The following is a 57,671-nucleotide window of genomic DNA, read 5'->3' on the forward strand; positions in this document are numbered from 1 at the left end:
TGCCGCTGCTCGCCGACGAGTACCGCCGGAACCGCACCACCGGCGGCTTCATCCTGATCGACGAGTCGACCAACCGGACGGTCGCCGCCGGAATGATCATCGAAGCGCACTGAGAAACCACAGGCGGGACATGGGCGGCGGTTCACCGAACCGTCGCCCACACCACTTTTCCGCTCTCGGTCGGCGTCGCGCCCCAGAGCACCGCGGTCTCCGCCACCGTCCGCAGACCACAGCCCCGCTCGTCGAGCGGCATGTCACGGCGCGGCCGGACCGGGCGTAACACCCGCGGCAGCCGTGGATTGCCGTCCGTCACCGCCAGGTGCAACCCGCCGCAGCGCCGGGTCACCACCACCCGGATCTGCGTCCCGGCGTGCTCGACGGCGTTCGTCACCAACTCGGACATCACCAGCCGGCTCGGGTGCAGCAGATGCGTCAGGCCCCACTCCAGGCAGGCGTCGCCGACCAGGTTGCGGGCCACGCTCGGCGCGTCCGGGTCGGGCCGCAGGGTCACGCTCAGCCGGTCGGCGCCCGGTATCCGCCCGGCGAGGGCCACCCGGGCCTGCCGCACCTTCGCATAGACCGGCAGGAACCGCCCGGCGCTCAACCCCTGCATCCGCCCGGCGAGCGGCAGGTCGGGCGGAATGCACAGGGCGAACGGCATCGGCGGCTGCATCCGGGCCGCCGCGTGCTGCGCGGTCACCCAGGTGGGCGCGCTCTCGCAGTGCGGGTCGCCCAGGCCGGAGAGGTCGACGACGAGACCGTCCGGCCGCGCGCCGAAACACTGGCGCAGACTGGCCGTGGCGTTGCATCGGAGCTGGTCGTCCCAGGGGCCCCGAACCGTGAGCAGAGAGACGGCGACGTCCTCGGCGGCGTCGACGCTGACGATCACACCTTGCTCGGTGTCATCGTGAAGATACGGTGGGCTTACCCCCATGCCGGACACCATAGCCGTCCGGCCGGTCGGTGAGCCTCTGGTCTCGCTCCTGCGGGTGATGGCGGCCGGTCCCGCCTGGCGCCACGGAACCGGCCGGCAGCGCTACAGCTTGGCCGCGCCCGGGCCCGCGACGGCCACCCAGCTGGTGGGTGCGGTGAAACCCCGTTCGGCGTACGCGGCGGCGACCGCGGCCGCCGTCTCGTCGGCGCGGGCGGCGTCGACCAGGGCCAGCACGCAGCCGCCGAAGCCGCCGCCGGTCATCCGGGCGCCGTACGCCCCGGCGTCCAGCGCCGCCTGCACGGCCACATCGACCTGGTCCACGGTGATCTCGAAGTCGTCGCGCATCGAGGCGTGCGAGGCGGTCAGCAGCGGTCCGATCTCGCTGACCTTGCCCGCGCGCAGCAGGGCCACGGTGTCGAGCACCCGCTGGTTCTCGGTGACGATGTGCCGGGTGCGCTTGCGCATCACCTCGTCATCGAGCCGCTCCAGCGCCTGCGGGAGCTCCTCGACGGACACGTCGCGCAGCGCCCGGACACCCAGGGCCGAGGCGGAGGCCTCACAGCTCTTGCGGCGGGCGCCGTACTCCCCGTCGACGTGCTGGTGCGGGGCGTTGCTGTTGACCACCAGGATGGCCAGGCCGGCGGCGGCCAGGTCGAACGGGATCTGCTCCACCTCGTACGACCGGCAGTCCAGGAACAGGGCCCTGCCCTCCTGGCAGCGGATCGAGGCGGACTGGTCCAGGATGCCGGTCGGGGCACCGACGTACAGGTTCTCGGCACGCTGGGCGATGGCCGGGCGGCGCTCCAGCGGCACGTTCAGCCCGCCGATGTCGATCAGCGCGGTGAGCACCGACGACTCGAGTGCCGCCGACGACGACAGGCCGGAGCCGAGCGGCACGTCCGAGGCGATGGCGATGTGGACCGGCGGTACTTCCAGGCCCTCCTCGCGCAGCGCCCAGACGACGCCGGCGACGTAGGCGCCCCATCCGGTGATCTCACCGGGTGCGGTCACGCCGAAGCTCACCGGCTCGGGGGCGAGCGTGGAGCAGACCGCGAACCGGCCGTCCGGTGCCGGCCCGACCGCGGCGACGGTGCGCTGCGGCAGGGCGAAGGGCAGGACGAAGCCGTCGTTGTAGTCGGTGTGCTCGCCGATCAGGTTGACCCGGCCGGGCGCGGCCCACAGGCCGGCGGGCTCGGTCCCGTACGCCGCGTTGAACGCCTTGACGGCGGTCTTCTCAATGCTCATGTCACGCCACGTGCTTCCGGTAGAAGGTCCATGCGTCACCGATCATGTCCTGCAGCGTGTTCTTCCGCGGCACCCACCCGAGGTCGGCGCGGGCGCGCTCGGAGGAGGCGACCAGCGTGGCCGGGTCGCCGTCGCGGCGCGGTGCCACCTCGAGCGGGATCGCGTGGCCGGTGACCTCGCGGGCCGCCTCGACGACCTGCCGGTTCGAGAAGCCGTTGCCGTTGCCCAGGTTGTAGATGCGGTGCTCGCCGGCGACCGTGGCGTCCAGCGCCAGCAGGTGTGCGCGGGCCAGGTCCTCGACGTGGATGTAGTCGCGGACGCAGGTGCCGTCGACGGTGGGGTAGTCGTCGCCGAACAGCTGCAGCTTGTCCCGCTTGCCGGCGGCCACCTGCAGGGTGATCGGGATGAGGTGGGTCTCCGGGTCGTGCCGTTCGCCGATCTCGTGGCTGTCGCTGATGGACGCCCCGGCCACGTTGAAGTAACGCAGTGAGACGGCGGCGAGGTTGTGCGCGAACGCCTCGGACGTGAGCGCCAGGTCGAAGGCCAGCTTGGTCGACCCGTACGTGCTGGTGGGGGCCTTGACGGCGGATTCCGGGATGGGCAGTTCGATCGGGTTGCCGTAGACCGCGGCGGTGGAGGAGAAGATCACCCGGGGTACGCGTGCGGCGCGGATCGCGTCGAGCAGCGCGAGCGATTTCACCACGTTCTCGTGCCAGTAGAGCTCCGGCTTGGCCATCGACTCCCCGGCGGCGATCAGGCCGGCGAAGTGGAGGACGGCGTCGAAGCCCGCGTCCGGGGTGAGCACCTGGGCGGCGTCGGCGATGTCGGCCTGCACGAAGGTGGCGTCCGGGGCGACGGCCTCCCGGAACCCGGTGCGCAGGTTGTCGAGCACGACGACCTCGTGGCCTGCGTCCAGCAACAGACGGCTGGTGACGCTACCGACGTAGCCGGCGCCACCGGTGACGAGCAGTTTCACGAGGGTGGGCCTTTCTGGCGGGCGGCTGGAATCCGATCAGCCCGAGCCTACGCAGGGGCCGAAGAGGTTTTCAGTCTCGCTCGCAAACGATCAGAAGTCAACATCAACAAACATTTTCCATCATCGAATCTGTGCGGCTGGGGCTTGCTCAGTGTCACGGGAGGAGGACAGGGGGCGTTGGGCATCCGGGCGCCGCGACTGACACAATGGCCCTCATGTCCGACAGCGTCCGCCGCCCGCGTGTCCTCTCCGGCATCCAGCCGACCGCCGATTCGTTCCACCTCGGCAACTACCTCGGCGCGGTGCGCAACTGGGTCCCCATGCAGGACACGCACGACGCGTTCTACTGCGTCGTCGACCTGCACGCGATCACGATGGGGCACGACCCGGCGGTCCTGCGGCAGCGGTCCCGGGTGTCCGCGGCGCAGCTGCTCGCGGTCGGCCTCGACCCGGAGCGCTGCACCCTCTTCGTGCAGTCGCACGTGCCCGAGCACGCCCAGCTCAGCTGGGTGCTGAGCTGCATCACCGGGTTCGGCGAGGCCAACCGGATGGTCCAGTTCAAGGACAAGTCCGCCAAGGCGGGGCAGGACAGCACCACGGTGGGGCTGTTCACCTACCCCATCCTGCAGGCCGCCGACATCCTGCTCTACCAGGCCGACCAGGTGCCGGTGGGCGAGGACCAGCGGCAGCACCTCGAGCTCACCCGTGACCTCGCGCAGCGTTTCAACACCCGGTTCGGCAAGACCTTCACCGTGCCGTCGCCGCACATCGTCAAGGACACCGCGAAGATCGCCGATCTGCAGGACCCGTCGATCAAGATGTCCAAGTCGGCCTCCTCGCCGAACGGCATCATCGAGCTGCTCGAGGACCCGGCCCGCTCGGCCAAGAAGATCAAGTCGGCGGTCACCGACACCGGGCGCGACATCCTCTACGACGTGGAGAACAAGCCCGGCGTCAGCAACCTGCTGACCATCTACGCGGCGCTCACCGCGCGGACCATCGACGACCTCCTCGAGGCGTATGACGGCCGGGGCTACGGCGACCTCAAGAAGGACCTGGCCGAGGTGCTGGTGGAGTTCGTCAAGCCGCTGCAGGAGCGCACCCGGTTCTACCTCGACGACCCGGCCCAGCTCGACAAGGTCCTCGCCGTCGGCGCGGAGAAGGCGCGGGCGGTCTCCGCGGCCACCCTCGCCCAGGCGTACGAGAACGTGGGTTTCCTCAGCCCCGCACGGGAGGCCTGATCCGGTGACCGACGCGGCCCTCACCCGCATCGGCGTGGCGATCGACATCCCGGATCCCTGGGGGCCGGCGCTGACCCGCCGGCGTGCCGAGGCCGGCGATCCGCAGGCCGCCTACACGCCGGCGCACGTCACCCTGCTCGGCCCGACCGAGGTGGCCACCGACGCGCTCCCGGCGGTGGAGAAGCATCTGGAGGCGCTGGCCACGGCGCAGCCGCCGTTCACCGTCCACCTGCGCGGGACCGGCACGTTCCGGCCGATCACCGAGGTGGTCTTCGTGGCGCTGGCGATGGGCATCAGCGAGTGCGAGCTGCTGGCCGAGGCGATCACCAGCTCGCCGGACATCCGGCGGGACGCGCGCTTTCCGTACCATCCACATGTCACTGTCGCGCAGGACGTGTCGCCCGAGGCGCTGGACGCGGTCTTCGACGACCTGGCCGGGTTCTCCTGCCGGTTCGAGGTCGCGTCCTTCACGCTGTTCTCGCACGGCGGCGAGGGCCCGTGGCGGCCGCGGCGCGACTTTTCGCTTGGTGACGCCGGGCGCTGAGCCGCGATCGGTGTGGCGTCGGTTACGGTCGGCGCGTGAATCCGATCGACCGAGCCTTCACCGCGGCGGAGGCCCGGATAACGACGTGGCGCTACCGGTCGCCCTACTTCGATCACTTCTGCCGGGCGATCCTGCGTTACGAGGAGGTCCAGGGTGGGCGGTTGGCCGCGGCCATCGCCTACTACGGCTTCTTCGCGGTCTTCGCCCTGCTGCTCATCGGCTACTCGGTGTTCGGCTTCCTGATCACCAACAACGTCGCGCTGCTCGACCTGGTCCAGGACTTCCTGCGGCACAATCTGCCGTTCCTTGATATCCAGGCCATTCTGGACACCAAGAAGACGGTCGGCATCGTCGGCCTGGTCGGCCTGACGCTGACCGGCATCGGCTGGGTCGAGGCGATCCGGTCCTCGCAGCGGCTGGTCTGGCAGCTGCGGGAACAGCCCGGCTACTTCGGCATCCGCCAGGCGCTCGACCTGCTGGTGCTGATCGGTGTGCTGCTCCTGCTGGCCCTCACCCAACTGGCGGTGTACGGGTTGGAGACCCTGCTGCACTGGCTGGCCGGCGGTGGCTTCCAGGGCATCCTGTCGGTGATCGGTTTCGTCTGCACGCTGGCGGTGAACATGCTGCTGGCCGCCGCGCTGCTGGCCGCGGTGCCCCGGCTGCGGATGACCGCCCGCCGGATGGGCCCGCCGGTGATGCAGGTCGGCATCGGGCTGATGCTGCTCAACACGGTGGGCAAGTCGTTCGTCGGGATAGTCGAGCGCAACCCGGCGTACGGGCTGGTCGGTTCGGCCGTCGGCGCTCTGGTCTACCTGTACGTCTTCAACCAGATCCTGCTCTTCGGGGCGGCCTGGGCGGCGACCAGCCCGCACGGTCGCGTGGTCGACCTGGCCGCTGACGATAAAACCGTCCCCGTGGGGCAAAACACCTGGATACGGCACGCCCGGCCGCGATGATGGGCCGATGGGCACCCTCGTGACGTTGCACCTGCCGGCCGGCTCGCCCGTCGCCGCCCTGCCGTGGGTGATCACCTTCGGCTCCCTCGGTGACCAGGAGGAGTGGGAGCCGGTGGTCTGCGGGCCGTACGAGCGCGCCCACGCGCTGGCCCTGGCCCGCGAGGTGGTCGCCGACGACGAACTGCTCGCGGTGGTCGAGCCGTTGCTGGTGCTGGACGGGGTCGACGCGGTCCGTGCCGAGATCGGGCGGTTGCGGGCCGAGGCGGAGGGCCCGGACCACGACGGCGACGACCTGGACGTCGCGGTGAGCCCGGCGCCGGTGGGCCCGCCGGATCCGGCGCAGATCCGGGCCGGCTGGCGGCGGATCGCCGAGCACCTGACCGCGTGAGCCGTCCCGCCGCGGGGCGCTGGGATACTTGCCCGCGTGGTGATCACGAAGCGGTGGGCGGCGTTCCTGGTGGCGGTCGGTGTGTGGACGTGGGTGATCTGGCCCCGGTTCGCGGTGGCGATCTACAAGGACGACCGGTCGTTCGCCGACGGGACCCCGACGTCGTTCCTCTGGGTGCACGCGATCCTCATCGCCGCCTCGCTCGTCATCGGCAGCACGGTCGGCGTCCTCGGGGTGCGGGCCTGGCTGATCGCCCGCCGCGGCTGAGGACTGTCAACGGCATGTTTCGTGACCCGGGGACGATGTTCGCATAGGTGGAGGAATCGCCGTCCGGGATCAGCTGCCGTTTCGGAGAGATAACGGTGCGCCAACAGTCCGGAGTGATTTCCTGCCGCGGTCACTGACCGTGGCTACGCTGCCGTCCTGAGACTCACCGAGTGGTGTCGGTGTGCATGGAAGGAGGGCGTCTTGCGCCCAGTACGTGGGAACCGGATTCTGGCGATTCTCGCGGCAGGTGGGCTGACGCTCGCTGCTGCCGCTTGTGGTGACGCCCCGGAGGAGAGCACGGCGGGCAGCGGCTCGAGCGCCGCTGCCGCTGCCGACTACAAGGCTTGCATGGTGACCGACACGGGCGGCATCGACGACAAGTCGTTCAACGCCTCGGCGTGGGCCGGCATGCAGGCCGCCAAGACCGAGGTCAGCAACATCGTTCCGAAGAACGTGGTCTCCTCGTCCGAGGCCGACTACGAGCCCAACCTGCAGGGCTTCGTCACCCAGGACTGCAACTTCATCCTGGCGGTCGGCGGTCTGATGATCACCTCGACCCAGAAGATCGCCACCGCGGCCGCGGACTCGCAGTTCGCGATCGTCGACGGCGTCGTCGCGGGTGCGAGCAACGTCTACCCGATGCAGTTCGAGACCCACCAGGCGGCGTTCCTCGCCGGCTACCTGGCCGCGGGCTACTCGAAGAGCGGCAAGGTCGGCACCTACGGCGGCATGAAGCTGCCCACCGTCACCATCTTCATGGACGGTTTCGCCGACGGTGTGGCGCACTACAACCAGGCCAAGGGCAAGAACGTCCAGGTCATCGGCTGGGACAAGGCGAAGCAGAACGGCACCTTCGCCGAGAGCTTCATCGACCAGAGCAAGGGCAAGAGCATCACCGACACCCTGGTCTCCCAGGGCGCCGACGTGATCATGCCGGTCGCCGGTGGCACCGGCCTCGGCACCGCCCAGGTCGCCAAGGACTCGGCCGGCAAGGTCTCGGTCATCTGGGTCGACCAGGACGGCTGCAAGAGCGCCGAGCAGTACTGCGATGTCTTCCTGACCACCGTGGTCAAGAACATCGAGGGTGCGGTCAAGGAAGCCGTGATCAAGGGCGCCAAGGGCGAGGCCCTCACCGCGACCCCCGGCTACCAGGGCTCCCTCGAGAACGACGGCGTCTCGCTGGCCGCCTACAACAGCTTCGACAGCAAGATCGACAGCACGCTGAAGACCGAGGTCGAGACCCTGAAGGCCGACATCATCTCCGGCAAGGTGAAGGTCGAGTCGGTCTCCGCGCCGAAGTGAAACACCGGTAGGTAGCATCATCGGCCGCCGCTCGGTTGCGAGTGCATCTCGCGACTGAGCGGCGGTTCTGTTCAACTTGACAACCGAAACTTCCCGCGGCCGTGCGCATGTGGCACTGGTACAGGTAGGAGATTCCGCTGAAACTCGAACTGCGCGGCATCACCAAGCGCTTCGGCGACCTGGTGGCCAACGACCACATCGACATCACGGTCGAGCCGGGTGAGGTGCACGCTCTGCTCGGCGAGAACGGCGCGGGCAAGTCCACGCTGATGAACCAGCTGTACGGCCTGCTCCAGCCGGACGAGGGCCAGATCGTCGTCAACGACGAGCCGAAGGTGTTCCGCAGCCCGCGGGACGCCATCGCGGCCGGCATCGGCATGGTGCACCAGCACTTCATGCTCGTTCCGGTGTTCACCGTGGCGGAGAACATCGCGCTCGGCCACGAGGAGGTCCGGGGCGGCCCGCTGGGCTGGCTGGACCGTCGCCGCTCGCGCAAGGACGTCATCGAGACCTCGAAGCGGTACGGCCTGCCGGTCGACCCGGACGCCCTGGTCGAGGACCTGCCGGTCGGCGCCCAGCAGCGGGTGGAGATCGTCAAGGCGCTGACCCGCGACGTCGACCTGCTGATCCTGGACGAGCCGACCGCGGTGCTCACCCCCCAGGAGACCGAGGAACTGCTCGCCGTGATGCGGTCGCTGACCGCGATGGGCAAGTCGATCGTCTTCATCACCCACAAACTCAAAGAGGTCAAGGCGATCGCCGACCGGATCACCGTGGTCCGCCGCGGGCAGATCGTCGGCACCGCCACCCCGGACACCAGCGAGGACGAGCTGGCGGCCCTGATGGTCGGCCGCGCGGTCAGCCTGGAGGTCGACAAGGCACCGGCCGAACCCGGCCGCAACGTCCTGAAGATCGCCAATCTGGTGGTCGACGACGACCGGGGCGTCCGCGCGGTGGACGGCCTGGACCTGGTGGTCCGGGCCGGTGAGGTGCTGGGCATCGCCGGTGTCCAGGGCAACGGCCAGACCGAACTGGTCGAGGCCGTGATGGGCCTGCGCGAGGTACGCGGCGGCACGGTCGAGCTGGACAACGAGAACCTCGGCACGATGACCACCAAGCGGATCCTGCGCTCCGGTGTCGGCTACATCCCGGAGGACCGCAGCCACGACGGTGTGGTCAAGGAGTTCTCCGTGGCGGAGAACCTGGTCCTGGACATGTACGACCGGGCGCCGTTCGGCAACACCTTCAAGCTGGACGCCGGCTCGGTGGCGAGCAACGCGGCCGAGCGGATCGAGCAGTTCGACATCCGGTGCCAGTCCTCGGAGACCCCCGTCGGCACGCTCTCCGGCGGTAACCAGCAGAAGGTCGTGGTGGCCCGGGAGATGTCCCGCCCGCTGCGCCTGTTCATCGCGTCGCAGCCGACCCGCGGTGTGGACGTCGGTTCGATCGAGTTCATCCACAACCGGATCGTCCACGAGCGTGACCAGGGCACCGCGGTGCTGGTGGTCTCCAGCGAGCTGGACGAGGTGGTCGGCCTGGCCGACCGGGTCGCGGTGATGTACCGCGGGCGGATCCTGGCGATCGTCTCGCCGGACACCCCGCGTGAGGAGCTGGGCCTGCTGATGGCCGGCATCACGAACAGTAAGCAGCAGGCCGCGAACGACGCAGCCGTTCAGCAGGCCGCGAACGACACCGCCGATCAGCGGGCCGCGAGCGACACCGCCGTTCAGCAGGCCGGGAGCGATGCTCCGGAAGAGGGGACGAAGTGACCACCGAGACGACCACCCCGCAGGCCCCGGCCGCGAAGGGCGGCCCGGACGGCGAGGAGTCCCTCCTCAGCCGGTTCACCCAGAACCTCTGGGCGGCCAACTCCGTCATGGTCACGATTCTGTCGATCGTCCTGGCCGTGGTCATCGGCGCGATCCTGATCGTCGTCTCCGACGCGACCGTGCTGGCCAAGTTCGCCTACTTCACCGCCCGTCCGAGTGACGCGCTGACCGCCAGCTGGGACCTGATCAGCGTGGCCTACGCCGACCTGGTCAAGGGCGCGCTCGGCGACCCGGAGGCGTTCGCCGCCTGGTTCGACGGCACCGGCACCTGGCAGCAGGCGTTCGGTCCGCTGTCGGAGACCCTGACCTACGCCGCGCCGCTGGTCTTCACCGGCCTCGCGGTGGCGCTGGCGTTCCGCGGCGGCCTGTTCAACATCGGCGCCCAGGGCCAGGCCGTGATCGGCTGCATCACCGGTGGCATCGCCGGCTTCACCTTCGGCCTGCCGGTCGGACTGGCCATGCTGGTCGCGATGCTCTGCGGCGCGCTCGGCGGTGCGCTGTGGGGGTTCATCCCCGGCCTGCTCAAGGCGCGTACCGGGGCGCACGAGGTGATCACCACGATCATGCTCAACTACACGTCCGCGCTGCTGCTGTCCTGGCTGGTGCTGCAGAAGGGCATCCAGGACCCGGACCGCACCGACGCGATCAGCAAGACGGTGCACGAGGCCGCGCAACTGCCCTCGTTCGGTGGCGTGCTCCGGGTGCACCTGGGCATCGTGCTGGCGGTCCTGGCCACGGCCGGTGTCGCCTGGCTGCTCAACCGGTCGGCGTTCGGCTTCGAGCTGCGCGCGGTCGGCTCCAACCAGCACGCCGCGAAGACCGCGGGCATCAGCGTCGCCAAGACGTACGCGCTGCTGATGGCGATCGCCGGCGGCCTGGCCGGGCTCGGCGGCGCCACCCAGGTGCTGGGCACGGCGTACGCGCTGACCCCGGCGGTGGCCGGCAACATCGGCTTCGACGGCCTGCTCGTCGCGCTGCTCGGCCGGAACCGGCCGTGGGGCACCCTGCTGGCCGCGCTGCTGTTCGGCGCGTTGCGGGCCGGCGGCAACCGGATGCAGTCGTACTCCGGCATCTCGCTGGAACTGGTCACCGTGCTGCAGGCGCTGATCGTCATCTTCATCGCCGCCCCCGCCCTGGTGAAGGCGATCTTCCGACTTCGCGCCACCCGCCTCACCCGGCCGGGCGCCTCGCTGGTGAAGGGCTGAGACATGTCGACGGCAACTGTGGAGGAGATCGCCGAGGCCGCGGCGCCGGAACCGTTCTGGTCCCGGCAGCGCCGCCTGGGCGTGGCCCTGATCCTGATCGGCCTGCTCGCCGCCGCGCTCTTCGGTTCGCTGGCCCCGAGCGAGACCGCCCGGTTCACCCTCAGCGAGGACGCCGAGGGCGCCGCCCTGACGATCAACGGCCAGTTCGGCGCGATCCTGTTCGGTCTGATCACGCTGGCGGCCGGTGGCGCGCTGGTCGCCGGGGTGCTCAAGCGGTTCCAGAACCTGCTGCTCAGCGTCGGCATCCTGACCTTCGTCCTGTCGTTCCTGTGCTGGCAGGTGGCCGGCAAGTTCATGCCGCTGGTGGACACCACGAGCGGCACGCTGCAGCTGGCCCTGCCGCTGATCCTGGGCGCCCTGGCCGGTGTGCTGGGTGAGCGTTCCGGCGTGGTCAACGTGGCGATCGAGGGCCAGTTCCTGATGGGCGCCTTCGCCGGCGCGCTGGTCGGCACGATGGCGACGAGCGTCTGGATCGGCATGATCAGCGCCGCGGTCGGCGGTCTGATCATCGCGGCGATCCTGGCCGTGCTGAGCATCCGCTACCTGGTCGACCAGACCGTGGTCGGCATCGTGCTCAACCTGTTCGCGCTCGGTATCACCGGCTTCCTCTACGAGCGCCTGATGCAGCCCGACGCGCAGAGCTACAACACCCCGCCGATGCTGGAGAAGATCCGGATCCCGGGCCTGGCCGACATCCCGGTGATCGGCCCGGTGCTCTTCGACGCGTCGCCGCTGCTCTGGGCGGGCCTGGCCCTGGTCGTCCTGATCCACTTCGGTCTCTCCCGGACCCGGTGGGGCCTGCGGACCCGTGCGGTCGGCGAGCACCCCACCGCCGCCGACACCGTCGGTATCCGGGTGCGCGGCATGCGATACCTGAACGTCCTGACCGGCGGCGTGATCGCCGGTCTCGGCGGCGCGTACTTCACGCTGGTCGCCACCGGCAGCTTCACCAAGAACATGACGGCCGGCGCGGGCTTCATCGCGCTCGCCGCCATGATCTTCGGCCGCTACACGCCGTTCGGTGCGCTCGCCGCGGCGCTCTTCTTCGGCTTCGCGCAGAAGCTGGCGACGTTCCTGAGCGCGGTCGGCAGCCCGGTGCCCAGCCAGTTCCTGAACATGCTGCCCTACCTGGCGACGATCATCGCGGTGGCCGGTCTGGTCGGCCGGGTCCGGGCGCCGGCCGCCGGCGGTCAGCCCTACATCAAGAGCTGACGATCACCACCGTCGAGAGGGTCCGGGCCGTGGGGCTCGGGCCTTCTCGCATTTCTCGTACGCCTCCGTGAGCGTCGCCGCGGGACGGGTATGTCGGCGGCGGTGCGCCGGCCGGCGGTGTCACCACGGGACGGTTCCGGTGCGGTTGCGTGAGGTGTCACGCGTACCGCGGAAAGAGCGTGAGGAACGCACTCGGCCTGGTGATGGCGGTATTCCGGCGGTGGGGCAGAATTTGCCGCATGGAGATCGACTGGGTGGCACTACGCGCCGCCGCCATCGAGACGATGCGGCTGGCCTACACGCCGGTGTCCGACTTCCCGGTCGGTGTCGCCGGTCTGGTCGACGACGGCCGGATGGTGGTCGGCTGCAACGTGGAGAACGCGTCCATGGGCATGACGCTGTGCGCCGAGTGCGGCATGGTGAGCTCGCTGCACGCGACCGGCGGCGGACGACTGGTGGCGATCTCCTGCGTGGACGCGACCGGTGCCCCGCTGATGCCCTGCGGGCGCTGTCGCCAGCTGCTCTGGGAGCACGGCGGGCCGGAATGCCTGGTGGAGGCGCTGCCCCGCCCGCTGAAGATGTCCGAGCTGCTGCCGCACGGCTTCGGCTGGGAGGACATCGACCGTGTCACCGGCGGCGGGGCGAAGACCGCCGACGTGCCGCCCGAGCTGGCCAGATGGCGTGGCCGGGGCACGGTCTTCGTGCACCCGGACATCTCCGGTGGTGAGACGATCTGGACCGGGTACTGGGAACGCTCGTCCGGGGAGCCGGGCACCGAGGAGACCAAGGGTGTCCTCGAGGAGGGACCGAACTTCCCGACCACGGCGGCCGCGGTCGCCTGGGGACTGGTCCGTTCGCCGCGGGTCGTGGTGGTGGATGCCGAGGGCGGCCTGTCCTGGGCTGGAGAAGGTGAGGCGCCGGAGGGGATCCCTCAGCGCTGGACGAAGGAAGACCGAGCATGAGCAGTGGATTCGCCGCAGTTGACGTGATCCGGGCCAAACGCGACGGGCACGTGCTCTCCGACGCGCAGATCGACTGGGTCGTCGACGCGTACACCCGGGGCGAGGTCGCCGACGAGCAGATGTCCGCGCTGGCCATGGCGATCCTGCTGCGCGGCATGACGCCCGCCGAGATCGCCCGCTGGACCGCCGCGATGATCGCCAGCGGGGAACGGCTGGATCTGTCCTCGGTGTCCCGGCCGACCGCCGACAAGCACTCCACCGGCGGCGTGGGCGACAAGATCACCTTGCCCCTCACTCCACTGGTGGCCGCCTGCGGCGTGGCCGTGCCGCAGCTCTCCGGGCGCGGGCTGGGCCACACCGGCGGCACCCTGGACAAGCTGGAGTCGATCCCCGGCTGGCGGGCCCGGCTGAGCAACGACGAGTTCGTCGGCCAGCTGCGCGACATCGGCGGCGTGATCTGCGCGGCCGGTGAGGGCCTGGCACCCGCCGACCGCAAGTTGTACGCGCTGCGCGACGTCACCGGCACGGTCGAGGCCATCCCGCTGATCGCCAGCTCGATCATGAGCAAGAAGATCGCCGAGGGCACCGGCGCGCTGATCCTGGACGTCAAGGTCGGCTCCGGCGCGTTCATGAAGGACCTGGCCTCCGCACAGGAACTGGCCCGCACCATGGTGCGGCTCGGCAAGGACAGCGGAGTCACCACGGTCGCTCTGCTCACCGACATGAGCACCCCGCTCGGCCTGGCCGTCGGCAACGCCAACGAGGTCGCCGAGTCGGTCGAGGTGCTGGCCGGCGGCGGACCGGCCGACGTGGTCGAGCTGACCCTGGCCCTGGCCCGGGAGATGCTGGCCGCGGCCGGAGTGGACGCCGACCCGGAGAAGGCACTGGCCTCCGGCGCGGCAATGGACAGCTGGCGCCGGATGATCCGGGCGCAGGGCGGCGACCCGGACGCGGCACTGCCGGTCGCGGCGCACACCGAGGAACTGCGGGCCACCGAGGACGGCGTGGTGACAGGCGTGGACGCGTACGGGGTGGGCATCGCCGCCTGGCGTCTCGGCGCCGGACGGGCCCGCAAGGAGGACCCGGTCAGCTTCGGTGCCGGCGTGCAGCTGAAGGTGAAGCCGGGCGACCGGGTCAAGGCCGGTGACGTGCTGCTCGAGCTGCGCGCCGACGACGAGTCGCGGATCCCGGTGGCGCGCGCCGAGGCCGCCGCGGCGATCACCGTCGGATCAGGGCCGACCACCTCTGTGCCGCTTCTCCTCGACCGCATAGCCTGACGCACCATGACGAAGGCCGCCCCTGATCCCCGCGCGGTTCGCGAGGCCAGTCTCGACGAGCTCGAGCGGCTCGGCCTGCCCATCCCCCCGCCCACGTTCCCGCTGGTCTGGGAGATGGGCGACACGGTCGAGCTGCGCCCGGTCGGCGAGCTGGAGGCGCGTGCCGTGGTGCTGCACGTCGTCGTGGCCCGCTGCTTCGGGATGCCCACCGAGGCGGCGATGAGCTGGCTGCTCGGCTCGCACCTGGTCGAGCTGGTCACCCCGCCGGAGTGGCAGTTCGTCGCCGGGGCCAAGGGCGATCACCGGTCGTTCGTCCTGCACCACGACGCGGTGTTCGCGCTGGCCTGGCTGCTCGGGCTGAGCCGGCACCTGGATCCCACGGTGCCGCCGGAAGAACGCATGATGCAGCAGATGCCGGACCTGCCGTCGGGGGAGAGCTTCTCGGCCTGGCGGTCCCGGTCGCTGGTCGCGGTCCGGGACGAGGCCGAGGCGGCGGTGCTGCTGGATCTGTACTACTGCCTGGACTGGGCCTTCCAGGAGTTGGAGAAGGCCGGCCGGCCGCTGCCCGGTGAGGTGGACAGCAACGCGATCGGCCAGCGGCGGTGGGCGCTGGAATGGGCGGTGGTCTTCCACGGGCCCTACCACGAGGACAAGCCGGCCGAGTGGGAGGAAGTCGACCTCTCGGTCTAGCGCCTGCGGTATGCGGATATCCGTACCGCGGTGGTGACGGTCGTGTCGGTGACGGCCAGGGTGTCGGCTTGAAGGTGGCGTGCGGAGGGTGTCATCCCGATCAGGGTGCGTGCCTCCTGCGCCGTCAGATCCGCCTTCGTCCGGATCTCTTCTCTGTCATCGAGTCGAAAGTGTTCGTCCAGGCTGTTGCCGACCCGGGCCGCCTTGTCCGGGTCGACCTGGATCAGCCCGTGTGCGCTGATCAGCTCGGTGAGATGGTCGGCGGCCGGGGTGACCACCAGCAGCACCCCGTCCGGGCGCAGCACCCGGTGGAACTCCGGGCCGTTACGGGGAGCGAAGACGTTCAGGATCACGGCGGCGCACGCGTCGGCGACCGGCAGCGGGCGCCAGAGGTCGGACAGCACCGCCGCGGCCCGCGGATGCGCGCGGGCGGCCCGGCGCAACGCGGGCTTGGAGACGTCCAGGCCGAGGCCGGTCGCGAGGGGCGAGGACTCCAGGAACCGGGCCAGATAATCACCGGTCCCGACACCGGCGTCCAGCACCAGACCCTCGGTGGTGTGCCGGGCCAGCGCCCCGGCGATGAAGTCGTAGTGCCCGGCGGCCAGGAAACCGGCACGGTCGGCCACCATCTCGGCGGTGTCCCCGACATGCGGGAGACGGCCGGCGCTCAGATCCGCGTACCCCTGCTTCGCCATGTCGAAGCTGTGCCCGCGCGGGCAGCGCAGCGCCCGGTCCTGCCGGCTGAGTGGTTCCCGGCACACCGGGCACCGCAGATACGGAATTGCTCCGTCGATCATCGCGGGCTTCCCTCTAGGCTCTTGTGATGGCTGGCATCGCACATTCCGACATCGTCAAGGCACCGAAGGTTCTGCTGCACGACCACCTGGACGGTGGTCTGCGGCCCGCCACCATCGTGGAACTCGCCGATGCGGTCGGCCACGAACTGCCGACCCGGGACCCGCAGCGGCTGGGCGAGTGGTTCGTCGCCGCGGCCGACTCCGGCTCGCTGGAACGGTACCTGGAGACCTTCGCGCACACCGTGGCGGTGATGCAGACCGTGGAAGGCCTGCACCGGGTCGCCAAGGAGTGCGCGCTCGACCTGGCCGCCGACGGCGTGGTCTACGCCGAGATCCGGTACGCCCCGGAACAGCACCTGGAACGCGGTCTGACCCTGGACCAGGTGGTCGAGGCGGTCGACGCCGGTTTCCGGGCCGGCAGCGCCGAAGCGGCCGAGTCGGGCACCCCCATCCGGATCGGCACCCTGATGACCGCGATGCGGCACGCCGCCCGGTCCCAGGAGATCGCCGAGCTCGCGGTCCGCTACCGCGACAGCGGCGTGGTCGGCTTCGACATCGCCGGCGCCGAGGCGGGCTTCCCGCCCACCCGGCACCTCGACGCGTTCGAGTACCTGCAGCGGGAGAACTTCCACTTCACCATCCACGCCGGTGAGGCGTTCGGCCTGCCGTCGATCTGGCAGGCGATCCAGTGGTGCGGCGCGGACCGTCTGGGGCACGGTGTCCGGATCGTCGACGACATCGACGGCACCCCCGCCGGCCCGAGCGCGGCGACCACCACCGGCGGGACGCAGTCGGCGCCGCCGGTGCTGGGGCGGCTCGCGGCGTACGTGCGGGACAAGCGGATCCCGCTGGAGATGTGCCCGTCGTCGAACGTGCAGACCGGCGCGGTCGCCTCGATCGCCGAGCACCCGATCAAGCTGCTGCACGATCTGCGGTTCCGCGTCACGGTCAACACGGACAACCGTCTGATGAGCGGGACATCGATGTCACGCGAGATGTCGCTGCTTGCGGATGAGTTCGGATGGGGCTGGACGGAGTTTCAGTGGCTCACGATCAACGCGATGAAGTCGGCATTCATCCCGTACGACGAGCGATTGGTGTTGATCAACGAGGTGATCAAGCCGGCGTACGCCAAGTTGGTGAGCTGAAGTCCGGCTTTTCACCATTTTCCCGGATAGGAACGAACGTACGTCAAAAGAAATCGACGGTCCGGCTTCGGGCCTCCGCCGTTCGGCTACACTGCCGCCTACAAAGCTGGCATAATCCGGCATCTCGCCTTGCCGATCGCAGGGAACCGAGCCATCGTTTACTGACCGCGATCGACTACGATCGGGACCCGGCCAGCCTGCGCCCACCCCCCAACGCCGCGCTGGCCGAGTGAGTGACCTTAAGAGATGTACAGCTTCACGAGCAGTGATGTCAGACCGGCGATGTCCAACTACGTAGTTGCAACATCGCGTCACACAACCGGTCCGTGTCCGCCTGCTCTTTCTCTTTGACACTTGTCATGATGGAATCTCGGGGGCCCGACGTCGGCGAGTCGGCCGTGTGCGGTGCCCGGCGAGCCGAATGCCGGGCCCGAATCAGGAGGACGGTGACGTGAGCAAGCGCCCCAATACGGCGAACGGCGTCATGTCGCGTCTGCGTCGACCTGCTGGTCGACTGCGAGACCTACCCATCTGGTCCAAGCTGGGCCTCATCATGCTGGTTCCCACCGTCGCCACGATCATCGTCGGCGTCAACGGCCTCCGGGACCACATCGACGAAGCCAGCAACGCGGAGCGCTCGCGGACCCTTGCCGTTCTGGCCAAGGAAGCAGGTGCTCTCGTCGACAACCTGCAGTCTGAGCGAACCTACGGCATCATGGTGGCCCTCTCTCAGAACGCGGACGCGAAGACCAAGGAAGCCGCGGTGAAGCTCTACAACGGCGTGCACGCCGATGTGGATTCCGCCAAGGGACCTTACGCACAGCAGAAGAGCTCTTTGGAGGACATCCCGGAAAACGTCGGCTTCCTGCTCCTTCGTCTGGACAACAACCTCACCGACCTTCCGGCGACCCGCAGCAAGGTCGCCGACGGTCAGGTCGACGAGTCCGGCGTCCGTGGCGAGTACGACAAGCTGATCGAGGACCTTCTCCAGGTCCGTGACGTCTCCGCGCAGCTCTCTGCGGACCAGGAGCTCGGCGATCACCTGCGCGCCGTGGCCGCGGTCTCCCGTGCCAAGGACTACACCGCCCAGCAGCGTTTCATCGGCCAGCAGATCGTGGCCAAGGGCGAGCTGGACAACAACCTCCGTGTCGCGTTCCTCCAGACGCAGACCGGATACGACCTGGCCTACGACACGATGACCGCGGTCGGCACCGCCGACGAGCAGGCCGTCTTCACCAACACGGTCACCGGCGCGGAGCAGGAACTGGCCGCGACGAACTACATCCTTCCGCTGATGGCGTTGCAGGGCGCGAACACCAAGAAGATCGCGTTCACCTCCCAGCAGTGGGAGGCGGCGATGAAGGGCTACAACGACCTCTTCCGTACGGTCGAGGTGCAGTTCGACGACAGCATCGTCACCGACGCCACCACCCTGCGCGACGACACCAACCGGCGAGTCCTGCTGGAGACGAGCATCCTGCTCGGCATGCTCCTGCTGGCCATCCTCTTCGCGTGGTTGGTCGCCCGGTCGATGGCCCGGTCGCTGCGCGAGCTGCGTCAGGGTGCCCTCGCGGTCGCCCAGTTCGGTCTGCCCCACGCGGTGGAGCGACTGCGTGACCCGGCGCTCTCCGCGTCGCTCACGCCGGCCCAGGTGGCCGACCAGATCGCCGAACCACTGCCGGTCCGCAGCCGTGACGAGTTCGGGCAGGTGACCGAGGCGTTCAACGCGGTTCACCTCGAGGCGGTGCGCACCGCGGCCGAGCAGGCCGCACTGCGTGCCTCCGTCGCGACGATGTTCGTCAACCTCGCCCGCCGTTCACAGATCCTGGTCGACCGGCTCATCGGTCACCTGGACCGCCTGGAGCGCGGCGAGGAGGACCCGGACCGTCTGGCCGAGCTCTTCCAGCTCGACCACCTGGCCACCCGAATGCGCCGTAACGACGAGAACCTCCTGGTCCTCGCCGGTGCGGACTCCACCCGTGTGCAGCGCGAGCCGGCTGCTCTGATCGACGTGCTGCGCGCCGCGCAGTCCGAGGTCGAGCACTACACCCGGATCGAATTCGGCATGATCGACCGGGAGATCGAGGTCTCGGCGCACGCCGTCAACGACATGGTCCACCTGGTCGCCGAGCTGTTCGACAACGCGACCGCGTTCTCCCCGCCGAACTCGCACGTCCTCGTCGAGGCGCGCCGGGTCGGCGACAACGCGATCCTCTCGGTCGAGGACCACGGCATCGGCATCAGCCGTGACCAGCTCCGCGACCTGAACGAGCGTCTGGCCAACCCGCCGACGGTGGACGTCGCCGTCTCCCGCATGATGGGCCTGGTCGTGGTCGCCCGGCTGGCCAACCGGCACGGGGTCCGGGTCGAGCTTCGGCCCGCCGACCGCGAACGCGGTACTGTCGCTGAGGTGGGTCTGCCTGTGTCCGTCCTCGCCGCCGCGGCTTCCGCCCGCGTGCAGTCGAGTGTCGGCCTCGACGCGCCCCCGCAGCAGCAGGCGATGCCCTCCTTCGGCGAGCCCCTCGCCCTGGAGAGCGGCCGGGGTGGTTTCCCGACCGGCGCTCGCCCGTTCGACCCGATGAACGGCTCCGGTGGCTTCAACGGTGGCGGCTCCAACGGCGCCGTGCCGGCCTGGTCCGACCTCACCGGTGCTGCTCCGTCCGGCTTCGCCGGGCTCAACGGCAACGGCAACGGCGGCGGCTCCAACGGTTTCGGTGGCGGTGCCCCGTCCAACGGTTTCGGTGGCGCTCCCTCCAACGGTTTCGGTGGCGGTGCCCCGTCGAACGGCTTCGGCGGCCCCCCGTCGAACGGTTTCGGTGGCGGTGCTCCCTCCAACGGTTTCGGTGGCGCTCCGTCGAACGGTTTCGGTGGCGGCAACGGCGCCAACGGTTCGGCCAACGGCTTCCACGGCCCGCGCAGCAACGAGGTCATCCCGCCGCTGCCGGCCGGCCCGGCCGGCAGCAGCCCGCAGGGTTTCGCCGGTCTCGACGAGCTCCAGCAGCGGCGCAACACCGAGTTCCAGCGTCCGGTCGACAACGACGTCAACGGCTTCGGGACCACCATCCCGCGGCAGCTGCCGCCGAGCCCCGACCAGGGCCGGAACCCGTTCGTCCCGCCGGTCTCGGCGCCTCCGGTGCCCTCCGCGCCTCCGGTGCAGTCGGCTCCGCCGGTCTCCCCGGCCGCGCCGTATGCTCCGCAGGTCCCCACGGCGTTCTCCGGACCGCCGGCCGACCAGCGCAACCCGTTCGCCTCGGCGCCGCCGGCCTGGCCGCCGGTCGCCGCGGACCGGGACGCCACCCCGCACGTGCCGGAGAACCTTTCGGCCGCGCTGGACATGACGGCCGAGATCCCGCGCTACCGCCCGGACAACTACGAGCCGCAGCCGCAGGTGGCCCCGCCCACCAACCCGCAGACCGCGCCGGTTCCGGCGTCGGCTCCGCCGGCAGCGGAGGTCCACGCGACCGCCGCCGCTCAGATCGCCCAGGCCACGGGCCGGCAGCCGGAAGGTTCCGTTCCGTTCGCCGACGAGACGATGGAGCTGCCGATCTTCCGGGAGCTCGAGTCGGCGTGGTTCACCACGGCCCGCACCGAGCCGTCGCGACCGGTCGCCTCCGGCACCGGTGACGAAGCGGTCGTCTCGCAGCGCATCCCCACGGGTGAACCGGTCCGTGTGGCGGCACCGGCCGCCCCGCAGCAGGTGCAGCAGCCGGCCCCCGCACCCGCACCCGAGGTGCGCAGGCTCGACCCGACTCCGGTCGGCGCGCCGGCGGCGGCCCCCGCGTATGCCGGTGGTGACGGCGCTTCGGCGTCCAACCCTTGGCGTACGGCAGCAGACGACGGCTGGTCGGCCGCCGCGAAGGCAGCCGAGGCACCGGTCGATACCACGACCACGGCGGGCCTGCCGAAGCGCACGCCGATGGCTCAACTCGTCCCCGGCGGTGTCGACCGGGGCGGCACGTCCGTCCAGCGCCGCTCGCCTGAGGGGGTTCGCGGTCTCCTGTCCGCGTACCACCGGGGTGTTCAGCGTGGTCGCACCAAGGAACAATCGACCAACCTGGAGGAGACTCCAGGAGGGCAGCAGCCCTCGCAGGCTGGCAAGGAGCATGAGGCATGACATCTACGCAGGATCTCGGTTGGCTTCTGGCCAACTTTGCCGACCGCGTTCCCGGGGTCGCGCACGCGATTGCGGTCTCCGCCGATGGCCTGCTCCTGGCGGCCTCTCGGGACCTTCCGCGAGACCGTGCCGACCAGCTGGCGGCGATCGCGTCCGGCCTGGTTAGCCTTACCCAGGGCGCGGCTCGATGCTTCGAGGGCGGCGCTGTTCTGCAGACGGTCGTCGAGATGGACAACGGTTTCCTGTTCCTGATGTCCATCTCCGATGGCTCTTCCTTCGCGGTGCTCGCAGCACGCAGCTGCGACGTCGGGCAGGTGGGCTACGAGATGGCCCTCCTGGTCGACCGCGTCGGAGAGGCTCTGACCCCCGCGCCGCGTTCCGCGGCCGGGGTACTGGGCTGAATCGGCAGTGTGCCGGCACCAGTCGGCCACTGTCGGAAACTTTGGTAACCAATACACTTCGAGGGGCCGAGGGAGGGGTTGACGGTGACTATGCCCGAACGCGATGAGCCGACTGGCGCGCTGGTCAGGCCGTACGCCGTGACCCGCGGTCGGACCCGTCCGAAGCTTGAGATAGCGCTGGAAGCGCTGGTCGAGACAACCGTGCGCGGCCGTTCCGGGATAAGCCGCGGCGGGCAGGGTGGAAGCGAGCATCAGTACATCGCGGCGATGTGCGACGGCGGCCGAGTTCAGTCGCTGGCCGAGATCGCCGCACGCATGCAACTGCCGCTCGGTGTGGCACGTGTGATCGTCGCCGATATGGCCACTGATGGCCTGGTCGCGGTCTACGAGCCCACCTCGCTGGAAGACGAGACCGACGCGGTAGGCACGGAACTGCTGGAAAGGGTGCTGAGTGGACTTCGCAGGCTCTGACATGTCGCACCGTCCCGCTGCGGGACGCGTGACATCGGCGAAGATTGTCATCGCCGGTGGCTTCGGCGTCGGTAAGACGACGCTGGTGGGATCGGTCTCGGAGATCACCCCGCTGACCACTGAGGCCATCATGACCTCGGCCGGTGTGGGTGTTGACGACAACCGGCAGGTTCCGGGGAAGATGACCACTACGGTGGCCATGGACTTCGGCCGGATCAGCATCGATCGCGACCTGATTCTGTACCTGTTCGGAACCCCTGGCCAGACGCGTTTCTGGTTCATGTGGGACGAACTGGTGCGGGGCGCGATCGGTGCAGTCGTCATGGTGGACACGCGTCGGCTTGCCGACTGCTTTGCCGCCATCGACTTCTTCGAGCACCGGCGCCTGCCGTACCTGATTGCGATCAACTGCTTCGACGGCATGCAGTATCACAACGCGCAGGACGTTCGAGACGCGCTGGCGATCTCGAGCGACGTGCCCGTGGTGAGCTGTGACGCCCGCAACCGCGAATCGACGAAGAACGTCCTCATCTCCCTCGTGGAGTATGTGCTGACGATGCGTCGGACGCGCGCGGTCGCCCCCGCCTGACAGACGGTTGAAGCCCCGCTCCGCGAGTCGGAGCGGGGCTTCTGCGCGCCCGCAGACAGGTCCGTTCCGCACTCGATCACTCACTCAAGGTAACCGATCCGGTCGAGAACGGCGACCGGGCCGCGGCAGCGGTTCGGCTGCCCGCACGGTGCCTGCCCGTCCGGGAACCCGCGCCCAGCACCGGCGCCATCCGCTACGTGACACCGGGCGGCCGTTCCCGAACCAGTCCGCCCCACGGATCTCCGGCTCATCCTCGCCGGGAGAGGCGGTCCTGTTCCGCAGGAGACGGCCCAGGAGCCGATGAGGCTCGCATAGCCCCTACACGAGGGTGTCCAGCCCCGGAACGCGCTTCACGGAGGATCTCAGCGCCCGCAGAGCCGGAAGCCTGCTCGTGTGGGCGCCCCGCCTCGGTACGTTCTCGGTATGGCAACTGCGGACGCTGACCTGATCGCGGTGACGTTGAGAGTCAGGGATTGGCTGTCGCTCATGGGTGTGATGGACAACGCCATCTCCGACGCGGTCGAAGACGGCGATCCCGACGACATCGTGCCGATTGCTGATCGGGTGCGGACAGCGGCCGGATCCAGCGCGTACGAGACCAACGACAGGCAGCTCCCGCACGACCAACTGACCAGGGTCGGACTCTCGTCATCCGACTGGCGCTTCACCCTGCGCACGCTGGCCGAATGGGCCGAAGCGGCGGAGGACGTGGCTCCCGATCCCGACCCCGACCTCCGCGGCCCTTCCGAGCGTGAGCTGATCTCCGGCATCACCGTGCAGCTACCCGCGGCATTCGCGCCGCCGGCGTAGGTGTGACGTCCGGCGGCCGGGCTCGTGGCTCCTCTCCTGTGCCTGGGAGTTCCCATGACGAATCCTGTGCCTGGGGGTCCCATGACGAACGTTGAGCTGATCGACCGGCTGATCGAGGAGACGACCCCGGCACCTGACCGGGCGTAGCGGCTGCGCCCGTCCAGGGCACCTCCCCGTGTTCGACGACTGCGGACCCGTCACGTATCCGGACCTCGGCGGGCGGTGTCGTCATGAACGGCGAGGAGGGCGGCCCGGTGCGGCCGGCTGAGCGCGACTTCGCGACCCGTACTCCCACGCCGATGGTCCCGTCGAGGAATGACGTAGGGGCGCGACCCGGTGAAGGTCGCGCCCCTACGAAACGAACTGACTGGGTGACGCCTGTCAGCGGCCGCCGAGACCCGCATTGTTGTTGCGGTAGTCGTCGGCCGGCTGGCCGTCGCGGGTGAAGTCCCAGCCTCCGGCTGCCTCACGGCCCGGACGACCGCCCATCGCGAAGCCGCCGATCTCCTGTCCGCGACGCCAGCCGCGGAAGTAGCCGGTGGTGTGTGCGGCGATCGAGGCCGCGTCGCGGACGATGCGGACCGGGCGTTCCTCGCGCAGGGCCGTCGAGCCGGGGACCAGGTTGGCCTGGGGCACCCGTTTCGGCAGGCCGGCGTTGGTCTCGGCGGCGACGGCAGGGGTTGCCGCCTTCTCCGCCGCGCGCCAGGCGCTGTCGTTCGGGTTGGACCACTCGACGCCTTCGGGCTCTTCGGTGCCGCCGGTGAACCAGGCCGAGCGGGCCGCCGCGAAGATCAGCAGGCCTTCGTCGCCGGTGTCCGAGGAGACCGGCGGGGTGGCGCTGCGGTCCAGTGCGGTGACCTTGTTGCTGAGCACGACCGGTTCGTCGTCGACGAGGCGCAGCGGCGGGGTGGTGCCACCCCGGGTGCCGGCGCCGTTGCCTTCGGCGATGAGCCGCAGGGACGGCGGCTCTTTCGGCATGTCCTGCCACGGTGGTTTGACGCGGCTGGCGGAGGCGGGCGAGCTGATCGGGGCGGCCGCCGGCGTGGACCGGGACGGGGGTGCCTCGTCGCCGCTGCTGTTCATCAGCGGCCAGTTCGCCCGGGATCCGGGTTCCGGGGTGTCCTGGGTGGGCCGCGGGTTGGGCATCGGCAGGCTGAAGTCGGTCGGCCCGCTGGGGGTCGTGCCGTTGGTGGCCGCCGGTGTCCGCGTGTTCGGCCGGGACGGGATGACCGTGCGCTGACGTTCGGAGCGGGCCCGGGTGAGTTCCGCGTTGGTGAGCGTCGGGCGGAACGGCTCGCCCGCCTCGGCGGGGGTCGCCTTGCCCGGCGGGGTCGACGTCGGGGCGCCGGGGATGCGGGATCCCGGGGGTGTCGACGTCGGGGCGCCGGGGAGCAGGCCGCCGGGCGGGGTCGACGACGGGGCGCCGGGGATCCGCGAGCCGGGCACCGGACGGGTCCCCGGGGTGATCGGGGTCATGCCGGGCGGGGGCGGCGGCACCGAGACCGGACGGTTGCCCGGCAGGGTGGCGCGGCCGGGCAGACCGTTGGCGGCCGCCGGGGCGACCGGCGGGGCGGTGATCGGGTCCGGGGCGACCGGCGGGGTGGTCAGCGCCCGCGGCGTGGCCGGTCCGCTGCCGGTGGTGGCCGGTTCGGGGCGTCCGCGACGGCCGAAACGGCTGCTGTCCGAGGGCATGCCGACCGGCGGCACCGACGTGGGTTCGGCGGCCCGGCGTCCGGCGGAGCGACGGCCGAGGGCGGCGCTGAGTCCGGGCGGGGTGGCCCGGGCGTTGAGGGTGCCGACCAGGGCCGTGCAGGCGGCGTCGCTGGCGCGGACCGCGGCGATGGCCTGGCGGACCGAGTCGGCGGCTGCCGGGGCCAGCGACTTGTTGACCCCACCGCGGCGGGGTGACTCGCTGATCGCGACCTGCAGTGCGGTGACCGCGGCGATCATCTGGTCCTCGGAGCCCGCTCCGGTGCGGATCAGCTCGGCGACGATCTCCTGGGTGATCTGGGAGGTGTCGCTGCGGCCGGTGATCCGGCCCGGCTCGGGGATCGCGTCGAGGACGGCGAGGGCCAGCGGGTGGGCCGGGTCGGGGTACGCCCGGAGGGCGGCCGGATAGAGCTCACGCAGGACCTCACGCAGCGCGGTCGCGGCGGAGTTGCGTCCGACGAGCATCGCGACGTGCGCGGCCAGGACGGGTTTGTAGCTGACCAGCTCACGGGGCGTGGGCAGGTTTATCGCGGCGATCGCCCCGGCCTGCAGTGCGCGGGCCAGTCCGACGGCGCGCCGGGCGGCGGCCGGCGCGGCGATCTCCTCGGGGGAGTCGTCGTCGGAGAAGCGTTCGGCGAAGTTGTCCGCGTCGTCGTCGTCGACGACGACGAGTGGGCGGCCCGCCGCGGTGAGCAGCGAGGTGACGACGTGGTCGTCGCTGTCGGCGGCGACGGCGGCCTCGCTGAAGCCGGTCGTCCGTTCCACGAGGAGCGTGCCCAGCTGGGAGTATCCGGCAGGGTCGTCGCTGATCTCATGGACGCCGAGCAACCGGCCTGCGTCGTCCACCACGGCGATGGTCAGCGGTGCGGTCGTGGCCGATCGCACCGAATCATCAGCCGACGCCAGACCGCAGTAAACGCGCACGAGCGCCACGGCGTCGTCCTCCTCCCCGGGACTGCTGCTTCTCTCTGGCCAAGAATTGATGTTCCCCGGTAATCGGTCAGTCACGCCAGTCCACAGCGGCAGAGATCTTGCCGATGACCGAGCGCCAGCCCAGGCTGGCCTGCTGGGCGCCGATCTTCTTCAGGCGGCGGCGACCGAAGAATCCGCCCATGCCGCCGTTCTCGGCGGCGCGGAGGGACTCGTCGAGGTCGTCGAGCGGCGAGCCGGGCGACAGCGCCAGGATCACCGGCTTGAGGCGGAGTCCGTATCCCAGGTCCCGGGCCACCTCGCCGGCGGCGATGAGCAGCGGTAGGTCCCAGGTGTCGTGTCCGCCGCGCAGGTTCTCCACCACGAGGTCGAGCTCGTAACGGTCCTCCGGCCGCGGGTCGATGTCGCTCGACTGTACCCGCTCGGCCAGGTCACCCCAGGTGTCCAATTGTGCGAGATCGTGCGGAGCACCCGAACGAAGGAAGGAGACGAGCGATTCGGCGCTCTTGAACGCGAGCAGCCGGCCCTTGTGGCTGAGGAAGACGGGTACCTCCTCGTCGTCCGACTGCTTGGCGGCCTCGTCCGGCTCGTCCTCGAAGTCGGCCGGGTCGGGCTCGTCGGCGGCCTTTTCGGCGCTGTCCTTGTCCGTCTCGCCCTGGGCGAGGAGAGCTTCGTACTCCTCGTCGACGATGACCTCTTCCTCCTCCTCGGCGGCCTTGCGGCGGGCCTCGAAGGGGTCGTCCTCGTCGACCACGAGCTCGGTCGGGGTGATCTCGGACACCTTGCGGTATGCCCGCAGGGTCAGGCCCACCCCGCCGGGCAGTGCGATCTCCACCGGCTCGACTCGGACCTGCTCCCAGAGCTCACGCCCGGAAAGGCCCTCGGAGGTGGCCTCGGAGGTCGCCTCGGGCTCGTCGGACTGGCTGGTCAACTTGGACCTCCGGGTGATCTGGGGGTGGCGGGGACGGGTGAGACTCTGGGCACACACCCTAGTCGGCAACGCTGTGTGACAGCGGCCCCGTCCCTCGCGCCATTCGAAGAAGTACCGCTAGTACCCCTTCGGGTGCCAGACAGTCTTGGTCTCCAGGAGTGCGGTCATCGGCCGCAGTCCGGGGTCGGCATCGAAGCCGCTGGAGCCCGCCGGCGGGCGGATCACCCGTTTCAGGGTTCCGGCGGCGTCCCGTTCCAGTTCGGCGGCGAGTTCCCCGGGTTCGGCGCCGGTCAGGTCGAGGGCGTTGACGTCGGCGTGGGTGGCGAGCCAGGGCGCGGTCTCCGGGTACCGGCCGGTGAGGATGTTCACCACGCCGCCGGGTACGTCCGAGGTGGCCAGCACCTCGGCCAGGGTGATGGCGGTCTGCGGTTCGGGTGCGAGCACGACCGTGGTGTTGCCGGTGACGATCGCCGGGGCGATCACGCTGACCAGGCCGAGCAGCGAGGTGGGCGCGATCACGGCGACGACGCCGGCCGGCTCGGGCGTGGAGACGTTGAGGAAGGGCCCGGCGACCGGGTTGGCGCCGCCGGCCACCTGGGCGATCTTGTCGGACCAGCCCGCGTACCAGACCCAGCGGTCGACGGCGGCGTCCAGCTCGTCGCCGGGCACCTTGAGCGCCTTGAACTCGGCGCGGCGGGCCTGGAGCATCTCGGCGATCCGGTACAGGACCTGCCCACGGTTGTACGCGGTCGTCCCGGACCAGCCGCCGAACGCGGCCCGGGCGGCGACCACCGCGTCGCGGGCGTCCTTGCGGGAGGCCAGGGCCACGTTGTCGCCGTTCACCACGAAGGTCCGTCCTGACTCGCTGCGCGGGAACTTTCCGCCGATGAAGAGCTTGTACGTCTTACGGACGGTCAGGCGCGTCGACGACTTAGGCAAGGTAGGCCTCCAGACCGTGCCGGCCGCCTTCACGGCCGTACCCCGACTCCTTGTAACCGCCGAACGGCGACGCCGGGTCGAACTTGTTGAAGGTGTTGGCCCAGATCACGCCGGCCCGGAGACGGCCGGCGACGGCGAGGATCCGCGATCCCTTCTCCGACCAGATCCCGGCGGAGAGCCCGTAGGGGGTGTTGTTGGCCTTCTCGACGGCTTCGGCCGGGGTTCGGAAGGTCAGCACCGACAGCACCGGTCCGAAGATCTCCTCGCGGGCGATCCGGTGGGCCTGGGTCACCCCGGTGAAGATCGTCGGGGCGAACCAGAAGCCCCGGTCGGGCAGCGGGCAGTCCGGCGACCAGCGTTCCGCGCCCTCCGCTGACCCTATTTCCGACAATTCGGTAATGCGGGCCAACTGCGCGGCGGAATTGATCGCGCCGACGTCGGTGTTCTTGTCCAGCGGGTCACCGACGCGCAGGGTGGTCATCCGGCGTTTCAGCGCGGTGAGGAAGTCCTCGGCGACGGATTCCTGCAGCAGCAGCCGTGAACCGGCGCAGCAGACGTGCCCCTGGTTGAAGAAGATGCCGTTCACCACACCCTCGACCGCCTGGTCGATCGGCGCGTCGTCGAAGACGATGTTGGCGGCCTTGCCGCCCAGTTCGAGCGTGACCCGCTTGCCGGTGCCGGCCACCGCCGCGGCGATCTCCCGGCCGACGTCGGTCGAGCCGGTGAAGGCCACCTTGTCGACGTCCGGGTGCCGCACCAGGTAGGCCCCGGTCCCGCCCGCGCCGGTCACGATGTTGACCACACCCGCCGGCAGTTCGGCCTGCCGGCAGACGTCGGCGAAGAACAGCGCGGAGAGCGGTGTGGTCTCGGCCGGTTTGAGCACCACCGTGTTGCCGGTGGCCAGCGCGGGCGCGACCTTCCAGGCCAACATCAGCAGCGGGAAGTTCCACGGGATGACCTGTCCGGCCACCCCGACCGGGCGCGGTTCCGGGCCGAAGCCCGCGTACGCCAGCTTGTCCGCCCATCCCGCGTAGTAGAAGAAGTGTGCCGCCACCAGTGGCAGGTCGACGTCGCGGGACTCCCGGATCGGCTTGCCGTTGTCCAGCGACTCCAGGACGGCCAGCTCACGGGACCTCTCCTGGATGATCCGGGCGATCCGGAACAGGTACTTCGCCCGTTCCGCCCCGGGCAGCGCGGACCACGTGGTGAAGGCGCGCCGGGCGGCGGCGACCGCGCGGTCCACGTCCTCCGGGCCGGCCGCGGCGACCTCGGCGAGCACCTCCTCGGTGGCCGGGTTCACGGTCGGGAAGGTGCCGCCGTCCTTGGCGGGTTCGAACGCGCCGTCGATGAACAGCCCGTAGCAGGAGGCGAGGGAGACGACGGAACGGGACTCCGGTGCGGGTGCGTACGAGAACATCGGCCTCAGTCCAGGGTGACGTAGTCCGGGCCGGCGTAGTGGCCGGTGGCGATCTTGGAACGCTGCATCAGCAGGTCGTTGAGGAGTGAGGACGCCCCGAACCGGAACCAGTCCGGGCTGAGCCAGTCGGAGCCGGCCGTCTCGTTGATCAGCACCAGGTACTTGATCGCGTCCTTGGTGGTCTTGATGCCGCCGGCCGGTTTCACCCCCACCTGGCGCCCGTGGCGGTCCCGGAAGTCACGGACCGCCTCCAGCATGACCAGCGTGATCGGCAGGGTGGCGTTGACGGCGACCTTGCCGGTGGAGGTCTTGATGAAGTCGGCCCCGGCGAGCATGGCCAGCCAGGAGGCGCGCCGCACGTTGTCGTAGGTGGCCAGCTCGCCGGTCTCCAGGATCACCTTGAGATGGGCGTCACCGGCGGCCTGTTTGACCGCGACGATCTCGTCGGACACCGCCCGGTAGTCGCCGGCCAGGAACGCGCCCCGGCTGATCACCATGTCGATCTCGTCGGCGCCGGCCGCGACCGCGGCCCGGGTGTCGGCCAGTTTCACCTCGAGCGGCGCCTGGCCGGACGGGAAGGCGGTGGCGACGCTGGCCAGGTGCACCCCGGAGCCGGCGAGCGCGGCGGCGGCCACCGGCACCATCGAGGGGTAGACGCAGATCGCGCCGACCGAGGGGCAGGACGGGTCGGTGGGGTCCGGCCGGATGCCCTTGGCGCAGAGGGCGCGCACCTTGCCCGGGGTGTCGGCGCCTTCCAGGGTGGTCAGGTCGACCATCCGGACGGCCAGGTCGATCGCGGCGGCCTTGGCGTCCGCCTTGATCGAGCGGGTGGCCAGCATCGCGGCCCGGGCCTCCACGCCCACCTCGTCGACGCCGGGTAAACCGTGCAGGAAGGCCCGAAGGTCAACCGGAGTGGTCGCCGTCACAGTCATGAAACCGATTCTAAGCAGGCCGCCGACTGTTGACCTTGGGTCAACGGTAGGTTGGGCCCGTGGACGTCCTTGTCGTAGATCATCCGTTGGCTCAGACCCGGCTCACCGCGATGCGCCGTACCGAGACCGAGTCCGGCGTCTTCCGCGCCTCGCTGCACGAGCTGACCACGATGGTGGTCTATGAGGCGGCCCGGCTCTTCGCCGTCGAGAAGTACCGCATCGAGACGCCGGTCGCGCCCACCGAGGGCACCCGCCTGGCGAACCCGCCGCTGATCGTCCCGGTGCTGCGCGCCGGTCTGGGCATGGCCGACGCCGCGCTCGGCCTGCTCCCCGAGTCGTCGATGGGGTTCGTCGGTCTGGCCCGTGACGAGGAGACGCACGAGCCGCGGGCCTACATGGAGTCGCTGCCGGCCGACCTCACCGGCCGGCCGGTGCTGGTCCTCGACCCGATGCTGGCCACCGGCGGCTCGCTGCTGCACTGCTGCAAGCTGCTCGCCGACCGTGGCTGCACCGACATCATCGTCTGCTGCGTGCTGGCCGCGCCGGAGGGCGTCGAGCGCCTGAAGGACTCGGGTCTGCCGCTGCGCCTGATCACCGCGTCGATCGACGAGGGTCTCAACGAGAAGGCCTACATCGTCCCCGGCCTCGGTGACGCCGGCGACCGTCAGTTCGGCGGCATGCGCCGCTTCTGATCCACCCCGCGGTGCCCGGGCCGGGCGTTCCGCTTCCTCCTTCTTCTCTTGTACGCGCGGAGCGCCCCGATCCTTCTTCCGAGGCGATCGGGGCGCTCCGTGCGTACAGTCAAAGGGTGTGGTAGTTCCAGCCGACCGCCTTGCCGTCGGCGAAAGGCATCACGCCGTGGAACACCCGGGGTTCGTCGTCGAAGACCAGGGGCAGGAAATGCCGGTCCGACTCCCACATCGGCACCCGTCCGGCCAGCACCTCGTCGATCTCGATCCAGTGCAGGCTGCCCTCGGGGTTGTCGGTGTGCGGCGTGCCGGCCCAGGCGGAGATCCGGAACAGGAACCCGAACCAGTTCTCCCCGTCGCGCCCGAATCCGGGCCAGGAGATGGTGCCGGCGAGCGTGATCTCCTTGCACTCGATGCCGGCCTCTTCGAGGATCTCCCGTTCCAGTCCGGCGACGATGTCCTCACCGGGTTCGAGCTTGCCGCCGAGGCCGTTGTAGTAGCCGTAATGGAGATCGTCGGGGCGGGTGTCGCGGCGGATCATCAGGATCCGGCGGCGATCGGGGGAGAGGACGTAACCGAGCGTCGCGACGATGGCCTGCACGCTGTCAAGGCTAGAACATGCGGGCAGGTGACAAATCCCCCACTGACCTGCATACGGTGATGAACGGTACTCACATCGGGGGTTTCCGGTCTGCTAACGTTCGCCGGACAGCCGGCGCATAGAGTATTCGCTCGGGTCACGCCTGAGTACAGATCGCCGTCCCCGTTCCCGGGCATTGAAATCAGGAGGGTCACGGGATGGATTCCGTGCTGAGCGTCGTCGTCCCGATCTACAACGTGGCGGCCTACCTCGATGAATGCTTGGACTCGATCGCCGCTCAGTACTACTCGAACCTTGAAGTGATCATGGTCGACGACGGGTCGACCGACGAGAGTGGCGAGATCGCCGCGCGCTTCGCCGATCGTGACTCTCGGTTCAAGTTGGTGACGAAGGAGAACGCCGGCCTGGGTGCCGCGCGCAACACCGGTGTCGAGCACGCGACCGGTGAGTTCCTGATGTTCGTCGACAGTGACGACGTCGTGCCGCCGGCCGCCGTCGAGCTGCTGATCGCCTCGATCTCCGAGACCGGCTCCGACTTCGCCTCCGGCAACGTGATGCGCCTCAACAGCAAGGGCGTGCACCAGTCCGCCCTGCACCGCGCCGCGTTCGCCACCACCGTGCTGCGCACGCACGTCAGCAGGCAGTCCAACCTGATGGACGACCGCACCGCGTGGAACAAGGTGTTCCGCCGCTCGTTCTGGGACCAGCACAAGCTGGCCTTCCCGGAGGGCGTGCTCTACGAGGACACCCCGGTCACCGTGCCCGCGCACGTGCTCGCCAAGAGCGTCGACGTGCTCGACGTGCCGGTCTACTACTGGCGCGAGCGCGAGGGCCAGAGCAAGTCGATCACCCAGCGGCGTGACGAGGTCCGCGGCTTCATCGACCGGCTGGCCGGCGTGGAGCAGGTGAGCCGGTTCCTGGCCAAGCGCAAGCAGCACAAGATCAAGCGGATCTACGACGCCTCGGCGCTGGCCGGCGACCTGATGATCTTCATGCGTGAGCTGCCGAAGGTCGACGACGAGTACCGAAAGATCTTCCTGGACGGCTGCAACCGCTTCCTGGACACCGTCGACCCGCGGGTCTTCGACGAGCTGACCGCCGCCCAGCGGGTGCTGTGGCGGCTGGTCGCCAACCGGATGATGCCCGAGCTGCTGGAGATGATCCCGACCGTCCGGTCGCGGCACCGCATCGTCCGCAAGGGCCTGCGGCGGTACCACAAGCTGATGTTCCTCGAGGAGCGCCTGCCGAACGTGCCGCGCACGCTCTTCCTGGCCGGCACCCCGCGCCCGCGGACCCGGCTGCACGACGCCCAGTGGCGCGAGAACAAGCTGGTCCTGCGCGGCCACGCGTTCATCCCCGGCCAGGCCGCCGCGCACGCCTGGACCACCACACGACTGCTCTGGCTGCGCGACGCCGAGGGCCGCCGCACCAAGCGCCAGCCGCTGTCGAACCAGAAGTGCCTGGACGCCTCGGCGGTGCACGGCAGCCAGACCATCTCCTACGACTGGTCCGGCTTCGAGGCCGAGATCGACGTGCAGGCGCTGCGCGGCGACGACGGCAAGTGGCACGACGGCATCTGGACCGTCGTGGTGGGCGTCCTCGGACTGGGCCAGAAGAGCAAGGGCCCGCTGACCGTCGGCGAGCACGCCAACCCGGTCCGGCTGACCAGCATGTACGTCGACAAGGACGTGCGGATCACCCCGGTCGTCACCAACGGCAAGTTCCAGCTGCACGTGGAACACGTCGGCGCCCGGATCACCGGCGGCTCGCTGGAGGGCGACGCCATCGAGATCCGCGGCGAGGTGACCGGCGCGAACCGCAAGCCGGCCACCGCCCGCCTGTCGCGCACCTCGGGCATCGTCTGGCACAGCTACCCCGTCGAGATCCAGGGCGACAAGTTCGCGTTCCGGGTGCCGGTCGCCGACCTGCAGGAGCCGGGTGTCGAGACGGCGCAGCTGCTGCCCGGCGAGCCGGGCGAGCGCTGGGACGTCGAGCTCTCCGCCGGCGACGACCACAGCGCGCCGATCCGGCTGGCCCTGCACGACTACTTCACGTTCCCCCCGCAGTACCTCGACCACCGCACGGTCACCCTGGTCTCCGACCGCAAGGGTCACCCGGTGCTCACCGCCCTGCCGTCGATGCCGGTGATCACCGGCGTCACCGCGGCCGGTGGCGGGTTCCGGCTCAGCGGCACCCTGCCGCCGCAGGGCGACTGGAGCGAGTTCCAACTCGTCGTGCGGTACTCCAACGCCCGCGAGACGCGGTACTTCCCGGTCGTCGTCGACGGCGACACCTGGCAGCTCGACCTGGACCCGTTGCAGGTGCCGAGCTTCGGCTGGAACATCCGGCTGCGCGTCGGCACCTGGGACCTCTACCACCGGGTCGGCGAGGACGGGCCGGTCGCCCCGCTGCCGCTGGCCGCCGCCGCGATGGAGAACCTGCCGCTGTCGCACCCCACCGACCAGCAGCGGGTCACCCTCGAGTGGTACTACCCCGACCAGCGGGCCCTGGTCCGGGTCCGGACCGCGCTGACCGACGAGGAGCGCGGCAAGGCGAACGGCTACCGCAGCCGCACCGAGTTCTACCCGCGGATGCGCAAGGCGCCGCTGCGCGACGTCGTGCTCTACAACAGCTTCACCGGCCGGCAGTACTCCGACAGCCCGCGCGCGGTGCACGAGGAACTGGTCCGCCGGGACCTGCCGCTCGGCCACCTGTGGGTGGTCACCGACGGCCAGGCCGCCATCCCGGACAGCGGGCGGGCCGTCGGCCTGTGGCGCCGGGAGTGGTACGAAGCCCTCGCCACCAGCCGGTACATCGTCACCAACCAGCACCTGCCCGGCTGGTTCGAGCGCCGCCCGGGCCAGGTCGTGATCCAGACCTGGCACGGCACCCCGCTCAAGCGGATCGGCTTCGACATCGAGGACCTGCACTTCGCCGACAAGCAGTACTTCGAGAAGCTCGAGAACGAGTCGAAGAACTGGAGCCACCTGGTCTCGCCGAACACGTTCAGCACGCCGATCCTGCGGCGGGCGTTCCGGTTCCCCAACGAGATCCTCGAGGTCGGCTACCCGCGTAACGACGTGCTCTTCCTGGAGGGGGAGAAGCGGGACGCGATGGTCGCCGACGTGCGCCGGCGGATCGGCCTGCCGGACGGCAAGAAGGTCGTGCTGTACGCGCCGACCTGGCGTGACGACGAGTACTACCGCGGCGGCTCGTACAAGATGACGATGATGCTGGACCTGGACGACGCCCGGGAACGGCTCGGCGACGACCACGTGCTGCTGGTCCGCCGGCACCCGAACGTGGTGGACCCGATCCGCGGCGCCGGCAACGGCTTCGTGTACGACGTGTCCACGTACCCGGACATGGCCGACCTGCTCGCGGTCACCGACGTCCTGATCACCGACTACTCCTCGGTGATGTTCGACTTCGCCGCCACCGGACGGCCCATGCTGTTCTTCACGTACGACCTGGAGAACTACCGGGACAACCTGCGCGGCTTCTACTTCGACTTCGAGTCCGAGGCGCCGGGCCCGCTGCTGAGCACCTCCGACGAGGTCGTCCAGGCGATCCGGGACGCCGATCAGGTTCGCGGTCGGTACGCGACCCAGTACAAGGCGTTCGCGGAGCGCTCCAGCGACCTCGACGACGGGCATGCCGCCTCGCGACTCGTCGATGCGATGCTGGATGCTGGTCGCAAGATCAGTTGATAGCCACCGAATTCGAGGGACGTCCAGTGTTTCGTGAGGTCTTCAAGTCCGAAGCCGAGAAGGCCGCGGAGGCCCAGGCAGCCGAGGAGAAGCGCAAGGCCGCCGAGAAGCGTAAGGCCGCCGAGCGCAAGCGCCACGACGAGGACCGCAAGATCCTCACGGACATCCGCTGGGAGCTGCGGGAACAACGGAAGTACCTCGAGCTCTTCCGGGTCCTGGCCACCAAGGACGTCGTCGACGACGTGACCGCCTTCACCACCGAGCGGCAGCTCGGATTCGAGGAGACGGTGCAGCGCCTCATCACCGAGCGGGTCAGCTTCACCCGCTTCGGCGACGGCGAGTTCAAGACGATGCTGCGCTCGGACTTCAACCTGAAGTTCCAGCCCTGGTCGCCCGCGCTCGCCTCGGACCTGCGTGAGGTGCTGCGCTTCGACGGGTTCGACGAGAGCCGGCTGATGCTCGGCTTCCCGTACCCGTACCGCAACCTGCACTGGTCGGGCGTCTGGGCGGACATCTGGCACGAGGTGAAGCCGCTGCTGAAGCCGGGCATGACGTTCGGCAACAGCCACGTCTCCCGGCCGATCTTCTTCCAGCAGCTCGGTCAGCGCGGCGCCGACATGTGGCGGCAGGTCTGGCAGGACCAGGACATCTGCGTCATCACCGGGGAGAACTCGCGGTTCACCCTGGCACCGCAGCTGTTCGACAACGTGAAGAGCAGCTCGTTCCTCTACTCATTGCCGGTCAACGCGTATTCCGACCTGCCCCGCCTGATGAAGGTGCTCGAGGACGAGGACCCGAACAAGCTCTATCTGGTGTCGCTCGGCCCGGCGGGCACGCTGGTCAGCGCCTGGCTGTCCCGGATGGGCCGGTGGGCCGTCGACGTGGGTCACATCAGCGACAGCTGGTCCAACGTCTTCGACGGTGGGGCCTGGCCCGAGACGCTGGGTGTCCAGCGGAAGTGACCGACCTGGGGATCGGACCCCGTGACCGGGCGCACTATCGTTGCGAGATATGACCCCCATCCCGCTCGCCGAGGAGCTTCTCCTCCTGGCTTACGACGACCACACCGGTAAGGCGACCGGTTCCCGCATCGGACTCGACCTGGGCATGGCCGCGGCCGTCCTGATCGACCTGGCGCTGGCGAACCGTGTCGCCTACGCGGCCGACGGCTACCTCAAGGTGGTCGACGCCACGCCGCTCGGAGACCCGATCGCCGACGCCGTGCTGGAGAAGATCGCCGCCGACGAGCCGCACACCCCGGCTCAGTGGCTGCAGCGGCTCCGGCACCGTCTGCGCATCCGGGTCCTGGAGGACCTGTGCTCACGCGGGGTGGTGCAGGACGTCGACGAGACCCAGCTCGGCTGGATCCACGTGCACCGCTACCCGACCAGCGACCCCGCCTACGAGGCCGAGATCCGGCAGCGGCTCGCCACCGCGCTGGTCGGAGGCACGCTGCCCGACGAGCGCACCGCGGCCCTCGCCACGCTGCTCTGCGCGGCGCGGATGGAGCCGGCGCTGAAACTGCCGCCCGAGGACGCGCAGCGGGCCCACGAGCGGCTGCAGGAGATCGCCAGCAATGCCGGCTTCGTCGGTGACGTGAGCCTGGAGGACTCCATCGTGCGACCGAGCGTCGCGCTGGTGGTGGCCACTCTGGGCAAGGCGATCTCGGCCGCGCTCGGCACGCCGAAGATCGCCTGACCGCCGGGGAGAGCAGCGCCGCTGCCCTCCCCGGAGCCGTTCGACCAGAGGCCGTCCGACAAGAAGCCGTCCGGGTCAGAGACCCAGCACCGTGGCGATCTCGCCGCGCAGGGCGGAGAGGCCGGCCGCGGCACGGGTCCGGGCCGCCGTCAGGTCACCCCCGGCGACCGGTTCCACCACCTCGAGGTACGCCTTGAGCTTCGGTTCCGTCCCCGACGGGCGGATCACCACGCGTACCGCCGCCGTGCGGAAGGTCAGCACGTCGTTCTCCGGGAGCAGGTCGCTCACCCCGGTCACCGGCTCGCCGAGCAGGGTGACGGGCGGTTGCCGCCGGGCGCGGGTCATCGCCCGGCCGATCTCGGACAGGTCGTCGACCCGGACCGCGAGCTGATCGGTGGCGTGCACGCCGAACTCGGTCGCCAGCTCGTCCAGCCGGTCGGCGAGGGTCCGCCCCTCGGCCTTCTGCGCGGCGGCCAGCTCGGCGATCGTCAGGGCGGCGGTGATGCCGTCCTTGTCGCGGACCAGCCCGGGGGCGACGCAGTACCCGAGCGCCTCCTCGTACCCGTACGCCAGCTCCTCGGCGGCCCGGACGATCCACTTGAAGCCGGTGAGGGTCTCCGCGTAGGGCACACCCCGCGCGGCGCAGAGGCGGCCCAGCAGCGACGAGGAGACGATCGTGGTGGCGTAGAGGCCCGGAGTCCCCCGGCGGATCAGATGGTCGGCCAGGAGCACGCCCAGCTCGTCCCCGCGCAACGGCCGCCAGCCGTCCGGCGTGGGGATGGCGATGGCGCACCGGTCGGCGTCCGGGTCGTTGGCGACGGCCAGGTCCGCGCCGGTGGCGTCGGCCAGGGCCAGCAGCCGGTCCATGGCGCCCGGCTCCTCCGGGTTCGGGAACGACACGGTCGGGAACTCGGGGTCCGGCTCGGCCTGGGCGGCGACGATCTCCGGCGCGCGGAAACCGGCGGCGAGGAACGCCTCGGCGAGCGTGGCCCCGCCCACCCCGTGCATCGGGGTGTACGCGATCGTCAGGTCACGCGGGCCACCCGGGGTCAGCACGGCCGCGGCACTCTGCACGTACCCCGCAGCGGTCGTGTCGTCGAGAAGCGTGCCCGGATCGCCCAGCGGGACCGACGCGATGCCGGTCACCGCCCGGATGGCGGCCTCGATGCCCAGGTCGGCCGGTGGCACGATCTGCGCGCCGTCGCCGTCCGGTCCGCCCAGCTGGGCACCCAGATAGACCTTGTAGCCGTTGTCCTGCGGCGGGTTGTGGCTGGCGGTCACCATCACACCGGCCACCGCGCCGAGCGCCCGGACCGCGTAGGCGAGCACCGGGGTGGGCAGCGTGTGCGGCAGCAGCAGCGCCTGCCGTCCGGCGCCGGTGGCCACCCGGGCGGTCTGCTCGGCGAAGGCGAGCGAGCCGTGCCGTGCGTCGTAACCGATCACCAGCGGGCCCTTGCCGCCCTGGTCGGCCAGCCAGGCCACCAGACCGGCCGCGGCCTGGGTGACGACGGCGAGGTTCATCCCGTTCGGTCCGGCGCGCAACCGGCCGCGCAGGCCGGCGGTGCCGAAGGTGAGCGGGCCGGCGAACCGGTCCCGCAGCTCGGCCGCGGTGCCCGGAAGTCCGTCGATCAACTCGCGCAACTCGGCCCGGCTCGCCGGATCGGGATCGTCGGCGAGCCAGGTCTCGGCCCGTTCCTTCAGCTCAACATCAACTTGTGGTGCCATCAGGGATTGATAGCACAGCCGGGATCAGAGGTTCAGCTGGAAGCTCTCGGCCATGGCGTCGAAGTACGGCTTCTTGTCCGCGAAGTCACTGTCGAGCGTGGTGAGGAAGAAGGAGTACATCTTGCCGCCGACGGTGGTCATCCGCCAGATGCCGTGGCGCATGTCGGCACCCTCGCCGCAGGTGTACTCGAACTGGGCGCCCGCGTTGCCGGAGACGTCCACCTCTTCGGTGCCGAGCGACTTGAACGGGGTCGGGCAGTTCTTCGACTTCTTCAGCGTGCCCGGGGCGGTCTCGCTGACGAACCGGGTCGGGCTGATCTTGCCGGACTCGATCAGGATCCGGACCTTGGTCTTGTTGTCCTCCGGGTCGATGTAGTCGACGTAGGAGCCGCCGGTGCCACGGGTCCAGCCGGCCGGGACCTTGACGGTGACCGCCTCGTTGCCCTCGTAGTCCTGGGTCTGGACGGCCGCGGGCGCCGCACTCGACACCGGAGCCGCGGCCGGGTCGGTCGCCGGGGCGTCCTCACCACCGCTGAAGGCGAAGACCAGCACCAGGATCAGCACCAGGGCGGCCGCACCCGAACCGGCCAGCTGCTTGTTGCGCGGCCACGACTTGAACGTGTCGACGGCGCGCCCGGCGCTCGCCTGCACGGTCTGCTTCACGCCGTCCAGGCCGCCACGCTTGGCCGACGGCGAGGTGACCACGGTGCCCGGACGGGCCTGCGGGTTCCACGCGTTCTGCGGCGGGATGACGCTCGTCGCGCCGTTCGGGTTGGGCGTGCCGTACGGGGTGGGCGTGCCGTACGGCTGGGGGACCTTGTGGGCCGGCAGGGTGCCGGTCGGGGCCATCGCGCCCGGTCCGACCGGCTCCGGGGCCCGGCGCCGGCCGCCGCCCTGGTTCTGCTGGTCGAGCTTGGCGAGGTGGTCGGTGAGCGACTCGCCGGCGCCGAGCATGGCCCGGCCGCCGATCTGCCCGGTCGGCTGCGGCGGGATCTGCTGCGTCTCGACCGGCGCCGGGCTGGTCGGGCGCGGGCTGGAGACCACCGAGTAGGGGTCGGTCATCATGTGCGGCGGGCTCTTGCTGGCCAGGGGGCCGGCCAGCTGCTGCCGCAGGATGGTCCGCGCGGTCTGCACGTCCATCCGGCGGGCCGGGTCCTTCTCCAGCAGGCCCATCAGCACCGGGGTCAGCGAGCCGGCCCGTGCCACCGGGGCGGGCGGGTCCTCGACGACCGAGTGCATGGTCTCGATCGGGTCGCCCTTGTCGAACGGCGGGCGGCCCTCGATCGCGGTGTAGAGCGTCACGCCGAGCGAGAACAGGTCGCTGGGCGGACCGAAGTCCTGCCCCATGGCCCGCTCGGGGGAGATGAAGTGCGGCGAGCCGAGAACCATGCCGGGCGTGGTCAGCTGCACGTCGGTGGGCATCCGGGCCACACCGAAGTCGGTGAGCACGCAGCGGCCGTCCTGACAGATCAGCACGTTGGCCGGCTTGACGTCGCGGTGCAGCACGCCGTGGGCGTGCGCGACCTCGAGCGCGCCGAGCAGCGCGATGCCGATCTTGGCGACCACCCGGGAGGGCACCGGGCCGTCCTCGATCACCATGTCCGCGAGGCTGCGCGCGTCGAGCAGCTCCATCACGATCCACGGCCGGTCGTTCTCGTGCACCACGTCGTAGACCTGCACGACGGCCGGATGCTGGAGCGCGGCGGCCGCCCGGGCCTCGCGCATGGTCCGTTCATACATCGAGTCGCGGTCGCTCGGGGCCAGGCCGGGCGGGAGGATGACCTCCTTGATCGCCACGTCGCGGCGCAGGAGCGTGTCCGCCGCCCGCCACACCGTGCCCATGCCGCCGTGACCGACTGCGGCGCGCAGTGTGTACCGCCCGCCGATGAGCGTGCCAGGGGCTGCGCGTCCGCTGGAGGGAGCGCCGCCGCCGCTCCACGTCGGAATCTGAGTCACTGAGGATGCCACCGAGGGGGTATAGGGGCTGTCGACCAACCCCGCTATCTTGCCCGCTGGCAGGCGCCGATTGAAAGTCGCTACGGGAGTGTTAATCACACTTCGACGGTGGGTAGTCAGGGCGTGGCCGAGGGTGTATCAATCTTGGACGCTAAGTACCAAATCCTTCACCGTCGGGCGCCCCGGTGAAGATGGGGATCATCGGTGTGAATGCCGGAACGGGCTTTCCGGGCGGGCCGGGGTGCGGTCCCGGTGACATTTCCATGGGCCGGGCCCCGGGGCAACCCGTACACCCGGGGGGCGTACGCGGAGCGTTACTCCCGCCGGCCATGGAGGTCTTGCGCCCGCGTGCCACCGTAGGAGACGTATGCCACACATCACACGGGGTCCGAGGTGTCCACCGGCCGGTCGCGCGCACCTGGACCGGCGTAACGTACTGCTGGTGTGTCGCGTCACCTCCGCGATCCACTATCCGTTGAGGGTGTCGGCAAGCCGGGACGATCTCCCGAGTGCCCATCCGACGATCGGTCGCGGCGTGATTACCTCTTTACCCGACCGTTACACAGCGTGACGTCATTCGGGATATGCTGTCGCCTTCGCAAACCCGACAAACCTTGAGAGTGAATACGGAAACCGACGTGACTACTGCTCTGGAGGCGCCCGACGGCGCCGATACGGCATGGCCCGGCCCCCGGCCCGGCGCCGATCCACTCCCCGGCCGGCTGGACCGCTGGCTCGCCGCGCGGGGTGCCGAGCTGGTAAGCATTCGACGCCACATTCACGCTCACCCGGAGCCCTCGCACTCCGAGTTCGAGACGGCCGCGCTGATCGTCCGGGAGCTCGAGGTCGCCGGCCTCGCCCCGCGCCTGATGCCCCGCGGCAACGGCGTCATCTGCGACATCGGCGAGGGTGACCGGGTCATCGCGTTCCGCGCCGACATCGATGCGCTGCCGCTGCAGGACCTCAAGGACGTGCCCTACCGCAGCACCGTGGACGAACTGGCGCATGCCTGCGGCCACGACGTGCACACCACCGTCATGCTCGGCACCGCGCTGGCCCTGGCCCAACTCCACGAGCAGGGTCAACTCCCCGGCCGGATCCGGATGCTGTTCCAGCCGGCCGAGGAGGCGATCCCGTCCGGCGCGCCCGAGGTGATCGCCGCGGGTGGCCTCAAGGACGTCGCCGCGATCTACGGCCTGCACTGCTACCCGCAACTGCCGTCCGGCCTCGTCGGGGTCCGGTCCGGGCCGTTCACCGCGGCCGCCGACACGGTCGAGGTCAAACTCTCCGGGCCGGGCGGCCACACCGCCCGCCCGCACCTGACCGCCGACCTGGTGCACGCACTGGGCCGGGTGATCGTCGACGTCCCCGCGCTGCTGGACCGCCGGATGGACCCGCGTGCCGGCGTCTCGATGGTCTGGGGCGCGGTGCACGCCGGCCAGGCGTTCAACGCCATCCCCGGCTCGGGCGAGGTGCGCGGCACGGTCCGCATCCTCAACCGGGACGCGTGGCGGGAGGCCCCCGAGCTGATCACCAAGCTGATCCGTGACGTGGTGGCCGCGACCGGGGCCGAGGTCGAGGTCAACTACCGTCGGGGTGTCCCGCCGGTGATCAACGACCGGATGGCGAACGCGGTCGTCGCCGGTGCGGCCGGAGCGGCCCTCGGCGCGGACCGGGTGGTCGAGGCCGAGCTCAGCATGGGCGGCGAGGACTTCTCGTTCTACCTGGAGCACGTGCCGGGCGCGATGATCCGGCTGGGCACCGGCGTGCCGGGATCCGACAAGCGTCTCGACCTGCACCGTGGGAACTTCGACGTGGACGAGAGCTGCATCGGTCACGGGGTGCGGGTGATGGTGCACACCGCACTGGCCGCGCTGGCGACCGGCGAATTCTGAGACGAGACCCTTCCGGGGGTACGCCTGCGTGGTGAGCCGTTCCTCGCGGCTCACCACGCTCGCCGGGGCCGGTCAGGCGGTGGTCTCGGGTTCGGCGACCGGCGGGGGCGGCACGGCGGCCGGACGGCGGTACCGCCGGACCAGGTACGTCACACCCCACGCCGGCAGCCCGATCGCGAGCACCCAGGGCAGCAGGACACCCAGCAGGGTGAGCAGGACCGCCAGCGACGCCGTCAGGGCCTTCCAGCCGCCGCTCAGGCCGGCCAGGAAGCCCGGCGGGTCGTCGTCCGGGTCGTCGGTGGCCGGAGCGTCCCGGGCGAGCAGCACGACGGTGATCGTGGAGAGCGCCGTCAGGTCGGCCAGCCGGCGTTTCTTGGCCTGCAGCGACGCCAGATCGGACTCCCGGCTGGCCACCTCGCCCTCCAGCATGACCAGATCCTCGAGCGACTTGGCCTGGCCGAGCAGCCGCCGGCCGCTCTCCACCCGGGCCTGCTGCACGGTGATCCGGGCGTCCAGGTCGACCACCTCCTCGGTGACGTCCTGGGTGTTGATCCCGCGGCCCTCCTCGTCACCCAGCCCGGCGACCTGGTCGACCACCCCGGCGAACTTGTCGGCCGGCACCCGCAGGATCAGGTTGGCGCTCGCCGACCCGGCGTCGCTGTGCCGCTCGTCGCCGCCGATGAAGCCACCGGCGGTCGAGACGATGCCGGTGGTCCGCGCGGCCGCGGCGGTGACGTCGTCGACCCGGACGGTGATCGTGCCGGTGTAGATGATCGAACGCTGGTCCACCCGCAGGTCGGCCGGCGTGTTCCCGGCGGTCTCCTCGGCCTGCGGCGCGGCGCCGCCGACCGTGGCCTCCTCGCCCTTGCCGCCGGCCGGCGCGACGGCTGATCCGCTGTCCGACGAATGGTCCGCCGCATCGTCCGCACCGCATCCGGCGAGCAGGCCGCCGGTCAGCAGCACCGCCCCCAGGCTCGCGATGGCTCCCCGTTTTCTCATGGTCGCTCCGATCCGAATCGTCACCTGAGCGTTCGGACGTACGGTGGACGTCGTCCGGTTCCGGCAGACTGCGATACGAGCGGTCACGATTCAGCTGCGGAGGGGTCCCGTGCGCGTCACGAAGTTCACGCATTCCTGCCTACGGGTCGAAGGATCGGGGGTTCTCGTCATGGATCCTGGTGAATTCTCCGAATCGTCGGCACTGGACGGTGCGGACGCGGTGCTCATCACCCACGAGCACGCCGACCACCTGGACGTGGCGGCGGTGACCGCGGCGGTGGCCCGCCACCCGGCGATGCGGATCTTCACACCCGAGGCGGTACGCCCCCTGCTGTCCGATGTGGCGCAGGCGGTGACGACGGTGACCGCCGGCGAGGAGTTCGAGGCGGCCGGCTTCCGGGTGCGGGCGGTCGGCGGCCGGCACGCGATCATTCACCCGTACGTGCCGGTCTTCGCGAACCTGGGCTACCTCGTCACGGACGGCGGGAGCAACTTCTACCACCCGGGCGACTCGTTCGTGGCGCCCGGCGAGCCGGTCGAGACCCTGTTCGCGCCGATGAACGCGCCATGGGCCACCATCGCCGAGTCGCTGGCGTTCGTCCGGGAGGTCCGCCCGGAGCGGGCCTTCGCGCTGCACGACGGGCTGATCAACGAGCGGGGTGCGGCGATCTACGGCCAGCACCTGGAGAAGTTCTCCGAGACGACGTTCGAGCGGGCCGCACCCGGCAGTGTCGTCCTCGGCTGACGGCGACGTCCGGCGGCTCTACGAGGCTCCGCCGGACGGATTCGTGGCCGGCCGGTCCGAAGCGGTCGCCCGGGCCCGGCAGGCCGGCGACCGGGAGACCGCGAGACGCCTCGCCGCCCTCAAGAAGCCGACCGTGGCTGCCTGGCTGGTCAACCTGCTCGCGCTACGCAGGCCGGACCTGATCGAGGAGTTGGCCGGCCTGGCCACGGCACTGCGGTCGGCCCAGCGTGACCTGCACGGCGATCAGCTGCGCGAACTCTCCGCCCAGCGCCGCCGGTTCGTCTCGTCCCTGGTGGCGGCGGCCCGTGACCTGGCCGTCGAAGCCGGCACCCCGGCCGGGAAACTCCCCCTCGGCGAGGTGGAGGCGACACTGACCGCGGCGCTGGCCGAACCGGAGATCGCCGAACAGGTGCGGACCGGGCGGCTGATCCGGGCAGCCGCATATGCGGGTTTCGGTGAGGTGCCGCGCCCCCGGCTACGCCTGGTGGCCGACGACCCGCCCGCCGGCCCCGAAGTCCCGCAGACCAGCGCCGATGCGGAGGCCACCGGCAGCGATGAACCTGCGGAGACCGTTACGCGGTTGCGAGCGGTAGGGGACTCGGAGAGGGCCGGCGGACCGGAAGCCGGCGGCGATGCCACGGGCGATGAGGCCGTCGAGGAGCCGGCCCGGACCGCAGAACCGGCCCAGCGGCAGAACGAGCGTCACAGCCGGGAAGTACGCCACCGTCAGGACGAGCGGCGACGTCAGGATGAGCGGCGCCGGCGCGAGTTGGAGCGGGAGATGCAGACCGCGCAGGCGGACGAGCGGCGCGCCGACGGCCGCCTGGAACGCGCCGTACAGGCCGAACGCGACGCCGGCCACCTCGTCGAGGACCTGGACGCCGAACTGGCCGAGTTGGAACGCCGCCGGGCCGAGGCGGTGGCCGACGTGGCCCGGCGCAAGACCACCCGGCGCAACGCCGAGCGGGAGGCCGCAGCCGCCCGGCGACGGGTCGGTGACGTGCAGGCGGCCATCGAGGACCTGACCGCCGAAGGCGCCGACTGACCGGGCCGGACGAAGGACGGCCGATGGGCCGCGCGGGGATCACCCCCCGGTGACGGCCGGGTCGATGGTGGACCGGCATCGGTGAGTGGCCCCCGACGACGACCGGATCCGCCCTGTCCGTGCCGGTGGTGGTTCATCGATCGAAGGAAGCGTTTTCCTTCCCGGCGGTTCCGGAGCAGAATCGCTGACGTGACCCCGGATCAGGCTGCCGCCAACGCCAAAGCGGGACTCGCCACCATCGTCGGAGCCTTCGCCGAATCGCCGCAGACGCTGCGCCGCGCCCGGCTGCTGGGCCTGTCCGGGTGGGCCTACCACGTCTCGGCCCGGGCCGGCGCGCTCGGCGAGGTCCGGCCGGAGACCGTGGCGTCCGCGCTCGCCTTCATCGCGCCGGACGCGGTCACCGACGGCTGGGAGGCGACGGTCAAGGCGTCCGCGCCGTCCGAGGTGGCCGCCTGGCACCTGCACGAACTGTGCACGTGGGGGGTGGAGCAGCTCGGCGGTTTCCCCCGGCTGACCCGGCTGTTGGAGCTGTCCCACCGGGTGGTGGACGCGGTCGACCCGGCCGGGCTGCCGTTGTTCGCGGCGTGGCGGGCGATGCCACCTCCGGAGACGGCACCGGGCGCCCGGGCCGCGGTGCTGCTGCACCTGCTGCACGAGCACCGGCAGGGCGTACATGTCATCGCGGTTCGTGCCAGTGGGCTCAGCCCGCTCGAGGCGATCATCGCCGGCCCGGACGGCGAGACCGGTGCGGTGGCGTTCGGCTGGCAGCCGCCCTATCCGCCGGCCGGTCCGCTGGTGCGGCGTCTGATGTGGGCGGAGGCGGTGGCGCATTCACTGGCCGGTCAGGCGTACGCGACGTTGGACCGCGCCGAGCGCCTGGAGTTCACCGGCCTGCTCGAGTCGCTGAGCCACCGTCTGGCCCGCTGACGGAGAACGGGCCTGTTTCCGGGCATGGTGAAGCTCGGCATGACGCCGCCCCGCCGGGCGGGCGTCCGCGGACCGCGCTGAACGCGGTCTACACCTCGGGCGAGGCGGTCCGGGTGGGCCGGCGGCGCAGCTCGGAGACGTAGTCGTCGGGGGCGCCGGCCTTCTCGGCCGCGTTGGCTATCTCGGAGAGATACCACGCGGTCGGCATGCCGCCCTCGTACCCTGCAAAGACGTAAATCCAGGCGGATACGTCTCCGTCAAGTGTCGATACACGTACCGTCACCTTCTGGTACGCCCCGGCGCTGACGCCTTCGACCTCGTCGAGTTGTGCCGCGTCCCACGGGTGGACGTCGTAGAGGGACACGAAGACCCGATCGCCGGCTGATTCGACGATCGTGGTCACCGCTCCCTCCCAGCCCATGTCTCCCTCACCGGCGAAGGTGAGGCGCCAGCCTTCGATCCACCCCACGCCCACCATGGGCGAGTGCGGACAGTAGGCCCGCATGCGGGCGGGATCCAGGTTCGAGCCATACGCGGCGTAGTGACGCACGGCGACGACGATAGCCGGAGCGACGGGTGGTGAGAATATGAGACGTGCGTGTCGGCACGTCCAATAAGGGTTACTTGAGTTTTCCAGTGCCGGAGGACTCATCCGCTACGGGAGGTCGTCAGTCGTGAGTCGGATCGTGATCATCGGTGGAGGGCCGGGTGGCTACGAGGCTGCCCTCGTCGCCGCTCAGCTCGACGCGGACGTCACCCTCGTCGAGGCCGCCGGCCCCGGTGGCGCCTGTGTGCTCACCGACTGCGTGCCCTCGAAGGCGTTCATCGCCAGTTCCGAGGTGGTCACCGGGCATCGCTACAACGAGCGTTTCGGGATCCGCTCGACCGGCCTGGACGGCGTCACGGTGGATGCCGCGGCGGTCAACGACCGGGTGAAGAAGCTTGCTCTCGCCCAGTCGGGTGACATCCAGACCAAGTTGATCAAGGCGGGTGTGGACGTGGTCCGCGGCCGGGCGCGGCTCGGCGAGGACCGTCTCGGCCACACGCACCAGGTGCTGATCACCCCGGAGGGCGCCGCCGAGTACGCGGTCGAGGCCGACACCGTGCTGCTGGCCACCGGAGCCACCCCGCGGGTGCTCTCCACCGCCCGCCCGGACGGCGAACGCATCCTGGACTGGCGTCAGGTGTACGACCTGACCGAGCTGCCCGAGCACCTGGTGGTGATCGGTTCCGGGGTGACCGGTGCCGAGTTCGCCAGCGCGTACCTGGCGATGGGGGTGAAGGTGACCCTGGTGTCCAGCCGGGAGCGGGTGATGCCGCACGAGGACGCCGACGCCGCGATGGCGATCGAGCGGGTGTTCCGCGAGCGGGGCATGACCATCCTCAGCGAGGCCCGCGGCGATGCGGTGGTGAACACCGGCGACGGCGTCCGGGTGACGCTCTCCGACGGCCGGGTCGTCGAGGGTTCGCACGCGCTGATCGCGGTCGGCGCCGTCCCGAACACTTCCGACCTGGGTCTCGCGGAGTACGGCGTGGCGGTCGGCGACGGCGGTTACGTCACGGTGGACCGGGTCTCCCGGACGAACGTGCCGGGCATCTACGCCGCCGGTGACTGCACCGGCGTGCTGCCGCTGGCGAGTGTGGCCGCGATGCAGGGCCGGATCGCGATCTGGCACGCGATGGGTGAGGCGGTGGCGCCGCTGCGGCTGCGGACCGTCTCGGCGAACGTGTTCACCGAGCCGGAGCTGGCGACCGTCGGGGTGTCGCAGAACGAGGTGGATTCCGGCCGGATCCCGGCGCGTCAGGTGATGCTGCCGCTGATCGGCAATGCCCGGGCCAAGATGGCCGGCCTGCACGACGGTTTCGTCAAGCTGTTCTGCCGTCCGGCGACCGGGCAGATCGTCGGTGGTGTGGTGGTGGCCCCGAAGGCCAGCGAGCTGATCCTGCCGATCACCATGGCGATCGAGAACAACCTGACGGTCGATCAGCTGGCGCACACCATCACGATCTACCCCTCGCTCTCCGGGTCGATCGCGGAAGCGGCCCGGCAGCTGATGCTGCACGAGGTCCAGTAGTCAGGGCTGGTTCGTCCTCCTCGGGCTCTTCGGCGGTGTCCCGGCCGCCGAAGAGGGCCAGGATCCACCCGGCGGTGCCGAAGACGACGGCGGCGGTCGCGGCCACCGCGAACAGGCGCCACGCGGACTGGGTGATCGCGGTGCCGCCGAGGTGCCCGACCAGCCCGCCGTAACAGGCCCAGCTGAGCGAGGCCAGGCCGTCGTACGCGACGAACAGCTTGATCGGGTAACCGGTGCGGCCGGCGTGGTAGCCGGACGCCATCCGGCCGCCCGGGACGAACCGGCAGAGCAGCACCACGAGCGGACCCGGCCGGCGCAGGCCACGGGTGAACCGGGCGGCGGCCCGGCGGGTCCGGGAGTCGTGGTCCTCGGTCCGCGGGGCGAACCGGGCACGGAGGGCGCTCAGCCGGGCGCCGGTGGAGCGTCCCAGCACGAAGGCGATGGTGTCGCCGGTGAACATGCCGACCGCGCCGGTGGCGATCACCAGGGCCAGGTCGAGATTGCCGTAGACGGTCAGCGCTCCCGAAGTGATCATGATGGCCTGGATCGGCACGACCGGGATCAACGCGTCCACCGCGAGGAAGCCGAAAAGGGCAAGGTATGCCCACGCCGGTGTGGCCAACATGGTCAACAGTTCGGTCATCGGCGGGGCCACCTCGAGGCTGAAGGACTCACGGCATTGTGCGTGGATGTAGCTGAGAGTGCGCTGTGCTCAGCATGCTCTCCGAAGGAACTCGCTCCGCGGTGATGCCGGACACGCTACGTGGCGAGTTCATCCCTGCGCGTCCGGTTTTCGATGGCCGCCCGGCACCGGCGTACGGTGGGATGGCCCGCGTCGCCGAGTCTCCTGAGCCCGGCGCCGAGGCCGCGGGCCGCCGGCAGGTCCCGTGCCGGCGGCCCACCCGGCGGTCCGTGGACCGGGGCGGGCCGCTGTCTCAACGAGGACGTGGCGGGAAAGGGTTTACTCCCCGAGGATCGTGCAGATCACCGTGCCCGCGGTGACGGCGCCGCCGACCTCGGCGGTCAGGCCGTCGACCGTGCCCGGCCGGTGCGCCTGCAGGGGCTGTTCCATCTTCATCGCCTCGACGACCACGATCGTGTCGCCCTCCGCGACCTGATCGCCGTTCTGCACGGCCACCTTGACGATCGTCCCCTGCATCGGGGCGACGAGCCCGGCCGAGGTCACCGCGGGCGCGGCGTTCGCGGCGGTACGGGAACGGCCCGGGCTGCGCCTGGGGGCGGCCGGCGGCGTACCCCCGAGGATGTTCGCCGGAAGGCGCACCTCGATGCGCCGCCCGCCGACCTCGACCACAACGGCCTCGCGTTCATCTTCCGGGGAAACCGGCATGACGGACATAGCTGCCGGAGCGAGTGAATTGTCCCATTCGGTCTCGATCCAGCGGGTGTGGACCGTGAACGGCGTGCCGGTGAAGGCGTCGTCGCGGACCACCGCCCGGTGGAACGGCAGCACCGTGGCGATCCCCTCGATGACCGTCTCGTCGAGCACCCGGCGGGCCCGTTCCAGAGCCTCGGCCCGGGTCGCACCGGTCACGATGATCTTCGCCAGCAGCGAGTCGAAGTTGCCGCCGACGACGCTGCCCGCCTCGACACCCGCGTCGACCCGCACGCCCGGACCGGACGGCCAGGTCAGCGCGGTGACCGCACCCGGCGCCGGCAGGAAGTTGCGGCCCGGGTCCTCGCCGTTGATCCGGAACTCGATCGCGTGACCCCGCGGCACCGGATCCTCGGTGATCGCCAGCGGCTCGCCGGCCGCGATCCGGAACTGCTCCCGCACCAGGTCCAGCCCGGTGGTCTCCTCACTGACCGGATGTTCCACCTGCAGACGGGTGTTGACCTCCAGGAACGAGATCGTCCCGTCCTGGCCGACGAGATATTCCACCGTGCCGGCCCCGTGGTAGCCGGCCTCCTTGCAGATCGCCTTCGCGCTCTCGTGGATCTGGGCACGCTGCGCGTCGTCGAGGAACGGCGCGGGCGCCTCCTCGACGAGCTTCTGATGCCGGCGCTGCAACGAACAGTCCCGGGTGCCGACCACGATCACGTGGCCGTGGACGTCCGCCAGAACCTGCGCCTCGACGTGCCGGGGACGGTCCAGATAGCGCTCGACGAAGCACTCCCCACGACCGAAAGCAGCCACCGCCTCCCGGGTCGCGCTCTCGAACAGCGCCGGGATCTCCTCGACCGTGCGGGCCACCTTCAGACCGCGGCCGCCACCGCCGAACGCCGCCTTGATCGCCACCGGCAGCCCGTGCTCCTCGGCGAACGCCACGATCTCGGCCGCGTCGGCGACCGGCTCGGCGGTGCCGGGCACCAGCGGCGCACCGGCCCGCTGGGCGATGTGCCGAGCCGTGACCTTGTCACCCAGGTCGCGAATGGACTGCGGACTCGGTCCGATCCAGATCAGGCCCGCGTCGAGCACCGCCTGGGCGAACTCGGCGTTCTCGGAGAGGAACCCGTAACCCGGGTGCACCGCGTCGGCGCCGGACCGCGCCGCGACGTCCAGCAGCTTGTCGATGCGGAGATAGGTGTCGGCAGCGGTCTCACCGTCCAGGGTGAAGGCCTCGTCGGCCAGGCGCGCGTGCGGCGCGTCCCGGTCACTGCCGGCATAGACGGCGACGCTGAGCAGACCGGCGTCCTTGCAGGCCCGGATGACGCGCAGGGCGATTTCACCACGGTTGGCGATCAATATCTTCCGCACGGCTAGAGCCTAACGGCCGTTCGGTCCCGCGAAAGGGGTCGATTCTCTAAGGGGTGAGCCCTCGTTGATCCACTCAGGGGTGGAGGGTGTCCTTGTAGGCTCGGTTCTCGTGCAGACCCAGAACGCGTACCGCCTGATCCTCGCCTCGGCCAGCCCCGCCCGACGGGCCCTCCTCGCGGGCGCCGGGATCGACGCCGAGGTCCTCGTCAGCGGCGTCGACGAGAGCGTCGTGGAGGCAGAGGACGCGTGGACGCTGTGCCTCGCGCTCGCCCGCATGAAGGCCCGCACCGTGGCGTCCGACCTGCCCGCCGACCCGTCCGCCCTGGTCCTCGGCTGCGACTCGGTCCTCGAGTTCGAAGGCGAGGTGTGGGGCAAACCGTCGAGCGCCGGCGAGGCCATCGAACGCTGGTCCCGGATGCGCGGCAAGTCCGGCGTCCTGCACACCGGCCACCACCTGACCGGCCTGGTCACCGGCCGCCAGGCCGAGGCGGTCGGCACCACCGTCGTGCACTTCGCCGACGTCCGCGACGAGGAGATCGGCGCCTACGTGGCCTCCGGCGAGCCGCTGCAGGTCGCCGGGGCGTTCACGCTCGACGGCCGCGGCGGCGCCTTCGTCAGCCGCATCGAGGGCGATCCGGGCAACGTGATCGGCCTGTCGCTCCCGCTGCTGCGCAACCTGCTCGACGAGATGGGCGTCCCGATCACGTCACTGTGGCGCCGCTGAGAAACGTCGAGATCTGAAGACCGATGTCGTAGCGGGGCGGGCGGTGCAGACCGTCGCTCCCGCCGAGGGCCCGGTGGTCTTCGCCGGCCGCTGGCGCGTCCGGAACGCTCAGGCCACCGGGCGACCTGCGTAAGTGGTTGCGCTCAACCCACCACACCAGCCGTCGTGGAGGGCTGTTCTTCGTCGTCAGGGCAGCCGTAGGTGACGGCCGGGGGCGTCCAATGCCGCTCAGCTTAAGTTGATCATCGGTTTTGCTGCGGCTGCCGTCACCCCTGCCGAGCGCCGTCTCCGGTCGCGCTTCGCGCGTCGGCGTCGTTGGGTCGCTCGCTGCCGCCCCGGGGCCGTCGCCGAGATCTGGAATGGGTTCGGTGGCATTCCGGCGGCCCCGGCCGTCGCCCACGGTCCGCCCGTGATCCGAATGCCGGCCGTGGATGACGGCTGGCTGACCCCGAGCCGTCGGTCGCGGCTGGTTGCTGTCCTTCCGGGCGGCCGTGGTCGACGGCTCGGCCGGCTCGGCCGTCGGTTGTGGTTCGTCTGTGGGGCGGATGCGGCTGTGGGCGACGGCTGGGCTGGTTCGGCCGTCGGTCGTGGTTCGTCTGGGGTGCGAAAGCGACCGTGGTTGACGGCTCGACCGGCTCGGCCGTCGGTTGTGGTTCGTCTGCGAGACGAAAGCGACCGTGGGCGACGGCTGGGTGACCCGGAGCCGTCGCTCACGGCTGGTTCCTGTCCTTCCGAACGGCCGTAGGCGACGGCTCGGGGCGGGCGGCCGTCGTTGACGGTTGGTCCTGCTCGGAGGCGACCATGGGTGACGGCTGGGTCGGGGTGAGGCGCTCTCGGGGAGCGATATTCGTTGTGGGTCGGTTCGTTGTGGGTGTGAGCGGGCGGATAGGCATGACGACCCTCGATCACGGTGCGCCGGACCACCCCGGCCGGGTCGCCGCCGTGACGACAATCTCCCGCATCTGAGGGTTCATCCCATTCGTCGCCTCGACCGAAGCGAATGCCGACGTCTGGCGATGGACGACGCCGGGGGCCGAGGCGCGGCGGTGAATGACGCCGAGGACCGAGGCGTGGCGATCAACGACGCCGGGGGCCGACGCATGGGCGATCAGGGCTGCCTGTGCACCCGCGGATTTGTCGCGGGTGCATCGACGTCGGGACGCGTCAGACGGCGGCGGAGTGCGGGAGCGGGGCCGTGCCGCCCATGTGGGCCGGCAGCCACCACGTGTCGTCCGGGCCGGCGGGCTTGTCCGGGTAGGCGCGCTGGACCTCGTCGAGCAGGACGCTCAGTCGTTCCTTCAGCACGGCGGTGACGGCCTCGGGGGTCGCGCCCTCCGGGACCGGGATCGGCTCGCCGATTTTGATCAGGACCGGGACGTGCCGCTTGGTGAGCTCCTTCTTGCGGCCCTTGGTCCAGAGCCGGTGCGGGCCCCAGACCGCCATCGGGATCAGCGGGGCGCCGGACTCCTGCGCCATCCGGGCCGCGCCCGACTTGAGCTGCTTGACGGTGAAGGACTCGCTGATCGTGGCCTCCGGGAAGACGCCGACGATCTCACCCTTCTTGAGGGCCTCGATGGCCTCGCGGAACGCCCCGGTGCCGGCCTTGCGGTCGACCGGGATGTGCCGCATGCCGCGCATCAGCGGACCGCTGACCTTGTGGTCGAAGACCTGCTTCTTGGCCATGAAGCGGACGAGCCGGCCGGCCGGCTGGGTGCCGAAGCCGCAGAAGATGAAGTCGAGGTAGCTCGAGTGGTTGCTGGCGAGGACCACCCCACCGTCGGACGGGATGTGCTCGGCGCCCTCGACCTGAACCTTGAGGTCGAGCGCGCGGAACATCGTCTTCACCAGGGCGACGACCGGGGGGTACACCAGTTCCATGGCAGCACGGTAGCTGACAATCCTGAAAACCGCGTGGACCGGAAGGCCCAGGGTGTGTGCCGTCCCAGGGGGTCCCGGCCGCCGTGTGTCGTGGTGGGGCGTGGTGTTCACTGGACGGCATGTCCGATCAGAGTTGGCAGCGGCCGGGCGATCCGTGGTCGCCGGGCGCGGAGGCGGCTCGGAGCGGAAGCACGCCGCCGGACGGGACCGTGCCGACGGCGGCGCCGGACGGGACCGTGCCCGGGGCGGTGCGGGGTGGGACGGCTCGGTGGCCGGGGCAGGACGGGACTGCTCTGGGCGTACCCCGGGAGAAGATCGCGGAGCCGGAGGCGCCCCGCCCGGATCGCGCCGCACGGCAGCGGCGGCAGTTGTTGATCTTCGGTGGGGTGGCCGGCGGCATTCTCGTGGCCGGTCTGACCGTTCTGCTGATCGTGATGCTCGGTGGTGACCGGGTGCCGTTCTCCGACGACGAGGGTGCCGGCCCGGCCGATCTGCGTCCACCGCTGGCGCAGGCCTGCCCGGCACCGACCGTGTCGCCGGATGCCGCGCCCACCCAGGCGCCGTCCGTGCAGCCGCCGGCGAGCGGGGAACGGACCGTGGACGAGGAGGCCGGGATCTCCTACCGCAAGTACGGCGCACCGTGGCAGACCTGGACCGACGTGTGGCGGGCCGGCACGCTGCAGGTGCCCTACCGGGTGGGCCAGCACTTCGTGACGGAGGTGTACGACGGCGGCGAGTACCACGCCTCGATCCTGTCCGCCGCGGTGCCGGCGGCCGACAACGACGCCTTCTCGCTCGACCTCGAGTGCGTGGGGCGGCAGGTGGCCTCGGACGTGCGGGCGGAGTACTACCCGCAGCCGAACACGATGGAGGCGATCCGGGACGAGGTGACCACCCTGGGTGGGTTGCCGGCCTGGGTGAGCGAGTTCCGGCTGCAGTTCCAGTCGCCGGGGCTGACCGCCACCGAGGAGTTGTCCGCGGTGGCGGTCATCGACGTGGGCCGGCCGACGGCGGCGATCCTGTACGTGTCGATCCCGGGCACGCACAAGCAGTTCGACTACGTGGTGCGGGACGTCCTCGATTCGGTACGCCCGGCATGAGGAGCACCTGGACACGTCTCGTGGCCAGGATGCGAGGCCCGTCCGTGTGGTGACTTCGAACGCGCTACGCGCCTCGAGTCACCACGCGGGCTGACGCGGACGTGTCTAGTTGCTGATCAGGCCCCAGCGCTTGCGGGCCGCGTTGTCGGCGACGTTGAAGAGCGCGTCGATGATGATGCCGATGATCAGCACGACGATGATGTAGCTGAGGACGGCCTGCGCGTCGACCAGGTCGCGGGCGTTCTGCATGCGGACGCCGATGGACAGCGCGCCCGGCACGGTCAGCAGCAGTTCGCCGGCCATCAGGCTGCGCCAGGAGAACGCCCAGCCCTGCTTGAGTCCGGAGATGAACGACGGCAGGGCGGCCGGCAGGATCAGGTGGCGGTACTTGGCGACGCCCTTGAGGCCGAGCACCTGGCCGACCCGCAGCCAGGTCCGCGGCACGTAGTCGATGCCGCTGATCAGCCCGTTGGCCACCGACGGGGCGGCGCCGATCACCACCACGAACAGGATGGCGCTCTCGCTGATCTGGAACAGCAGGATGGCCAGCGGGAACCACATCACCGACGGCATGGTCTGCAGGCCGGTGATCAGCGAGCCGATCGCCGCCCGCAGCGGGGCGAAGCGGGAGACCGCGACGCCGACCACGGTGCCGATCACGACCGCCAGCACGAACCCGGAGAGGGCCCGGGTCAGGGTCAGCTGGACGCCGCTCCAGAAGTCCGGCGTGCTGATGATGTCGAGGAGTTCGGTGAGGACCGCTCCGGGTCCGGGGAGCAGGTATTCCGGTTTCCACTGCGCCCAGACGACCGCCTGCCAGGCGAGGACGGCGATGGTGATGGCGAGGAGTTTGGGCCAGGCGCTGCGCCAGACCCGGCCGGCCAGGGCGCCCTTGTCGGCCTTGGGCCCGAGTTCCAGCGCGTCGAGGCCGGTGACCTGGTCGGCGGCTTTCGGTGAGGTCACCGTTTCGCTAGTTGGCATGACGGGCCACCTCCGCGCGGAGCCGGTCGGTGATCTCGGCGGCCTGGCCGGAGACCTCGGGGGAGTCGATGCGCCGGGGACGCGGGTGGGTGATCGCGAAGTCCTCGAGCACCCGGCCGGGACGGCTGCTCAGCAGGATGACCCGGTCGCCGAGCCGGACCGCCTCGCGGACGTTGTGGGTCACGAAGAGCACGGTCAGGTCCTGTTCGCGCCAGATCCGTTCCAGCTCGTCGTGCAGGATGTCGCGGGTCATCGCGTCCAGCGCGCCGAACGGTTCGTCCATCAGGAGGATGTCGGCGTTCTGTGCGAGGGCCCGGGCCAGCGCCACCCGCTGCCGCATGCCGCCGGAGAGCTCGTGCGGGCGCTTGTCGCCGAAGCCGGCGAGGCGCACGATCTCGAGCAGTTCCTGGGCGCGCTTGCGGCGTTCGGCTTTGCCCAGGCCCTGCAGGCGCAGCGGCAGCTCGACGTTGCCGGCGACGGAGAGCCAGGGGAAGAGGGCGGCCTCCTGGAACATCAGCGAGACCTTCTTGCCGCCGATGTCCAGGGTGCCGCTGCTGATCTTGTCGAGTCCCGCCACCAGTGACAGCAGGGTGCTCTTGCCGCAGCCGGAGGCGCCCAGCAGGCAGACGAACTCGCCCTGGCGTACCTCCAGTGAGACGTGGTCGAGGGCGAGCAGCGCGGAGCTGCCCGACCCGTACTGCTTGGAGACGTCGTCGATCGTGACAACGGTGTTGCTCATGCTCGCCCCCACCACCTTCTCGGTCAGGCCGCGGCGTCGCTGACCGCGGGCTGACCGTCGGCCTTCAGCAGCTCGTTCAGCGGTCCGAGGTCGTAGATGCCGGACAGGTCGACCGGGTCGAGCAGGCCGACCTCCTCCGCGTGCTTGGCGCTGGTGAACAGCGACGACGCGATCGGGTCGTACGTGAAGGTCAGGTTCTTGAACGCGGCGGCCAGGATGTCGTCCTTGAGCGGCTTGCCGGACAGCGCCTCGATCTGGGCGTTGGCGGCCTTCTGCGCGTCGGCGTCGTTGTCCTTGATGTACTTGACCGCTTCGATGTGGCCCTGGAGCAGCTTCTTGACGGTGCCCGGGTACTCCTTGAGGAACTTCTGGCTGACGATCAGGTGGGTCGTCACGAACTGCTCGTTCGGCCAGAGGGACTTCTCGTCGACCAGGACCTTGCCCTTGGACTCCAGGATGAGCCGGCTCAGGTGCGGCTCGGGCACCCACGCGCCGTCGATCGCGCCCTGGGCGAACGCCTGCACGGTGGCCGAGTTGTCCTGCGGCAGGACCGAGACGTCGCCGCCGCCGTTGGTGTCGGCGTTGAGGCCGTTCTCCTTCAGCCAGGCGCGCAGGGCGACGTCCTGGGTGTTGCCCAGCTGCGGCGTGGCGATCTTCTTGCCCTTGAGGTCTGCGGCGGTGTTGATGCCCTCCTTGACGACCAGTCCGGCGCCGCCGGAGGTGCTGCCGGCGATGACCTTCAGCGCGGTGCCCTTGGAGGTGGCCCAGCCGTTGATCGCCGGGTTCGGTCCGATGTAGGTGGCGTCGATGGCGCCGGAGAGCAGTGCCTCGATCGCGGCGGGGCCGGCGTTGAAGGTCTGCGTCTCCAGTTTGGTGCTGGTGCCCAGGGCCGTGGCGAACAGGCCCTTGTTCACGCCGACCAGGGCCGGGGCGTGGGTGATGTTGGGGAAGTAGCCGAGTTTGAGGGTCGTCGACTCGGCGGCCGCGCCGCTGGTGCCCTCGACGGTGTCGGCTTCGTCGGAACCGCAGGCGCTGAGAGCGGTCGAGGCCACCAGGGCGGCCGTGGCAAGGGCGAACGCACGCACAGTGCGGGAGCTCATGCTCACTCCTAATTCTTCTTCACTGAGATTCTGGAGAGTTCGGCCAGGGTCTTGTGGTCGACCACACCCTCGATGGCCTCCTCCACGGCGA

At 70.4% G+C, this 57,671-nt stretch carries 51 protein-coding genes (2 of these 51 only partly in view); 30 read left to right on the forward strand and 21 right to left on the reverse strand.

What is annotated here, in order from left to right:
- Positions 1-113, forward strand: partial view of a sulfate adenylyltransferase subunit CysN gene (cysN, locus tag QSK32_RS18580; protein ID WP_045740058.1) — the final stretch only. The gene continues 1,186 nt to the left of window position 1, outside the view; only the last 113 of its 1,299 coding nucleotides appear in the window; its start codon lies beyond the left edge, outside the window; its stop codon occupies positions 111-113.
- 29 nt (positions 114-142) lie between these two features.
- Here the strand turns inward: cysN and QSK32_RS18585 are convergent, their stop codons facing one another.
- The 3 genes from QSK32_RS18585 to galE all read right to left on the reverse strand — a co-directional run bounded on the left by QSK32_RS18585 (position 143) and on the right by galE (position 3,155).
- Complete coding sequence (locus tag QSK32_RS18585; protein WP_245673793.1) at positions 143-889, reverse strand: ATP-binding protein; 747 nt, start codon at positions 887-889, stop codon at positions 143-145.
- Positions 890-1,036: 147 nt separating this feature from the next.
- Entirely contained in the window at positions 1,037-2,179 is a 1,143-nt protein-coding gene (gene galK, locus QSK32_RS18590) for a galactokinase (RefSeq protein WP_045740056.1), read from the reverse strand.
- 1 nt (position 2,180) lies between these two features.
- Positions 2,181-3,155, reverse strand: a complete 975-nt coding sequence (gene galE / locus QSK32_RS18595) for a UDP-glucose 4-epimerase GalE (protein ID WP_045740055.1) — start codon at positions 3,153-3,155, stop codon at positions 2,181-2,183.
- A 215-nt stretch (positions 3,156-3,370) separates the two neighbouring features.
- Between galE and trpS the strand changes: the two genes are divergently transcribed.
- The 12 genes from trpS (at position 3,371) to QSK32_RS18655 (ending at position 15,088) form a co-directional block, all read left to right on the forward strand.
- Positions 3,371-4,396, forward strand: a complete 1,026-nt coding sequence (gene trpS, locus QSK32_RS18600) for a tryptophan--tRNA ligase (protein ID WP_045740205.1) — start codon at positions 3,371-3,373, stop codon at positions 4,394-4,396.
- 4 nt (positions 4,397-4,400) lie between these two features.
- Positions 4,401-4,940, forward strand: coding sequence for a 2'-5' RNA ligase family protein (locus tag QSK32_RS18605; protein WP_285472629.1), 540 nt, complete (start codon positions 4,401-4,403; stop codon positions 4,938-4,940).
- A 35-nt stretch (positions 4,941-4,975) separates the two neighbouring features.
- The gene (locus QSK32_RS18610; protein WP_285472630.1) at positions 4,976-5,896 is read left to right on the forward strand and encodes a YihY/virulence factor BrkB family protein; all 921 of its coding nucleotides are present in this window, start codon (positions 4,976-4,978) and stop codon (positions 5,894-5,896) included.
- 7 nt (positions 5,897-5,903) lie between these two features.
- A complete protein-coding gene (locus tag QSK32_RS18615; RefSeq protein WP_045740052.1) occupies positions 5,904-6,284 on the forward strand; it encodes a hypothetical protein in 381 nt (126 codons plus the stop codon).
- A 36-nt stretch (positions 6,285-6,320) separates the two neighbouring features.
- Entirely contained in the window at positions 6,321-6,551 is a 231-nt protein-coding gene (locus tag QSK32_RS18620) for an SCO4848 family membrane protein (RefSeq protein ID WP_045740051.1), read from the forward strand.
- Between the two features lie 201 nt (positions 6,552-6,752).
- Entirely contained in the window at positions 6,753-7,853 is a 1,101-nt protein-coding gene (locus QSK32_RS18625) for a BMP family lipoprotein (protein WP_045740050.1), read from the forward strand.
- A 182-nt stretch (positions 7,854-8,035) separates the two neighbouring features.
- A complete protein-coding gene (locus QSK32_RS18630) occupies positions 8,036-9,622 on the forward strand; it encodes an ABC transporter ATP-binding protein (RefSeq protein WP_285472631.1) in 1,587 nt (528 codons plus the stop codon).
- A complete protein-coding gene (locus tag QSK32_RS18635) occupies positions 9,619-10,887 on the forward strand; it encodes an ABC transporter permease (protein ID WP_045740049.1) in 1,269 nt (422 codons plus the stop codon). Before QSK32_RS18630 ends, QSK32_RS18635 begins: the two co-directional genes overlap by 4 nt.
- Before the next feature lie 3 nt (positions 10,888-10,890).
- On the forward strand, positions 10,891-12,159 hold the full coding sequence (locus QSK32_RS18640; protein ID WP_045740048.1) for an ABC transporter permease: 1,269 nt from the start codon (positions 10,891-10,893) through the stop codon (positions 12,157-12,159).
- Between the two features lie 239 nt (positions 12,160-12,398).
- The gene (locus tag QSK32_RS18645) at positions 12,399-13,121 is read left to right on the forward strand and encodes a cytidine deaminase (RefSeq protein ID WP_045740047.1); all 723 of its coding nucleotides are present in this window, start codon (positions 12,399-12,401) and stop codon (positions 13,119-13,121) included.
- The gene (locus tag QSK32_RS18650; RefSeq protein WP_045740046.1) at positions 13,118-14,398 is read left to right on the forward strand and encodes a thymidine phosphorylase; all 1,281 of its coding nucleotides are present in this window, start codon (positions 13,118-13,120) and stop codon (positions 14,396-14,398) included. The genes QSK32_RS18645 and QSK32_RS18650 overlap by 4 nt, the downstream gene beginning before the upstream one ends.
- Before the next feature lie 6 nt (positions 14,399-14,404).
- Positions 14,405-15,088 carry a DUF4272 domain-containing protein gene (locus QSK32_RS18655; RefSeq protein ID WP_045740045.1) on the forward strand — a complete coding sequence of 228 codons (684 nt, stop codon included), beginning with the start codon at positions 14,405-14,407 and terminating at the stop codon, positions 15,086-15,088.
- Here QSK32_RS18655 and QSK32_RS18660 read toward each other — a convergent pair.
- The gene (locus QSK32_RS18660) at positions 15,085-15,885 is read right to left on the reverse strand and encodes a putative RNA methyltransferase (RefSeq protein WP_285472632.1); all 801 of its coding nucleotides are present in this window, start codon (positions 15,883-15,885) and stop codon (positions 15,085-15,087) included. The two genes, QSK32_RS18655 and QSK32_RS18660, sit on opposite strands and share 4 nt — an antisense overlap.
- 26 nt (positions 15,886-15,911) lie before the next feature.
- Between QSK32_RS18660 and QSK32_RS18665 the strand changes: the two genes are divergently transcribed.
- The 6 genes from QSK32_RS18665 to QSK32_RS18690 all read left to right on the forward strand — a co-directional run bounded on the left by QSK32_RS18665 (position 15,912) and on the right by QSK32_RS18690 (position 23,418).
- Complete coding sequence (locus QSK32_RS18665; RefSeq protein WP_045740043.1) at positions 15,912-17,033, forward strand: adenosine deaminase; 1,122 nt, start codon at positions 15,912-15,914, stop codon at positions 17,031-17,033.
- A gap of 451 nt (positions 17,034-17,484) precedes the next feature.
- A complete protein-coding gene (locus QSK32_RS18670; RefSeq protein ID WP_045740203.1) occupies positions 17,485-21,147 on the forward strand; it encodes a sensor histidine kinase in 3,663 nt (1,220 codons plus the stop codon).
- On the forward strand, positions 21,144-21,548 hold the full coding sequence (locus QSK32_RS18675) for a roadblock/LC7 domain-containing protein (protein WP_014447580.1): 405 nt from the start codon (positions 21,144-21,146) through the stop codon (positions 21,546-21,548). Before QSK32_RS18670 ends, QSK32_RS18675 begins: the two co-directional genes overlap by 4 nt.
- A 90-nt stretch (positions 21,549-21,638) precedes the next feature.
- On the forward strand, positions 21,639-22,019 hold the full coding sequence (locus QSK32_RS18680) for a DUF742 domain-containing protein (RefSeq protein ID WP_045740042.1): 381 nt from the start codon (positions 21,639-21,641) through the stop codon (positions 22,017-22,019).
- Position 22,020: 1 nt separating this feature from the next.
- On the forward strand, positions 22,021-22,608 hold the full coding sequence (locus QSK32_RS18685) for a GTP-binding protein (RefSeq protein ID WP_045740041.1): 588 nt from the start codon (positions 22,021-22,023) through the stop codon (positions 22,606-22,608).
- Positions 22,609-23,031: 423 nt separating this feature from the next.
- Positions 23,032-23,418 (forward strand): hypothetical protein, encoded by a 387-nt coding sequence (locus QSK32_RS18690; protein ID WP_285472633.1) that lies wholly within the window; start codon positions 23,032-23,034, stop codon positions 23,416-23,418.
- 381 nt (positions 23,419-23,799) lie between these two features.
- On the opposite strand, the gene QSK32_RS18695 is transcribed toward QSK32_RS18690, so the two are convergent.
- From QSK32_RS18695 to deoC, 5 genes are all read right to left on the reverse strand, one after another.
- Positions 23,800-26,112 (reverse strand): transposase, encoded by a 2,313-nt coding sequence (locus QSK32_RS18695; protein ID WP_285472737.1) that lies wholly within the window; start codon positions 26,110-26,112, stop codon positions 23,800-23,802.
- 16 nt (positions 26,113-26,128) lie between these two features.
- Positions 26,129-26,989: a SatS C-terminal domain-containing protein gene (locus QSK32_RS18700; protein WP_045740039.1), complete on the reverse strand. Its 861-nt coding sequence runs from the start codon at positions 26,987-26,989 to the stop codon at positions 26,129-26,131.
- Positions 26,990-27,106: 117 nt separating this feature from the next.
- The gene (locus QSK32_RS18705; RefSeq protein ID WP_285472634.1) at positions 27,107-27,928 is read right to left on the reverse strand and encodes an aldehyde dehydrogenase family protein; all 822 of its coding nucleotides are present in this window, start codon (positions 27,926-27,928) and stop codon (positions 27,107-27,109) included.
- Entirely contained in the window at positions 27,921-29,345 is a 1,425-nt protein-coding gene (locus tag QSK32_RS18710) for an aldehyde dehydrogenase family protein (protein ID WP_285472635.1), read from the reverse strand. The genes QSK32_RS18705 and QSK32_RS18710 overlap by 8 nt, the downstream gene beginning before the upstream one ends.
- Positions 29,346-29,350: 5 nt before the next feature.
- Positions 29,351-30,277, reverse strand: a complete 927-nt coding sequence (deoC, locus tag QSK32_RS18715) for a deoxyribose-phosphate aldolase (protein ID WP_045740036.1) — start codon at positions 30,275-30,277, stop codon at positions 29,351-29,353.
- Between the two features lie 59 nt (positions 30,278-30,336).
- On the opposite strand from deoC, the gene upp reads away from it, so the two are divergent.
- Complete coding sequence (upp, locus tag QSK32_RS18720; RefSeq protein WP_045740035.1) at positions 30,337-30,969, forward strand: uracil phosphoribosyltransferase; 633 nt, start codon at positions 30,337-30,339, stop codon at positions 30,967-30,969.
- A 109-nt stretch (positions 30,970-31,078) separates the two neighbouring features.
- Here the strand turns inward: upp and QSK32_RS18725 are convergent, their stop codons facing one another.
- Positions 31,079-31,567, reverse strand: coding sequence for an NUDIX hydrolase (locus QSK32_RS18725; protein ID WP_045740034.1), 489 nt, complete (start codon positions 31,565-31,567; stop codon positions 31,079-31,081).
- 197 nt (positions 31,568-31,764) lie between these two features.
- Between QSK32_RS18725 and QSK32_RS18730 the strand changes: the two genes are divergently transcribed.
- The 3 genes from QSK32_RS18730 to QSK32_RS18740 are packed head-to-tail and all read left to right on the forward strand — an operon-like array spanning position 31,765 to position 36,975.
- Positions 31,765-35,277 carry a bifunctional glycosyltransferase/CDP-glycerol:glycerophosphate glycerophosphotransferase gene (locus QSK32_RS18730; RefSeq protein WP_285472636.1) on the forward strand — a complete coding sequence of 1,171 codons (3,513 nt, stop codon included), beginning with the start codon at positions 31,765-31,767 and terminating at the stop codon, positions 35,275-35,277.
- Between the two features lie 26 nt (positions 35,278-35,303).
- The gene (locus QSK32_RS18735) at positions 35,304-36,239 is read left to right on the forward strand and encodes a GT-D fold domain-containing glycosyltransferase (RefSeq protein WP_045740032.1); all 936 of its coding nucleotides are present in this window, start codon (positions 35,304-35,306) and stop codon (positions 36,237-36,239) included.
- A 49-nt stretch (positions 36,240-36,288) separates the two neighbouring features.
- Positions 36,289-36,975, forward strand: coding sequence for a GOLPH3/VPS74 family protein (locus QSK32_RS18740; RefSeq protein ID WP_045740031.1), 687 nt, complete (start codon positions 36,289-36,291; stop codon positions 36,973-36,975).
- 75 nt (positions 36,976-37,050) lie between these two features.
- On the opposite strand, the gene QSK32_RS18745 is transcribed toward QSK32_RS18740, so the two are convergent.
- Together QSK32_RS18745 and QSK32_RS18750 are read right to left on the reverse strand one after the other, a co-directional pair.
- Positions 37,051-38,700, reverse strand: coding sequence for a phospho-sugar mutase (locus tag QSK32_RS18745; protein WP_045740030.1), 1,650 nt, complete (start codon positions 38,698-38,700; stop codon positions 37,051-37,053).
- A gap of 24 nt (positions 38,701-38,724) precedes the next feature.
- Positions 38,725-40,656: a protein kinase domain-containing protein gene (locus QSK32_RS18750; protein ID WP_045740029.1), complete on the reverse strand. Its 1,932-nt coding sequence runs from the start codon at positions 40,654-40,656 to the stop codon at positions 38,725-38,727.
- 638 nt (positions 40,657-41,294) lie between these two features.
- Here QSK32_RS18750 and QSK32_RS18755 point away from each other — a divergent pair.
- Positions 41,295-42,551 (forward strand): amidohydrolase, encoded by a 1,257-nt coding sequence (locus QSK32_RS18755; protein ID WP_045740028.1) that lies wholly within the window; start codon positions 41,295-41,297, stop codon positions 42,549-42,551.
- A gap of 72 nt (positions 42,552-42,623) precedes the next feature.
- Here the strand turns inward: QSK32_RS18755 and QSK32_RS18760 are convergent, their stop codons facing one another.
- Positions 42,624-43,550: a DUF4349 domain-containing protein gene (locus QSK32_RS18760; RefSeq protein ID WP_045740027.1), complete on the reverse strand. Its 927-nt coding sequence runs from the start codon at positions 43,548-43,550 to the stop codon at positions 42,624-42,626.
- A 109-nt stretch (positions 43,551-43,659) separates the two neighbouring features.
- Between QSK32_RS18760 and QSK32_RS18765 the strand changes: the two genes are divergently transcribed.
- From QSK32_RS18765 to QSK32_RS18775, 3 genes are all read left to right on the forward strand, one after another.
- The gene (locus QSK32_RS18765; protein WP_045740026.1) at positions 43,660-44,295 is read left to right on the forward strand and encodes an MBL fold metallo-hydrolase; all 636 of its coding nucleotides are present in this window, start codon (positions 43,660-43,662) and stop codon (positions 44,293-44,295) included.
- Positions 44,279-45,340 (forward strand): hypothetical protein, encoded by a 1,062-nt coding sequence (locus QSK32_RS18770; RefSeq protein WP_285472637.1) that lies wholly within the window; start codon positions 44,279-44,281, stop codon positions 45,338-45,340. Before QSK32_RS18765 ends, QSK32_RS18770 begins: the two co-directional genes overlap by 17 nt.
- A 189-nt stretch (positions 45,341-45,529) precedes the next feature.
- On the forward strand, positions 45,530-46,267 hold the full coding sequence (locus tag QSK32_RS18775) for an SCO6745 family protein (RefSeq protein ID WP_045740024.1): 738 nt from the start codon (positions 45,530-45,532) through the stop codon (positions 46,265-46,267).
- Between the two features lie 88 nt (positions 46,268-46,355).
- Here QSK32_RS18775 and QSK32_RS18780 read toward each other — a convergent pair whose 3' ends face one another.
- Positions 46,356-46,817: a gamma-glutamylcyclotransferase gene (locus QSK32_RS18780; protein ID WP_045740023.1), complete on the reverse strand. Its 462-nt coding sequence runs from the start codon at positions 46,815-46,817 to the stop codon at positions 46,356-46,358.
- Between the two features lie 124 nt (positions 46,818-46,941).
- On the opposite strand from QSK32_RS18780, the gene QSK32_RS18785 reads away from it, so the two are divergent.
- Positions 46,942-48,342, forward strand: coding sequence for an NAD(P)H-quinone dehydrogenase (locus QSK32_RS18785; protein ID WP_285472638.1), 1,401 nt, complete (start codon positions 46,942-46,944; stop codon positions 48,340-48,342).
- Here QSK32_RS18785 and QSK32_RS18790 read toward each other — a convergent pair.
- Both QSK32_RS18790 and QSK32_RS18795 read right to left on the reverse strand, forming a co-directional pair.
- Positions 48,269-48,985, reverse strand: coding sequence for a DedA family protein (locus QSK32_RS18790; protein ID WP_285472639.1), 717 nt, complete (start codon positions 48,983-48,985; stop codon positions 48,269-48,271). The two genes, QSK32_RS18785 and QSK32_RS18790, sit on opposite strands and share 74 nt — an antisense overlap.
- Before the next feature lie 318 nt (positions 48,986-49,303).
- Complete coding sequence (locus QSK32_RS18795; protein ID WP_285472640.1) at positions 49,304-51,058, reverse strand: acetyl/propionyl/methylcrotonyl-CoA carboxylase subunit alpha; 1,755 nt, start codon at positions 51,056-51,058, stop codon at positions 49,304-49,306.
- Positions 51,059-51,167: 109 nt separating this feature from the next.
- Between QSK32_RS18795 and QSK32_RS18800 the strand changes: the two genes are divergently transcribed.
- Entirely contained in the window at positions 51,168-51,782 is a 615-nt protein-coding gene (locus QSK32_RS18800) for a Maf family protein (protein ID WP_285472641.1), read from the forward strand.
- Between the two features lie 1,164 nt (positions 51,783-52,946).
- On the opposite strand, the gene QSK32_RS18805 is transcribed toward QSK32_RS18800, so the two are convergent.
- Positions 52,947-53,660: a lysophospholipid acyltransferase family protein gene (locus QSK32_RS18805; protein ID WP_045740019.1), complete on the reverse strand. Its 714-nt coding sequence runs from the start codon at positions 53,658-53,660 to the stop codon at positions 52,947-52,949.
- Positions 53,661-53,779: 119 nt separating this feature from the next.
- On the opposite strand from QSK32_RS18805, the gene QSK32_RS18810 reads away from it, so the two are divergent.
- Positions 53,780-54,760, forward strand: coding sequence for a hypothetical protein (locus QSK32_RS18810; RefSeq protein WP_285472642.1), 981 nt, complete (start codon positions 53,780-53,782; stop codon positions 54,758-54,760).
- A gap of 105 nt (positions 54,761-54,865) precedes the next feature.
- Here QSK32_RS18810 and QSK32_RS18815 read toward each other — a convergent pair whose 3' ends face one another.
- The 4 genes in view from QSK32_RS18815 to QSK32_RS18830 are tightly spaced (at most 23 nt apart) and all read right to left on the reverse strand, a layout consistent with a single transcriptional unit that may run on beyond the window.
- Positions 54,866-55,741, reverse strand: a complete 876-nt coding sequence (locus QSK32_RS18815) for an ABC transporter permease (protein WP_285472643.1) — start codon at positions 55,739-55,741, stop codon at positions 54,866-54,868.
- Positions 55,731-56,480: an ABC transporter ATP-binding protein gene (locus tag QSK32_RS18820; RefSeq protein WP_045740017.1), complete on the reverse strand. Its 750-nt coding sequence runs from the start codon at positions 56,478-56,480 to the stop codon at positions 55,731-55,733. The genes QSK32_RS18815 and QSK32_RS18820 overlap by 11 nt, the downstream gene beginning before the upstream one ends.
- Positions 56,481-56,503: 23 nt before the next feature.
- Positions 56,504-57,580 carry an ABC transporter substrate-binding protein gene (locus tag QSK32_RS18825; RefSeq protein ID WP_045740199.1) on the reverse strand — a complete coding sequence of 359 codons (1,077 nt, stop codon included), beginning with the start codon at positions 57,578-57,580 and terminating at the stop codon, positions 56,504-56,506.
- An 8-nt stretch (positions 57,581-57,588) separates the two neighbouring features.
- Positions 57,589-57,671, reverse strand: partial view of an RrF2 family transcriptional regulator gene (locus QSK32_RS18830; RefSeq protein WP_045740016.1) — the 3' portion only. 331 nt of this gene lie beyond the right edge of the window; only the last 83 of its 414 coding nucleotides appear in the window; its start codon lies beyond the right edge, outside the window — the gene reads right to left on this strand; it ends in the stop codon at positions 57,589-57,591.

This window comes from Actinoplanes sp. NBRC 101535 (assembly GCF_030269225.1).
GTDB lineage: Bacteria > Actinomycetota > Actinomycetes > Mycobacteriales > Micromonosporaceae > Actinoplanes > Actinoplanes rectilineatus.

What these genes read in the sequence shown, in the direction of transcription:
- QSK32_RS18685 (WP_045740041.1), top strand. Translation starts at nt 22,021, where the DNA reads ATGTCGCACCGTCCCGCTGCGGGACGCGTGACATCGGCGAAGATTGTC.
- deoC (WP_045740036.1), bottom strand. Translation starts at nt 30,277, where the DNA reads ATGACTGTGACGGCGACCACTCCGGTTGACCTTCGGGCCTTCCTGCAC.
- QSK32_RS18615 (WP_045740052.1), top strand. Translation starts at nt 5,904, where the DNA reads ATGGGCACCCTCGTGACGTTGCACCTGCCGGCCGGCTCGCCCGTCGCC.
- QSK32_RS18825 (WP_045740199.1), bottom strand. Translation starts at nt 57,580, where the DNA reads ATGAGCTCCCGCACTGTGCGTGCGTTCGCCCTTGCCACGGCCGCCCTG.
- QSK32_RS18740 (WP_045740031.1), top strand. Translation starts at nt 36,289, where the DNA reads ATGACCCCCATCCCGCTCGCCGAGGAGCTTCTCCTCCTGGCTTACGAC.
- QSK32_RS18730 (WP_285472636.1), top strand. Translation starts at nt 31,765, where the DNA reads ATGGATTCCGTGCTGAGCGTCGTCGTCCCGATCTACAACGTGGCGGCC.
- QSK32_RS18805 (WP_045740019.1), bottom strand. Translation starts at nt 53,660, where the DNA reads ATGGAACTGGTGTACCCCCCGGTCGTCGCCCTGGTGAAGACGATGTTC.
- QSK32_RS18815 (WP_285472643.1), bottom strand. Translation starts at nt 55,741, where the DNA reads ATGCCAACTAGCGAAACGGTGACCTCACCGAAAGCCGCCGACCAGGTC.
- QSK32_RS18645 (WP_045740047.1), top strand. Translation starts at nt 12,399, where the DNA reads ATGGAGATCGACTGGGTGGCACTACGCGCCGCCGCCATCGAGACGATG.
- trpS (WP_045740205.1), top strand. Translation starts at nt 3,371, where the DNA reads ATGTCCGACAGCGTCCGCCGCCCGCGTGTCCTCTCCGGCATCCAGCCG.
- QSK32_RS18650 (WP_045740046.1), top strand. Translation starts at nt 13,118, where the DNA reads ATGAGCAGTGGATTCGCCGCAGTTGACGTGATCCGGGCCAAACGCGAC.
- QSK32_RS18820 (WP_045740017.1), bottom strand. Translation starts at nt 56,480, where the DNA reads ATGAGCAACACCGTTGTCACGATCGACGACGTCTCCAAGCAGTACGGG.
- QSK32_RS18810 (WP_285472642.1), top strand. Translation starts at nt 53,780, where the DNA reads ATGTCCGATCAGAGTTGGCAGCGGCCGGGCGATCCGTGGTCGCCGGGC.
- QSK32_RS18760 (WP_045740027.1), bottom strand. Translation starts at nt 43,550, where the DNA reads ATGAGAAAACGGGGAGCCATCGCGAGCCTGGGGGCGGTGCTGCTGACC.
- QSK32_RS18675 (WP_014447580.1), top strand. Translation starts at nt 21,144, where the DNA reads ATGACATCTACGCAGGATCTCGGTTGGCTTCTGGCCAACTTTGCCGAC.
- QSK32_RS18710 (WP_285472635.1), bottom strand. Translation starts at nt 29,345, where the DNA reads ATGTTCTCGTACGCACCCGCACCGGAGTCCCGTTCCGTCGTCTCCCTC.
- QSK32_RS18745 (WP_045740030.1), bottom strand. Translation starts at nt 38,700, where the DNA reads ATGGCACCACAAGTTGATGTTGAGCTGAAGGAACGGGCCGAGACCTGG.
- QSK32_RS18665 (WP_045740043.1), top strand. Translation starts at nt 15,912, where the DNA reads ATGGCTGGCATCGCACATTCCGACATCGTCAAGGCACCGAAGGTTCTG.
- QSK32_RS18690 (WP_285472633.1), top strand. Translation starts at nt 23,032, where the DNA reads ATGGCAACTGCGGACGCTGACCTGATCGCGGTGACGTTGAGAGTCAGG.
- galK (WP_045740056.1), bottom strand. Translation starts at nt 2,179, where the DNA reads ATGAGCATTGAGAAGACCGCCGTCAAGGCGTTCAACGCGGCGTACGGG.
- QSK32_RS18655 (WP_045740045.1), top strand. Translation starts at nt 14,405, where the DNA reads ATGACGAAGGCCGCCCCTGATCCCCGCGCGGTTCGCGAGGCCAGTCTC.
- QSK32_RS18680 (WP_045740042.1), top strand. Translation starts at nt 21,639, where the DNA reads ATGCCCGAACGCGATGAGCCGACTGGCGCGCTGGTCAGGCCGTACGCC.
- QSK32_RS18640 (WP_045740048.1), top strand. Translation starts at nt 10,891, where the DNA reads ATGTCGACGGCAACTGTGGAGGAGATCGCCGAGGCCGCGGCGCCGGAA.
- QSK32_RS18660 (WP_285472632.1), bottom strand. Translation starts at nt 15,885, where the DNA reads ATGATCGACGGAGCAATTCCGTATCTGCGGTGCCCGGTGTGCCGGGAA.
- QSK32_RS18790 (WP_285472639.1), bottom strand. Translation starts at nt 48,985, where the DNA reads ATGACCGAACTGTTGACCATGTTGGCCACACCGGCGTGGGCATACCTT.